This window comes from Candidatus Sororendozoicomonas aggregata, from assembly GCF_031528575.1.
GTDB lineage: Bacteria > Pseudomonadota > Gammaproteobacteria > Pseudomonadales > Endozoicomonadaceae > Endonucleibacter > Endonucleibacter aggregata.
On record NZ_JAVLSP010000014.1, the window covers coordinates 1 to 57671 of the forward strand.

The following is a 57671-nucleotide window of genomic DNA, read 5'->3' on the forward strand; positions in this document are numbered from 1 at the left end:
GCTTTCCTCGCACCTGAAAACGCTCAATGTTACACAGCTGCTTCAGCGCCCTATGATACTCCTCAATATACCAATGATGGCTGTGTAGCCTGTCAAAGAGTGATTTCGATAACGTTTCCGGTTCTGCATCAGGCGTGCAAACAACGTAATGGCGCGGCTCGTTTTTTAGCCACGTCCGATAAAGTCGCGCAAACCCAAAGTTTTGGTGGTAACGCCTGATATCATCCCCTCTTCACGCAATAACCCCATACCAATAGCATGTGCGGCAGTAAGAATGGGGCCAGGTGTCCGATAGCAGCGGTGCATCACCGTACTTCGTTTTATGCCTCCCTCATATTGGCCTTGCAGCAAGGAAGAGAATGACTTACCAAACACTTCTCGTGCAGTTGGGATCGCGAGGGAATCCAGACATTGAGCTTCATCGTAGGCCCATATTAAACGCCGGAGGTCTTGACTGGAGTCGTTGCTTTTTTCTTCTGGCTCAAACAGGGAGAGGGTTTCTGATGTTGCTATCGGCTTACAGAAGTTATAGGCCATCCAGTAAAAGGGTTGCACGCCGTGCTCTTTATACTCTGGATTGAAGACAAGGTCCTGGCCTTCATCAATGAGAATGGCATCATAAAGCGGTGGAATCTTAGAATGAGTGCGCTCCAGCCAGCTTCGCATATCATTGATGGCTAATCCAAGCCTTGCCGCTAAGTACATGACCAAATGAAAACATATATTTTCTTGCTGGCGGGCCTTGCAAGGACTGTAGGCCAACTTGGAAAGCAAATGGTCATGTACTTATGGGTACATCTTTTGGAAAGTCCGTGGGTATTTTTTTACGGCAACCAACCGTATGGCAAACTTCACTATAGAGGCCCGGCTGGTCTTTTGCGCCCCAGGCATGGAACACTTTCAGACGCCTTGTTTCGGGATCATAGGACTGTTCACTGTTGGTGAATTGACGAATGTAGCGGTCTATCAGGTCAATAATGCTGCTATAGAGGGATCGGGTGAAAAAGACTAAGGCAATATCCCAGTCCGGGTGCTTTAAGTGCATTTGAGCCGCTTTTTGACACAGTAATACCGTTTTTCCTGAACCCGCAATACCACGGATACGCTGAGGGCCTTCCGGGATCTGCTTGGCGGCAGCTTCTTGCTCACTATCAAATACGGCAATGGTTTGTCGGGATTTTATCAGGCTTTCTGCTTTGGTTTTAGTAGAGGTTTTTGTGCCGGACTCTACGGGTTTAACGACAGGCGTATTGCCTGCCACGCCGCGCAGTCGGTGCCATTTGCCATCATCGAGCACTTGTCCTGGTTGTACAGGGGGCGTTTCAGCGATGATAGAGCCGAACCCTTTTTGCAAATCGTCTTTGAAAATAATGGGAGGGCAGCAAGCGAGCTGATCGAAGCCTTTGTCTTTCCATTCATGTCTGTAGATATTGGGCAGGGCGACCAGTGCCCGCCCAGCTACCCGACGTCTGATTTCAGGCTGGCGGTCAGCCATCGATAGAAAGTTATATAAATGGTTTTCTGCCTGCTCGTAAGGGTTGCCGCAGTCTTTATAGAAATGGTTGTAGCTCCACCGGTGCCCGTCAATGGAATGGATCTGATCAATCGTTAACCCTTTTACTTCAATAATGATGATACCCAGCCGTTGGTGTAGCATCAGGATATCAGGCTCTTTTCGACGCTCACCAACGTTTGAAAATAAAGGGTATCGCCAATAAGCAAGGCAGGCATCGTGAGCAAACGCTTGTGTCAGGCTTTTCCACACCCTTTTTTCAGAGGATAGTCCGGACTGTGGGAATTTCTCGGTAACGATAAAGGTACTATCAGGCATAGTGTATCCGCACATCAACGTTTTATTCTATGTCACCCCGTATACGCGCGAGGCTCTGAATAGAACCAGAGCGTGACTGGCAGCGTTATTCGAGGCAGTAGGGACAAACTAAAGAATAAGTGTCGTTTTAATCGTTGTATATCTTTTTTTGTGCCCATTACTGTTTTGACATCCTAATAACGCCTCATAGCATCTATTGCATGTTATTTGGCTGGTGGATGGTATTTGTAAGATTATTACTCTCCCAAGGAGTTGCGCCAACCCATTGAAGCAATAAGTATAAATACGTATTTCTTGATTGTTTTGAGTAGTCGGCTGATATAGGATATATCCCTACAATCATCGATAAAAACAATAAAAAGTGATGGTGCTCCACAATATCACCGCACTTCATGGGCGGTAGCGTGCCTAAATAGTCAGTCCTTGCGGGACGTCTGTTATAGGCAAACCTTTCCTCATTTTTCCATAGCCTCTCACCTTGTTGCTCAGCCTGTCGTAGTAAACGATAGACGTATTTTGCCGTTCGTTAGCGTTACTCTCTGAACGGTTTCGCTGTTTGAGTGTGTCACAAGACATTCATGTACGCTCTAACAGAGTTTTAGGGTTGAAATAATGATAAAAACAACTTTTTCCCTTACATCCCATCTGTTATGCCGCTCTGTGCTGATACCTGTTAGCTGCTCGATGATGCTTAATGCATCATCCGTCGCCGCTGATGATGACCCTCCCGGATTAAAGCCTGCCGATCCTGCCATCGCACAATACTTCAAGCGGCGTGACAACTTCAATGATTTCAAGCAACGCCGGGAGGAATTTTACCGGCAAATGAAAGACGTTGAGGCTCTGGTGGAGGAAACGCCAGAGACAAATGCCGGTGAATCTCTGTCCGACAGCCGAAAAGCCCGCATAGCAGCTATGAAACAACGGTTTGAAGAGCGCGCGCAGAAGCGGCAGGAGAGGCGCGGCCGGTTAGCCAATCGCGTTAAACCCTCTGAAACATTGTTTCGTGAGCGTTATGCTGAGATTCAGAAAAAGTTGGAAGCCTATCGCAATGCGAGCAATAGCAGTGATCGCCGAGCGTCATTGGCGGCGCTAAAAGAAGAACTGCAAGCCCTGAAGAAAGAGCCAAAGCAGCGCCAGAACAGTTATCAAAAGGAAGTCATCAATGATAATGAAGACGCTACGCGTAAGCCTGACCCCACAAAACTGAAGCATTTCCGGGACAACTTGCAAGTACTGCCTGATGCATTAAAAACCAGTAGCCTGGTCGAGGAGGAAGAGTCATGGTCGCTGCAAAACATGGCGCAACGCTCTCTTTTTACGATCCTAAATACCCTGATTCCAACAGCCAGTGCTGCTGACTATCGTCGGCCAGAGCCTGGCTCTGGTGTACAGGCATGTTATGCCAATGGTTCAGCGCATCAGGCCAATATTGCTGCTGACCTTGATATTGCCCAGCCCGAGTTAGCGCTAGATCCCGAAACCTACGCAATGGTGACAGCGTTGGCTGCCGAGCTGAATTACTCGCCAGTCAAGATCTACGAGTACGTTATCAACTCGTTTGATTACGAGGTTTACCTGGGTTCCGTAAAAGGCGTTAAGGGTATGTTGGAAAGCGGTGCCGGTAATGATGTTGATCATGCAAGCCTGCTGATTGCTTTACTTCGGGCATCAGGCATTCCAGCGCGGTACACGGCGAACCTTGCGATTATTGAAGACAAACCAGCCCATAATAACTGGCATCGGGCTGAGTCGTTCAAAGCAAATTGGGCGATGCGGGGGAAAGGTGCTCGTGAAGCTTATCCCTTCATGACGAGTGACAGCGAAAGTGTAAGCGAGTTTGACGCAATCAATGGTGTCGATATTTTTTATTCGGCACAAGCGCAAGTCACCGCCTGTGTCCCGGCCAATAATTACCGGGGTTCGGGGAGTACGCAAGAAGGTTACCGCTGGTTTACCCTTGATGCCAGTTTTAAAGAGTATGAAAAAATCGAGGGCGTGAGTGAGTCCGTTAATTTTGATACAGCGGCTTTTTTATCACACAGAACACGACAGCGCCCGTTAGATGCTTACGAAAACCAGTTAATGAGCAGCGTGGCTGCCAAGCCTGATAGAGAAAACGTGGCATTAATGGATATTGGGCACCGTTGGGAGAAAAAGCCAGTAACGGTGGATTTTTTGCCCGATAGCTTACCCTATCTGATTGCTCTCACTGTACCGATGGAGCCACCTACAGCGACATTACCTGAAAAATGGGAAATGGCTGTACGTGTGACGCTGGGCAACGAAGCGCCGCTTGATATTCCCTTGCGAGACTTCGCGCGGCATCGAATGACATTGTCATTCGAGGGGGTGTCTGCCAGTGATAAAGCGTTGTATAGGCAGTTTATTGATGGTGAGCATGTTCTGAGTTGTGAAACCGATAATATGTCGGTTCAGCCTGTCATTAAGCGGGACGGTACAGTGATTCACACCTCGCCAGCAGTATCCTTGTGTAAGAGCAACGAGTTCCAAACCATTCCGTTTGACTTCCAGGTGTACTCTGCTGACATTGGCCTGTTTGGTGAGTCGTTTGGCAAGTTCGCGTCAACGGTTAACCATTATGCGTTTACCGCTTACCCCTTTAACGGGTCAAGCCATTATATCAACAAGCGCAGCAGTCGTTTGCTCAATAGCGTCAATCAGTATTCAACCCCTTCTGAGAACCCTGATGAGACGATCGGCGAGTTTTTGCATATCGCGTTGACTAAATACATGCGCTACGACGAACAAGCAGCAAAACGGGTGGCCAGATTGCGCGGGAATACACCAGCGTTTGGCTTTAATATCGGGGCCACCATTGCCCGTGCCGATGTGCGGTATGTGGGTGATAAACCCTATGCGTTGCAATCCTATCGGTTTATTGCGGATATGCCAGGGTTTACCAGTGTTATTGTCAATGGAGCCGGTGAGCTGGATAGCGTAGGGCAAACGTTGCTGATGTATCAAAGCTCACACAGTGAAACCTATATTTGGCAGGAAAATGCTGAGATAGATGCCATTAGCACGATTACCGGCCTGCAAATTGCCAATGAGCTTGAGATACCCGTTCAGCGTTTTAACGACCTGAACGCGCTATTAAGTTTTATTCAGCGATGCTCACCTGAGATTACCGAGCATTGTTACGATGATGAAGCTGTAAGCGGTATTGCCAGTTACTTTCTGGGCACTCAAGCGCCTGAGCAGGTGCGGATGACGATTCCTCAAATACCCATCAAATACAGCTCCTGGGAGGGCTATGTCTACCTTGGGGAACTGAAAAAAAATATCACCAGTGATTGGTTTGCCAGTGCTTTTATGGTGGATCTTTATGATGGTGGAATTGGTCTTGAGAGTAATGGGTTGTTTGTTCAGCAAACGCCCGTGTACTCCACTGGGATGAATTTCGGCCTGAATCTTGGCATGGTGACGGGCGAGACTGGCTACCAGGTGCCCGTCAGTGACAATGATCTCAACATGGATATGTCGTTTCTTTTTCAGCGTGACCCAAATGTTGGCTCTGGTATTGGCTTGGGGAATTCACCCCTCAGTGTCAATGGTGGTGACCCGGTGAATATGGTCACCGGAAACATGTGGCATGAAGAGACGGATTTTCAGCAGGCAACCCGTGGCCTTGATATCATTTTTAAACGAACCTATAACAGCAGCGATGTACGAACCATTGGCCCCTTTGGTACAGGTTGGACCCATACCTTTAATCAATTCCTAGAATTCAAAAATGGGGTGGATGATTTCGACCGGCATATTGTCTGGCGTAACGGTAACGGCTCTGAGAAACTGGTAAAAATTGCGCTGGAGGACACTGACTGTAATGGTGATGCCACGTGTAAAACCGGGGCGCTGAATATCACCGAAGGTAACACAACGATACCGAACGGGTTTTACTTTTCACTCTCCCGGCCTCATACCAGTGGTACGCTTGCCGGTATTGTGATTACAGAGAAAAGCGGTATTCGCTACACCTTTGAAAACGTAAAAGGGGAAGCTGGCGATATCGCCCGGCTGACGACGATTACGGACCGAAATGGGTTGTCCATTCAATTAACCTACGAAGGGGACCGCCTGATCACGATCAGTGACGCGGATAATCGTACCGTGACGTTTGGTTACGATAATGGTTCATCGTTGATTCGTACCATCAGCCTCGATTGGGCGAACACGGTGTATGAATATGTGTACGATGACCAGGGGCGGCTGACGGGCTATCGCAACCCCAAAGACCGCAAAGCCAATAAAAACAGCACCACCTATACCTATTACGAAGACGGCGAAGGCTATAACGTTAAAGATCGGATGAAAACCTTTGGCTATGCCAACGGCTATCAGATGACCTTTGAGTATTACGCTAATGGTCAAACCTATCGCCATTACAACAGCAAAGGCGAAACGGCTTCTTTTACCTATAACCGCTTTTTACGGGAGTCAACATTCACTAATGAGCGGGGCGGTATCGACCGGCATATCTTTGACCCGAATGGCTCCATTGTTGAAATGACCGGGCCGGAAGGAGGCAGAGAACGGTATGCCTACGAGCATCCAACAGACCCTATGCTGCGGACGAAAGTCACCGATGCCATGGGTTATGTCACGGAGTACGGTTACGATGATAATGGCAATTTAATCTCAGAAACCTTACCTTCCGGCGACAGCGTGGAGTACCTGCGCTATAACGCCTTTGGTCAGCCACAGTTGATTAAAAATGCACTGGGTAACTACCGGCTGAACCAGTTCGACAGCCAGGGCAACCTGACGGATAACATCGTCTTTACAGCGGGCTTTGGTGCCACGGTTGACCCTGCCAGCTTTAATCCCCAAAGCCAGGCAGCGAATATCCTGAGCTGGACCCGTTACGAGTACGATGCCAATGGTAAACAAACCCATATGCATCAGGTGCGTGATATTGCCAGTGCCAGTGGTGGGCCTTCGGTGCAGTTTGATTACACCGATGCGGAGAACAAAACCGAAGGCATTGTGCCTACCACCATTAGCTACAGTGGTGATGTGGACGGTGATGGTTCAGTCGCCTCCGATGAAGGATTAGGCGTCTATCACTTCCGTTATGACGCGTTGGGACGCCTGGTCGAAGGCGTAAACGACGCATTTTATCCGGTAAACTTCCGTTACGATGATGCTGGCCGGATTATCGAAAGTGATGCCCCTTATGGCGGTAAGCAGCGGATTCAGTACGATGCCAGTGGCCTGCCCATTGTGCAAAGCCTGATAGCCCCTGTGAACGGCCGTGTCACCATTGCTGATAACGCGTTGTCGAGCTATGACAGCGCAAACCGTAAGGTCAGCGTAACGGATGCGGCCGGTGCCGTCAGCCACTTTGAGTACGATGCCGCAGGCAATATGACCAAGGCCACCTCGCCGGATGGTTTTACGGTCTACTTTGAATACGACGGCAAAAACCGGGTGACCAGAGCCTATGATGAAGAAGGCAATACGGTAAAAAGAACGTTAGATCTTGTCGGGCGTCTGCGTACACTCACAGACCCCAACGGCAATACCACCAAATACACCTATTATGGCCCTGATAACAATGGACGGTTAAAAACCGTTGAAGATGCCGAAAAGCGTAAAACCACCTTTGAGTACAATGCTGCCGGGCAAGTAACACGGGTTGTTGATAATGCCAACCGTGAAACCTTGTCGGAATACGATGCGTTAGGACGAGCAGTCAGGGTAGTCAGCCCGGTTTATGAGGATGCCGTGTTGGGTGCTGTGCGACCGGTAACAACGTATACCTACAATACGCTGGGGCATCAAAGCGCTGTGTACGCTGGTTATACTACCCATGTCACGGGTGTAGGTGGCAACGATCAGTTGAAGGTGCAAGCGACTTACAACTATGACGACTATGGCCGTGTGCTGAAAAGCTGTGATGCATTGAATCAGTGCAGTACACAAACCTACGACAAGCATAGCAATGTACTTACCAGCACCACGCCAATAGGACAGGTGACCACCTATGACTATGGTGTCGGCGGCTTGCTGATTAACCAGCATACAGCAGGCGTGAATGGTCAGGCCGATGAAACCATCAGCTATCAGTACAATGCTCTGGGTCAGCCACTGGAAGTGATTTCCAATAACGTCACCTACACCTATACCTACGACCGGGCTCACCGGGTGAAAACGGTCACGGATAGCCGGGGCAATAAGTCGGTCAGTTACGATTACAGCGCTGGCGGATTGCTGAACCAGATACAAGACAGCAATGGTAACTCTACCCGTTATCTGTACGATCCGACCGGACGATTAACGGGTATCCGTACTGCGGATCAGGGCCTGGTCAGCTACATCTATGATGCCGGTGGGCGGTTGCAGCAGAAGGTGTTCCCCAATGACCTGACAACGGCCTATACCTATTTTAAAGACAATAAAATCAAATCAATCACGACGCGTAAAGGGAGTGAATGGCTTTTCCATTATAGCTACGAATATAACAAAGCCGGGGAAACATCCCGTTTCATTCGTAACCGGCCTGATAGGGAAAAGGCGGAGGAAATTGAATATGAATACGATGGTTTGGGGCGTCTGACAGAGGCCAATGATTATGTCACGGTAAAAGAGGTACTCGAAGGCGGAGCTATTCGTCAGTACGGCAAACGCACCCCACTGGATACCATCAGCTACGACCCTTACGGCAACCGCCGTGAGCGAACCGTTGACGGTGAAACCCATGTGTACAGTCATAACGATTTGCACCAGATCACCGGCATTAAAAACAAGGCAACAGATGCCGATATAGCAACGTTTGCCTACGATGCCAACGGTAATATGGTCAGCAAAACGGAAGGAAGTACCGTTACTGCGCTGAAATACGATGCGTTGGATCGTTTAACCTCTGTTAATAAAACCGGGCTACAAAACGAAACCTACGCCTACGATCATGGCATCCGTCGGATTAAAAAGGCAGTCGGCAGTGATGTCCAACAGTTCCACTACAGTGGGCCGGATATTATTGCGGAGTATGGTAGCAACTGGGATACGGCAAACGCCGTGTATAGCCATGGTGCTGCTGTTGATGACCCGCTGCTGCGGCTGGCAGCTAACGACCCACGCTACTACCACGCCGATGGTTTAGGCTCTATTACTGCGGTCAGTAATGGCAAGGGTGAGATAGTTGCCTCCAATGAGTACGACCACTGGGGCAATATCACGGCGAGTACCGGTACCACGCCGCAGTTTGGCTATACCGGCCGGGAACCCGATGCAACAGGCTTAGTCTACTACCGCAACCGCTACTACGACCCACAAATAGGTCGCTTTACCCAGCTGGACCCCAAAGGGTTTATTGATGGGGTGAACCGGTATACCTATGTGATGAATAGCCCAGTGAATTATGTTGATCCTTGGGGGTTGAGTGCTGGGAGAGCAACGGATAGTTGGGATAACTCGGGATTTGATTTTAGAAGTGTGGGTGGGCAGTTACTAAATGGCATTGCAGAGTACTCTCCTTTGCCTATCCCAAGTATAATCGCCAATGGTGCTATAGGTGTAAATGCGGCATTGGAAGGTAACTGGGCAGGAGTCGGGAATGCTGCTTTAAATATATTGATGTCACCGGTAAAGTCAGTTACCAATACGTTGAAAGTTGGTGGTAAAGCTGTTGATCTTGGAAAATCTGCATATAATAAGATTGCTGGGGTTTTTAGTAAAAGTGGCGGAGCAAAAAAAGAGTCTAATCCATTAATCGAAGCTTTATCTAAGGCCGAGCCTACACAAGGTCACCCTAATCAGCTGATGTATAAATTAGATGATGGTAGTAAACTATTATTCAGAAAGGATTTTGACGACAAGGCTCATGGCCTTGGAGGCCCGTTTCAAGGAAAAGGTGATATTGACCACTATAATATCCAACTACAAAAACCAAGAGGTGGGAAAGATATAGAAAATTTACATATTATTCCTGATGGTAATGGTGGATTTATAAGGATGGATAAAAATGGAAAGATTAAAAAGTAATGATATGAGCTGTAAAGTCGAAATATTTGAAGATAGCGATGATTTAGTGTCTGAGGAGAATTTTGAAAATGATGATCATAATTTGTTGGTTAAGGTTAATGTAAATAATGGAGACGTTTATTTTGAATTTTCATCGCGATTAGCAATGTATGATTTTGCTAAAAGCATGATCCATGATGCAATATTTAATGATGGTGGTATGACGGAACTATACCCTTTAGGTTATGATAATAAACTTCATATAGTAAATGGGGTTCGTTTAAAACTAAATAGTTCAAGAGTTTTTGTTAACTATCCATGTAAATAAATTAAATGATTCGTTCCCACGTTCCGGCGTGGGAATACTGCCCGACTTTGAGGAAGCAAAGGGGTCAGGTCTAAGGAAGCAAAGGGGTCAGAAGCAAAGGGGTCAGGTCTTGATTCTTGACAAGTCATAAACCTGCTCTACGTTTATACTCGTTGTTGATGGTTTTGGAGTGTAGATGTGAGCAGGCCTTTGCGGATCGAATATGCTGGTGCGCTTTACCATGTGACTTCACGAGGGAATGAGCGTCAGCCAATTTATCGTGAAGAGAAAGATTTTGATCTTTTCATTGATGTCTTAGCTAATGTTTGTAGACAGTTTAACTGGGTTGTTCATTCCTGGTGTCTGATGACTAATCATTACCATCTTGTCGTTGAAACACCCGATGGAAATCTTTCAGCGGGTATGCGTCAGTTGAATGGTGTTTATACGATGAAGTTTAATCGTCGTTTTGCTCGGGTTGGTCATCTTTTTCAGGGGCGGTACAAAGCTATTCTTGTTGATAAAGCGGCCTATCTTTTGGAATTAAGCCGTTATGTTGTATTGAACCCTGTTCGTGCTCATATGGTTGATGACCCGGAGGAATGGCAATGGAGTAGCTATCTCTATACTTTGGGGGTAAAACCATCGCCTGACTGGCTGGCAACGGATGCGACGTTGTTGCAATTTTCACAAAAGCGTGAGGTAGCCTGCGATCGTTTTTCTGAATTTGTGCGGCAAGGGGTAGGGGTTAATATCTGGTTAAACCTCAAACAGCAAATTTACTTAGGGGATGATCAGTTTGTTACAGCACAGCAAGCCTATATAGAGCAGTCGAAAAACAGTGAGGCATTATCTGAAATACCTTTTAAGCAGCGGCGTAAACCTGCTAAGCCATTGGCATATTATAAGGCGGGTTATGATTCTGTAGAGGTGGCGGTATTTGCAGCTTTTTGCTCGGGTAGTTATACACAAAAGGTCATTGCTGATTTTTTCGAATTGCACTACTCGACAGTGAGTAAAATGATTGCGAGGCAACGTTCAATATTCAAGACCTGACCCCGTACGCCTTTGACCCCGTACGCCTTGACCCCGTACGCCTCGAAAGGGTTTATTGATGGGGTGAACCGGTATGCCTATGTGATGAATAGCCCGGTGAATTATGTTGATCCCTGGGGGTTGAGTGCAAGTGGCAGAACGATTGACTTTAATAGTGCAGGCTATAAAGGACAGAGTAATACCATTGATCCATACAGTATTGGGCAGACAAACTTTTTAGAAACATTCTTTCCTTCTATTCATCAGCCGATACAGGCCCAGCCGTGGAGTGCGGCTGAAGCCGACGCTTACTATAATTCACCGGAGTTTCAGAAGCAGGGGGCTGTTGGGGATGTTTATGTTGTTGACTTACTTGTAGGTGGAGCTATTGCTAAGGGAGCTGGAAAAGCAGGAACTCTTGCTATAGGGGTATTGGGAAGGACAGCAAATAAAATACCAAATAAATTTTACAAAAGAGGTGGAGGTGCTAATGCTGATGACTTTATTTCAGTGCATGCCCAGAAACATATGTTTGATGCAGGCCGAGTTTCTACAAAGAAACGTACACAGTTTGGTGAAAATATAAATGTCCAAGCTCTTGTTGATGATACTATGTCCAGTGATATGAATGCTGTTACAACTAATGGGATAACAAAATATAAAAAGTCATATGATTTTAATATAAGCACTCCTGATACACCTACCGGAGAAATGCGAGTTTTTATTAATCATAATAATCCAAGTCGTTCATCCCAGTTCCCATACTTTGCAAAGAAGAAAAAATAATGAATGAGATATCGTTGTCGGCAATAAAAATCAATGACAATAAAAAGGTTGTTATAGATGGTGTTGAATTTAATAGAGGGGTGTTAGTTGATTTAAAAATTGATAATAGATGTTGTAGGTACTTTGAACATATGGAACATTCAGTTGTTGTACTTAGAGAGTTAGTGAGATCCCTTTCAGGAAATGGCTGTTATCTCATTTTTACATCAGCCTCCGGTATAGCTGATGATGGTGGCTGGGAGGGGGTTACTGTCACTTATATGAATGATGTTGTTAATTGGGATTTTGAGATTGAAGATATAGAGTATCACTATGAATTTGATTTACAGCAATATAAAAAACAAATAATGTCTTTGGAGTTGAGTCTTGAAAAAGTAATTAATGAAGTTGAACCTACGGAAATTTATTTTCCTGAGTCTTGGGAATGAGAAATGGTTTAGGTTGTAGATTATATGGATGCATGACTCGTTCCCATGCTCCCGCGTGGGAATGCATACCTCTCGATTGGTAATCCAACATCAATAAAAAGGAATTCTCGAAGGCGGAGCTATTCGTCAGTACGGCAAACGCACCCCACTGGATACCATCAGCTATGACCCTTATGGTAACCGCCGTGAACGAACCGTTGACGGTGAAACCCATGCGACTTTGAGGGTCAGGTCTTGATTCTTGATAGGATTTCCAACTCCTCGTTAGTTTTTAAGATTCAAGACCTGACCCCGTAGTTCTTTAGTTTTTAAGATTCAAGACCTGACCCCGTAGTTCTCAAGACCTGACCCCGTAGTTCTGACAGCGCAAACCGTAAGGTCAGCGCAACGGATGCGGCCGGTGCCGTCAGCCACTTTGAGTACGATGCCGCAGGCAATATGACCAAGGCCACTTCGCCGGATGGTTTTACGGTCTACTTTGAATACGACGGCAAAAACCGGGTGACCAAAGCCTATGATGAAGAAGGCAATACGGTAAAAAGAACGTTAGATCTTGTCGGGCGTCTGCGTACACTCACAGACCCCAACGGCAATACCACCAAATACACCTATTATGGCCCTGATAACAATGGACGGTTAAAAACCGTTGAAGATGCCGAAAAGCGTAAAACCACCTTTGAGTACAATGCTGCCGGGCAAGTAACACGGGTTGTTGATAATGCCAACCGTGAAACCTTGTCGGAATACGATGCGTTAGGACGAGCAGTCAGGGTAGTCAGCCCAGTGTATGAGGATGCTGTGTTGGGTGCTGTGCGACCGGTAACAACGTATACCTACAATACGCTGGGGCATCAAAGCGCTGTGTACGCTGGTTATACTACCCATGTCACGGGTGTAGGTGGCAACGATCAGTTGAAGGTGCAAGCGACTTACAACTATGACGACTATGGCCGTGTGCTGAAAAGCTGTGATGCATTGAATCAGTGCAGTACACAAACCTACGACAAGCATAGCAATGTACTTACCAGCACCACGCCAATAGGACAGGTGACCACCTATGACTATGGTGTAGGCGGCTTGCTGATTAACCAGCATACAGCAGGCGTGAATGGTCAGGCCGATGAAACCATCAGCTATCAGTACAATGCTCTGGGTCAGCCACTGGAAGTGATTTCCAATAACGTCACCTACACCTATACCTACGACCGGGCTCACCGGGTGAAAACGGTCAAAGATAGCCGGGGCAATAAGTCAGTCAGTTACGATTACAGCGCTGGCGGATTACTGAACCAGATACAGGACAGCGATGGCAACTCTACCCGCTATCTGTACGACCCGACTGGACGGTTAACGGGTATCCGCACCGCGGATCAGGGCCTGGTCAGCTATATCTATGATGCCGGTGGGCTGTTGCAACAGAAGGTGTTCCCCAATGACCTGACAACGGCCTATACCTACTTTAAAGACAATAAAATCAAATCTATTGAAACCCGCAAAGGGGACGAACGGCTTTTCCGCTATAGCTACGACTACAACAAGGCCGGTGAGACATCGGATCTTATTCACTACCGGCTTGACGGTGTAGAGCCCACACACACGAAATACGACTATGACGGTTTAGGGCGTCTGATTGAAGCGAACGATTTTATTCAGGTTTATGAGCAACTCTGTGAGACCTGTCCAATCAGTCTTCAGGGCAAACGTACACCATTTGATACCATCAGTTACGACCCGTACGGCAACCGCCGTGAACGAACCGTCAATGGTGAAACCCATGTGTACAGCCATAACGACTTGCACCAGATCACCGGTATAAAAGACAAAGGGACAAATGCGAGCATTGCCTCTTTTGCTTACGATACCAACGGGAATATGGTGAGTAAGACGTTTGAAGGGAAAACAGCCACCCTTGGGTATGATGCGTTAGACAGGCTGAATGTTGTTAGTATCAGCGGGCAGGCGGAGAAAGCCGAAACCTATGCTTACGATCACGGCATCCGCCGGATTAAAAAGACAGTTGGCAGTGATGTCCAGCAGTTCCACTACAGTGGGTCGGATATTATTGCGGAATATGGCAGCAACTGGGATAGGGCAAACGCCGTGTATAGCCATGGTGCTGCTGTTGATGACCCGCTGCTGCGGCTGGCTGCTAACGATCCACGTTATTATCACGGTGATGGTTTAGATTCTATTACTGCGGTCAGTAATGGCAAGGGTGAGATAGTTGCCTCCAATGAGTACGACCACTGGGGCAATATCACGGCGAGTACCGGTACCACTCCACAGTTTGGCTATACCGGCCGGGAGCCTGATGCGACAGGCTTAGTCTACTACCGCAACCGTTACTACGATCCGCAGATAGGCCGCTTTACCCAGTTGGACCCGAAAGGCTTTATTGATGGGGTGAATCGCTATGCCTATGTGATGAACAGTCCGGTGAATTATGTTGATCCCTGGGGGTTGAGTGCAAGTAACCCGATATTTAACTTTGATAGTGGCGGGATAGGATCAGGGCAGAATAATACGATTGATCCATACAGTATTGGGCAGACAAACTATCTGGAAACATTCTTTCCTTCCATTCATCAGCCGATACAGGCCCAGCCGTGGAGTGCTGCTGAAGCCGACGCTTACTATAATTCACCGGAGTTTCAGAACCAAGGTGCTCTTTCTGGGACGTTTGTTGATGACTTGACCCCCGCTTATACGATAAAACTTGCTAGCAAAGCGTGGAGTATTGTTAAAAAGGTTGTAGATATTGAAAAGAAAGCTCCAGATGTGAAGTGGGGAGCGCAAGAAAAGCATTTTCCTGGTCATAATTCTTATACGCCGGGTCGGAGTACTATGACAAGTGATCCTTTAGAGCTGGCTAAAAAAGCAGGACAAGGGCAGCAAGTAGGAAAAATACCGGTTGGTCAACCGGGTTCAAAAGAACGTATCAATTTCGGAGAAAATATAGGCACATATATTGATAAAACTGGGAGTTCCTCTCCTACTACAAATGGTATTATTCATTACTCGAAAGATGGGATTCACATCGTACCAGCAAGGCCTTAACATGTATAGTGATACAGTTTTAGCGAGACTATCTATCCAACGAGCACTATTGGGTGAGATTTCTTCTAACCTTCGAGCTGTAGTGTTTTCTAAAAACGATAGATATATTGAAGTGAGGTTTTACTTTGATGGGATGATTTCTGATGAAGATAAAGAGTCCGCTTCTTGTGTTGAAACAGAGATCATTGCTGATTATGACGTGGATGATATTATTATTGCTAAATGTATAAGGGTTGATATGCCAAAGCCAATAGATGATGCGGGTCACTGGGTTTATAGAAGGCGGGAGTGATAGAGACTAAGGGGGCGGTCCTTGCATTGAGCATATGCCTTAATTATTGAGTCGCTCCCGCGTGGGAATGTATACATCTCGACCGGTAATCCAACATCAATAAAAAGGAATTCTCGAAGGCGGAGCTGTTCGTCAGTACGGCAAACGTACACCATTTGATACCATCAGCTATGACCCGTACGGCAACCGCCGTGAACGAACCGTTGACGGTGAAACCCATGTGTATAGCCATAACGACCTGCACCAGGTCACCGGTATAAAAGACAAAGGGACAAATGCGAGCATTGCCTCTTTTGCTTACGATACCAATGGGAATATGGTGAGTAAGACGTTTGAAGGGAAAACAACCACCCTTGGGTATGATGCGTTAGACCGGCTGAATGCTGTCAGTATCAGCGGGCAGGCGGATAAAGCCGAAACCTACGCCTACGACCACGGCATCCGCCGGATTAAAAAAGTCGTCGGCAGTGATGTGCAGCAGTTCCACTACAGTGGGCCGGATATTATTGCGGAGTATGGTAGCAACTGGGATACGGCAAACGCCGTGTATAGCCACGGTGCAGCCATTGACGATCCATTATTACGGCTGGCAGCGAATGATCCACGTTATTACCACGGTGATGGCTTAGGCTCTATTACTGCGGTCAGTAATGGCAAGGGGGAGATAGTTGCCTCCAATGAGTACGACCACTGGGGCAATATCACGGCGAGTACCGGTACCACGCCACAGTTTGGCTATACCGGCCGGGAACCCGATGCAACAGGCTTAGTCTACTACCGCAACCGTTATTATGACCCACAGATTGGTCGTTTTACCCAGCTGGACCCCAAAGGGTTTATTGATGGGGTGAACCGGTATGCCTATGTGATGAATAGCCCGGTGAATTATGTTGATCCGTGGGGGTTGGCGGCAGATAGTTATTCTCCAACTCTTTATGCTGGGGGAATTTATGCTGAAAAAAGCTTTATGGATGAAGTCTTCCCAACAATAAGAACACAAGCAGAAATTGACCTTGCCAGGCAAAATGATTTTATGAATCAAGGCTTTTCCGCACTGCCTATTCTTCCTGTAGAGTGGGCGGTTGATGGCATTGCTACTGGTGTTAACGACGGTTATCAGGAGTTATCTGCAGGGAATGTTGGAGGTGCGGTTCTTGCTGGGATGATTGGGGTTGGTAGAGCTAACCCTGCAAGAAATGCTTTAAATGCAGTTGATAATTATGTTGATTTGACTGATTTTAGAAAGGCTCATATCTTAAACAGGCATGCTCCTGGGGCAGGGAAGTCTGGGAAAAGCGAGTTTCCTTCTAATTGGAATGAAAGTAAGATATTACATGAAATATCTGATGTAGCGACTGATCCTAATTCGGTAGTAAAGCCAGGGCGCTGGGGAGCAGATAAGATTCATGGCACAAGAGATGGAGTTGATATTGTTGTTGAAATGTATCCTCCAAACTCTAAACATTTTGGTAAAATATCAACTGCATACCCAGAAAACGCGCCTTTAAATCCTTGAAATAAATCTTGGTGTCGATATGGATATAGATATTGGATGTGAAAAAGTAAAATCAATAGTGAGTTGTTATAAACACTTCTTATGTAATGATGCTTATGAGGAAGTGATAAATTATTTAGAAAATCGTGAGCCTGAAATGGCTTATGAAGGTTTTCTTATAGAGATCATAAACTCTGATAAAAATCCAGAGGAAATCGATAAGGAACAAGTGCTTTATGTTGCAAAATATCTAAGTCTAGATTATGAGTCTGTTTTTGACAAAAATATTTGGAATAAACTTCTGGACTATTTAAAAATAAGTTAGGGGAGCAAAGGATTAGTCTTGATTCTTTAATACCCTAAACTTATTTGCGTGTTTAGCTTTTTTTATTACCGTAAGATATCATTCATTCCCACGCTCCTGCGTGGGAATACTGCCGGTGTTCTCAACTGTTTAACCAGCCTTAATAAAACAAGGCTGCATAATAAACCATTCTCAGTCCGACCCGTTGTACCATAAGGATAATAATAAATGTTACATAAGACGTGGCCGAAGGCTTGGCTGGCGTGGATGTTGATGCTGCCTGCCATTGCCTGGTCAGCGCCGAGTATTAATGACCTGGAAACAGCCCGCAATAAAATTCTGGCTTATTTGATCTTACAGCAAAACGGCGATGGGAGCTGGGGGGATAAACCCGGTAATAAAGTGCGTTTAACCGCCACTGCACTGGATGCACTGCATCATTATTGAAACCCGTAAAGGGAACGAACGGCTTTTCCGTTATAGCTACGAATATAACAAAGCCGGGGAAACATCCCGTTTCATTCGTAACCGGCCTGATAGGGAAAAGGCGGAGGAAATTGAATATGAATACGATGGTTTGGGGCGTCTGACAGAGGTCAATGATTATGTCACGGTAAAAGAGGTACTCGAAGGCGGAGCTATTCGTCAGTACGGCAAACGCACCCCACTGGATACCATCAGTTACGACCCTTACGGCAACCGCCGTGAACGAACCGTTGACGGTGAAACCCATGTGTACAGTCATAACGATTTGCACCAGATTACTGGCATTAAAAACAAGGCAACAGATACCGATATAGCGACGTTTGCTTACGATGCCAACGGTAATATGGTCAGCAAAACGGAAGGCAGCACGGTGACTGCGCTGAGTTATGATGCGTTAGATCGATTAGCCTCTGTTAATAAAACCGGGCTACAAAACGAAACCTACGCTTATGATCACGGCATCCGCCGGATTAAAAAGACAGTCGGCAGTGATGTGCAGCAGTTCCACTACAGTGGACCGGATATTATTGCCGAGTACGGTAGCAACTGGGATACGGCAAATCGCCGTGTATAGCCATGGTGCCGCTGTTGATGACCCGCTGCTGCGGCTGGCAGCCAATGACCCACGCTACTACCACGGTGATGGTTTAGGCTCTATTACCGCTGTCAGTAATGGCAAGGGTGAGATAGTTGCCTCCAACGAGTACGACCACTGGGGCAATATCACGGCGAGTACCGGTACCACGCCACAGTTTGGCTATACCGGTCGGGAACCCGATGCGACAGGCTTAGTCTACTACCGCAACCGTTATTATGACCCACAGATTGGTCGTTTTACTCAGTTAGACCCCAAAGGGTTTATTGATGGGATAAATCGCTATGCCTATGTGATGAATAGTCCGGTGAATTATGTTGATCCCTGGGGGTTGAGTGCAAGTGGCAGAACAGTTGACTTTAATAGTGCAGGGTATTTCAGTGGGTCGAATGTTGGGTATTGGTCGGGAAATTCATCTGTCTCCAGAGGAGGCCAATCTAGTTTAGCTACTACTTTTGATGCTGTGGATCATTACTTTTTTGGGAATGGGGAGTCGGTTGAGCTTAGCGACTCAGTTAAAAATTTAATTATGAACCATCCAGATGTGCAGAACCAAACCTACCGAAACGAGAAAGGTTTGGGGGAACCTCCATATCGAATAGATTTAGATCTTACATTTAACACTGATACTTTTCACATAGGAAAAATGAAGGTTGTTTATACTGAGTTGTGTTCTAATACAACATGTACGACAACATATACTGCTCCTGTTACTAATCAAAGAGGGGAGCCAGACGGCTTTGATGATCCTCTTAATATTGGTTTGGAAATAGTGGGTGGTGATCCATATAAGTACAAAACATTCAGTTGGTCAGTTTCTTACCCGAAATCTTTGTTGGAGGCAAAAGGCGATGAAGATTTATAGACGATATAGCTTTGTTGTATTTTTTTTATTTAATCTTATTGCTGCAGCTTGGGTTTATAAATATTTTGATCGTGAGGCAATGTATTATTGCGGGAGGTTAGAAGAAAAGCCTGTTTTAGCTTATAATCTTTCACCTTATTGGTTTGATAATTATTTTCAGTTTAATCTAGGCTATAAGCAGATTATATCTAGCTCTAACTATCCTTATGAAGATCGATGGGTTTTAGGTGCAAATATTTTTAAAATGATAACAAAATATGATACTGCAAATAATGATGATGCTGTTTTATTTAAGGCTTTTGATTGGCAGGGTGTAGAAAAAAAATTTTCTTTAATAAAGTTGGAGGGAGATGTTGAGCATGCTTATAAAGTTAGTGTTTACGAAAGCGATTTGAGTGCACACACGTGGGTGGATGTTGATCCTTATACATGTAGAATTGGAATTTATTCAACCATTCCTTTTGTTTTTCTATTTTTTTTAGTTGTTGCTGATTTAGTTTTTTTATTGAAATTAAGAGCTGAGAAGGAAACCAAAGCGGGTGGTAAGAAAAATAATAAAAAATAATAAAGAAATGAAATAAAGGATACCCAAAAATTTGCTTACGATCACGGCATCCGCCGAATTAAAAAAGTAGTAGGCAGTGATGTGCAGCAGTTCCACTACAGTGGACCGGATATTATTGCGGAGTATGGTACCAACTGGAATACGGCAAATGCCGTGTATGGCCATGGTGCTGCTGTTGATGATCCGCTGCTGCGGTTGGCTGCCAATGACCCACGCTACTATCACGGTGATGGTTTAGGCTCTATTACCGCTGTCAGTAATGGCAAGGGTGAGATAGTTGCCTCCAATGGGTACGACCACTGGGGCAATATCACGGCGAGTACCGGTACCACGCCACAGTTTGGCTATACCGGTCGGGAGCCTGATGCCACAGGGCTGGTTTATTACCGCAACCGCTACTACGATCCACAAATAGGCCGCTTTACCCAGCTGGACCCCAAAGGGTTTATTGATGGGGTGAACCGGTATGCCTATGTGATGAACAGTCCGGTGAATTATGTTGATCCGTGGGGGTTGAGTGCAAGTAGTCCGATATTTAACTTTGATAGTGGTGGGATAGGATCAGGGCAGAATAATACGATTGATCCATACAGTATTGGACAGACAAACTTTTTGGAAACATGCTTTCCTTCCACTCATCAGCCTATACAGGCCCAGCTGTGGAGTGCCGCTGAAGCCGACGCTTACTATAATTCACCGGAGTTTCAGAAACAGGGGGCTGTTGGGGATGTTTATGTTGTTGACTTACTTGTAGGTGGAGCTGCAGTTAAAGGAACACAAAAAGCGGTATCTCTTGGTTCCGGGTTATTTGGTAAGAAGGGTACGAGATTTTCGGAAAGTATTGATAATTTTGTCATTGGTAAGCCCCGGACAGGAAGCGCAAATAAAGTTCCAGATGGTCAACATGGATTCAATGATATTATTGATAACTATGCTGGTGGCGCAGCTAAATTTGAGATACCAACCAAGGGACCTGGTGGTAAGGTTGTTAGGACATCTGAATTGGGGCAAATTCAAGGTAGCAATAATGGAGTAGATGGTGTATTTGAGTGGATTATTGATAAGGGTGAGGTCACTCACCGAAGATTCATCCCAAGAGGCAAGGTTACTGGCTTCCCTAATCAGGTACCAAAAAAATAAGGAGTAAGCGAATGACACCGATTGAAATTTTGAGAAAATTAGATCTCCTGTGCTGGTCTGTTATTTTCTTTGGATTCAGAAAAGGGTGGGTGAGTAGGAAAGATCTATCTGGTTATGCCCTTTACTTACTCAATAATGGCAGTAATGATGAGGGTGTCGCCTTAATTGCTAGTGCTGAAAATTTAGAAGATGAAGAGTTGCTTAGTTTGATTTCTAGTCAGATTGAGACGGTTGACGATGCTTTAGATATTGAAAAATGGCGGCTAGCTAATCTTATCCAAATTTCGGAGTTGAACGCGAATGAGCAAATGAAAGTTAATAGATTACAAGAGGTTTATGCAAATTTTGGTTATCCAGAAGATATGGCTTCATGCAGTATTTATTCACAAGATAAAGTAGATCCTCTTGTAGCTATGATGGAAGTCATAGCACAGCTTAGAGTTAAGCTGGATAGGCAAATTAACTCTTCCCAAGGTTCCCAGAATGTGTCTGAACATTGAGGCACAGCTCCTGATTCTTGAAAATCCATCAACCTATTTGCGTTTGTAGCTTTTTGTTTATTACCGTGAGATATCTCTCGCTCCCACGCTCCGGAGTGGGAATACTGCCGGTGTTCTCAACAGTTTAACCACCCTTAATAAACAAGACTACAAAATAAACCATTCTCAGTCCGACCCGTTGTACCATAAGGATAATAATAAATGTTACATAAAACGTGGCGGAAGGCTTGGCTGGCGTGGCTGTTGATGCTACCTGCCATTGCCTGGTCAGCGCCGAGTATTAATGACCTGGAAACAGCCCGTAATAAAATTCTGGCTTATTTAATCTTACAGCAAAACGGCGATGGGAGCTGGGGGGATAAACCCGGTAATAAAGTGCGTTTAACCGCCACTGCACTGGATGCATTGCGTCATTATGGTGTGGATGGTGTTGTCTATCACCGGGGATTAAATTGGCTAGCTAATGCTGAAGCCACAAATGTGGACGCGCTGGCCAGAAAAATTATTACAATGACTAAAGGTGGTGTGCGGCAAACAGCCAGCATGAATGAGCTGTTATCAAGGGATGCTGTTCACCTTAAAATGAGCTTGTGGGGAGGGCAGTCTGAGCATGCTTATGCAGCGGTGGATACAGCACTTGCCTTGCGGGCATTAAGTCAGGTACCGGTTGAAAGCCGTACAGCGTACGGTAAACAATTAATCGCAGATATTCTTAGTGCATTTGATATCTTTCAGGTAGAAGGCGGTGGTTGGGGGCGTAGTGTTGATTTCTATAATAGTGAAGCCGCTAAAGACCCTCAGGTGCTGCCAACAACTTATGTGATGTTGGCTCAGGAAAAAGAGCAGGGAGGTTTATGGGGCGATATAAACGATTTTTCTTCCGCCCGTTGGTTGACCCAACAGCAGCAAAGTAATGGTGCTATAGGTGATAATGCCAATGGTGGTGTGGTATCGACAGCACTGGCAGCCCGCGTGCTTGGTCTGGCAAAAGAGGTTGCGGGGGCTGAAGCTGCAATAGCAACAAGCTATGGGTTGGCACAGGCGTATTTGCTTGACCAGTTGCAAGCCAATGGCAGCCTTGAAGATGAGGTATTTGCCAGTGCCGTAACTGCCTTAGCACTATTTAACCAGCCACAGGCTATGCCCGATACGGACGGTGACGGCTTGCCAGATGCTGTTGAAACGGTGATGGGCTTTAACCCCGACGCCAATGATACCGATAATCTAGCCATGGGCAATGGGCATGGACAAGAAAGCAATGTGCCTCAGCATCTTTACTTTGAAGTGCTTGCTGGCTATCAAACTACGGTTGATCTGGCAGATGCTGCTGCCACCATCGAGCTGGCAGAAGGTTTCTGGCCTGATGGGATGTCAAAGCAAGGAAGTCATCAGATAGCCGGTATACCCAGTAACCAGGGCATATATACCTTTTCATACAAAGTGACTCAGCCAGGCTATGCGCAAGCAGTTTACCCTGCATTAGTGAATGTGGTTGACCCGAACAGTGATAATGATGGCGACGGTTTAACAGCGCTGCAAGAATACGAGTTTGGCTCTTCACTTACATCAGTTGACTCTGACAACGATGGCCTGACAGACCTGGAAGAATATGACTTCGGGACTGACCCGAATAGTAGCGATACTAACGGCGATGGTGTGAGTGACAAGGAAGCGTATGATGCGGCTAATCAGACTAACGCATTGTATGCAATGCGTTACTTTGAAGCCCTGGTCGGTATGCAGGCAACACTTGAATTGTCTGGCGTGCCGGTACAAGAGCTTAAGGCAATCGATACTCCTGAGGGAATGGCGTTGATGGTTAGGGCTGAGAAAGTAACCGTTCAGGGACTTCCAGCCACAATAGGCTTGCATGAGTTTGTTTACACTGTGAGCAATGATAATGGCCTGACTGAGATTACTGCTCAGATTCATGTAGTGGGTCATGGTAGTGATGTTGATGGCGACGGACTGGTTGCTCTGAGAGAGTACGAGTTTGGCACTTCGCTCACAAAAGCAGACTCGGATGGTGACGGCCTGAGCGATAAGGAGGAGTACGATAGCCAACCTTCTTGGTTGCCTGAGTTATGTGAGGATTTTTATCGGCATAAGGATGACAGTTCAGCCAGCACTTTCCAGTCTGGAGAAATAAGTACTGGCCGCTATTACCGAAGCGGCAGTGATATTTCGTATACGGCTGATTATATCTCAGGGCAGCCTTATGAAGGCCCGGTAACGGTCCCGTTATCTGTATGTGATGGTTATGCCCATTATATGAGCAGTAACAATACTGCGGCGGCTGAAACAAGTGCCGTAGACGTATTGGATGCAGCTGAAGCGATTGCTGTTGGCTCAGATGGATCACACTATATAGAGCTGCTAGTCGATTTTGAAACAGCAATCCATTCAGCTGATCGTTTAGAGCGTTTGCAGATTGGTGGGATTCCAGTAGGGCTTGAAATGGTCATCACTGATGAGGCGGTTACCATCCAAGGCACGCCGACGGAGACAGGGGTTTCACAATTACTCTACACCGTGAACGCTGAGGGGCGGCTGACTGAAGTACCAACCCGTATAAATGTGGTTGACCCTGATAGTGATGTGGATGGTGATGGCCTTACTGCTCTTCGGGAACATGAGTTTGGGACTTCATTAATAGCAATCGATACGGATGGGGATGGTATCAGTGATAAGGATGAATACGATAATCAGCCTTCATGGGTAGCTGCTGTTTGTGAGGATTATTTCCGGCATAAAGACCCTGACTCGATCAGTAGCTACCAATCAGGGGCTATCAGCGGTGGGACGTATTACCGGCTTAGTGATGAGATAACGTATACCCCAGATTACGTGTCGGGTCAGCCCTATGTAGGCTCAACAAAAGTCTCGCTATCTTTATGTGATGGATACTCACACTACATGATGGCTGATAATGGTGAGTCTTCAGAGGCAGAGTCAGATCCGGCTCCGGCTCCAACGCCTGAGCCAACACCAGAGCAGGATACTGGAAGCAACACACAAACGCAGCCTGTTTTGACAGAGGAGATGAAGACAATCCTTATTATGTTTGGTCCAGCTATGTACGAGAGACATGCTACTCAATAATCAGTAGTACGAGTTATTGCTTTAAACCCTGTTAATCGTGCTCAGCTGGGCACGGTTACTGACTGCTTTACATATCAAAAGAGAGAACAATAATAATGAAATTAATCACCAGCTTTATTCTTATGATGATTTCTGCTTCTGTTTGGGCAAGTCCACGATGGATAGGACCCTTTGAAATTAGCGCAATTAACTCATGGGAGCATCAGGGAAAAACCGTGCTTTCTGTTATTAGTGAAGGTATTGAAGAGGTAGATGACGTTGTTGGAGTATGCGGTAAAAGTGAGCAAAGTAAAATGGTCAGCTACTGGTTAGAAGGGCAACCAGACTTGCGCGGTGGTCAATGGCTTGCCTTGCTGATGGCTGCAAATGCAGGTGGTAGCGAGGTTATGCTATTGGTAGACCCTTATAACTGCTCCAGTTTTGGTGGCGCATACATGTCAGGTGTTATGGCTGTGGAAGATGAAGTAAATGACTATGTGAATAATCTTTATTGATTGTAATGATCTGTTTTTAATGGATTTTTAGTGAATTGGTGCCAGTAAAGTAAGGTTTTGCCATTCTCAAAAAAGTTTGCGGGGGGTATCGCCCCCACCGCCACTTATTAAAGCCCCTGAGACGAATGTTTCAGGGGCTTTGTTCGTTTTAGCCCTGTATTTACGGGGTGTTTTGCTACTGAATCACCCTGACTCCATCAGAGGCTATAATCCTTAAGAGGAAATGCGGCCTCGCGCAAGTCGAACAAGATAGCCAAGGCACAAAGCAGACTGAAGTGGAAATAAACGGCTGGCAATGGGTGTTTATGATTGAGCGTTACGATACCGCAAGGGCGTTCAATGAGGAGAAGTACACCATTCACGGAGCCAGTCGCACCAGTTTAGTTTATTAGCTGCCCCTTATGCATCGCTGAGAAGCAAAAGCAGCACCTCTGCCATTAGTGCCAAGCAAGCCGCAGGTGAGGAACCGGATAATACCGGATTCACCCTCGAATGGCTGATCGGCGTCCCCTATACCACGCCTGACTGGATTATCCCCGGCAATACCTTCAGCTACCAAAACCAACCCCCTACGCAGGTGATCAGCACTATCGCCAGTACAGCCGGAGCCGTCGTCATGCCTGCCGCCGGTCAGGACATTGTCACCATTCAGCCGCGCTACGCAGAAAGCCCGTGAAAATGGCATGAGACAACAATGGACGCCATTGTCCCTGTCAGCATGGTGCTTAACTTGAGCGCGTCTTGGCAGCCGGAGCCTGACTATAACGCTGTCTATATATCAGGCACGTATGCTGGCGTCTCGGTGAACGTGAAACGACAAGGCAGCGCAGGCGATAACCCATCCCCGGATATTTTTGAGGACTGGTTAACAGAGACGCAGGTCAATACCGAGCGTGGCAGAAACGAGTTAGCCAAAGGTGGCCAGCAAAGTATTATCAACATGGAGCTACCGCTAACCGATACCGAGACGGTACCCGGTTTAGGCAGCCAGGCTATGTTAGTAGAGGTGCGGGATTCTGTTTTAGGAGGGCAGGGTAACTGGCGTGCTCTGTGTCTCTCAATCACTGTTCGGGCAGGTGGTGGTCGTGTATCCCAGATCATTTCGCTAGAAAGGCACTATTAATGGCAACCACAAACATCTGGCAAAAGTTTAAAGCCCTGATACCTGAAAGTTCCCGTTACGTTGTCACTATTGCTGCCCACAATGGCGATGGTACAAGCCGTGGCACATTGCGTAATGGTGTGTCGGTTCAGGTGAAAGGGGAAGCAGTCGCCGTGGGGGAGAAGGCGTTTGTGGTGGATGGCGAGATAATGGGAGCTGAGCCGGGGTTAGCCCAGTACGAGGTAGAAGTATAACTGGCTTATTCCCAAGGCTATGCCTTACTGTACATGACAACAAGAATAAGGAGCACCCCATGAGTAAGCGATTCTACTGTCGTGTTATAGAAAGTGTTGAGAGCCGGTGCATTAATGAAGAAGACCAACAAAACCTGATCAGTATTTTTGAATCAACGGTTTCAACCATGAGCACCACGCTAGCCAGAGAAGCCCGGTTCGAGCTGGTGGACTTTATCCGCGCCTGGCAAAAAGGGCTGGTGGCCTATAGTCTCCACCTAACCAAGCAGCCTGATACAGACCGCTGGACGGGCGTGTTTGAGCAGAGCGAGTGTAAGATGACGATTGTTGCGCGGTTGGAGAAAGAGTAATAGGACATTTCTGTATAAGACAAACATGACTATGGCTAAAGGCAGCAGGAGCAGTTGTAGGGCTTTTCGCAGTAATCCGAACATATGTGATGACGATTAAAATAGTGAATATTGATGACAACCTCCCGCTGTTTTTTGAGGGAGCACGCTTGCTGGCTAGAAAACAGTGACACAACAGGCTGCTAGAAAGAATACCCTTGCTCACACCAGTACCGCCAGGTGTCTATTGCCTGTTGAATGTCTTTATCCTTGCCTTCATAAACAAGTTGCTCGAGTGGAACAGAGCAGCTTCGTCCCTGCCAATCAATCAAAACACGCATACCTGCGCCACATTCATCGATATCCCCTATATTGGTAACGGTCACTGTTTCACCTTCCTTAAGTAGTGAGCCTCGGGTCTCTTTAGTACAACGGGCCTGGTAAGGAAAGTTCATTTGGTCATATAGCCAGTGATACCAGCCACTGATAACTTCTTCACTATCGTAGCAGTCAACAACGACTTCATAGTCGATCAGGTTTTGCATGATATGGTCGTGTTCAGTACTCATCGTGTTTTTCGCCTCTTCTGAATGCAGAGCACATCTCTGAAAATGATTAAACTATAAGGGAGATAAGGGAGGCTTGTAGATTCAAGCCGGGACAACGTTTGGCAAGGCATATTTCATGTAGTAATGAAACTCTTCTTCGTTAAAAGGCAGGCTAGCGGTTTGGAGGTAATACTGGTGCCCTCGGTCTTCCAGATTAAAGTTAACCACAAAACGGCGGTCGTCATCATAAGTCGCTCGTTTCTGAGCAATCAATGCTTTTAGTTTGTTGCTGACTTCAGCACTGCTGTCATCAAACGCTGAAAGAAGGTGAGGCATATACTGTTGCCACAGCGCCTCTTGTTTGGTTTGCGGACAGTTAGCAATATTTCAGCAGGTGCAGACCAGGTTGATAATGGCACAATTGGCATGATAGGCATCAGGGGTTTTATCCCCTGTTAATAATGGTCCAGCCAGTTTCATAATGGTAGAAGATAGCTTAGTAGTGATGCAGAGGGCGTCCAGTGATGGGTTCCCATGCTATCAGCGCTGGCGAGTCGTTTGTTGACTTTGTTTTGCAGCCGCATGACCAGCCGTTTATGAGCTTTAATGGCGCGTCTTTCTGTGTAGGTGAGCAATGTTTTCTCCTGGTTAGTGACCGTTGGCTGCACAAAGCCATGAGCAGTGGGGGGCGTCAGTAAAATAAGCCACCGCTCTCAGGCAGCGCATTTTCGGTCAATGGATTATAAGGCTTTAAAGGCTAACACTTAACCATCACCTTTACGCTGGGCACGCATGGTGGCATTGCTCATTTGCTCCTCAGTCAACCTGCGGGTTCCAATGTCGATGCCTCTGTCGCCTTCGTCAGGGGATAGCCCAGTGGTTTCAAAATCAAGCGCAACAACGGTACTGGCATCTTTCATGCTTATTGCTCACGGGTAAAAGTGTACGGTATGCAGGCGTCATAACAGTGCGATTTACACCTCGGTACGGTGCTTCTTAAAATTCTCTGCCTGCTCGAAGATTTCCTTATACACTTCGTCCCGATCCACCGGTGGATACCCAAACTGGGCCAGCAATAAAATCAACGCCACCTTGAGCTCAGACTTAATATCGTCCCGCTGGCTCCAGTCGGTGTATTTCGCTTTATCATCCACAACCCCTTTCACGGCTTTCGCCAGTTCGAGCAGTTTATCTTCGGGGTAGCTGAAGTCATACTTGATCGCCAGGGACTTCAGGATGTCGTAGAACGCCTTCTCCTCAAAACCAATGCCCATCCCTTCGAACGAACCCATCTCACGTTTCAGGTCAGCCATCAGGTCGATGATCTGGTCAGAGAATTCTTCCAGCACTTCACTGACCAGCACGTCTTCTTCCTTACGTTCGTTGTACCTGTTCACGAGGGTTTGAAAGCGCTGGGTAAACTCAATGCCTTTGGCCTTGTTGGTCTGCTTGAAACCTTCCAGGGCTTTTTGCAGCATTTTCTGAAGCAGTTGGATTTTGGTATTGGGCAGCTTGATCTTGTCGATTTTAGCCAGATAGTCCTCGTCGAAAATATCAATGGCGGTGGCATTTTCATCACCCAGCTTGAAGACTTCCTGTACTCCATCGCTCTGAATCGCCTGGGCAATCATCTCCCTTACCCTGGCGTTCATCTGGGCCGTGTCAGGGGCATCGCCACGGGTGAGTTTGTAGACGATGGAGCGCACAGCTAAATAAAAGTGCACCTGGTCTTTATCGTTCTGGCTGAGCTTCTCGCTGCCACAGCACACATCGTAGGCGGCCTTAACCCGTTTCACTAACGCCATAAACCGCTTTTCCAGCTTGCCGGTGCCAAGCACAAATTCGGCAGCATTGTTCAGGCAGTTTAACTGGGCAACGGGGGCACCGCTAAAATAGGGGCGGGCATCAAAGGTATGGAACATCTGCCTGAGCAAATCGAGATGGTCTTTCACCACAATCACCGATTGGGCAATGTCTTCAAAGTTCGTCTCATCGGCCTTGGAGAACTGCGCCAGGGCTTGGTTCATGGCACTTTTAATGCCGATATAATCCACTACCAGCCCTTTGTCTTTGCCCGCAAACTTACGGTTCACTCGGGAGATGGTCTGGATCAGGTTATGTTTCTGGATGGGTTTATCAATGTAGATGCTGTCGAGAAACGGCACGTCGAACCCGGTCAGCCACATATCCACGACAATGGCGATCTTGAAGTTCGACTTATCATTTTTAAACTGCCGGTCCAGCTCTTTGCGGTAGTCTTTGGTGCCCAGCAGGTCATACAAAGGCTTCTCGTCATCCTTACCCCGCGTCATTACCATCTTGACCCGTTCCATGGGTTTGATTTTTTTCTTTTCCTGCTCGCTGAGGGTGCTGCCTTCTTCGCATTCACGCACGTCAAACCAGGCCGGGCGCAGTTGTCGCAGTTGCTGATAAAACGCCCAGGCACACTCCCGGCTGCTGGAGACAAACATCGCCTTGCCTTTAATGGTCGAGCCTTCAGCCACCCGGTTCTCGTAGTGCCGCACAAAGTCGTTGGCTAAGGCACTGATACGGTCCGGGTCACTGAGGATGCTGCCCATATTGGCTGTTGCTTTTTTGCTTTCTTCAATCTGGTGCTCATTAGCACCGGCCTCGGCGCAGTCCTGGTAGTATTTCTCGATCTCTTCGAGTTTGCGGTTATCCAACACCACTTTCGCTGCACGGCCTTCATAGACAACCCGCACAGTGATTTCATCATTGACGGATTCACTCATGGTATAGCTGTCCACTACCTGACCAAACACGTCTAATGTTGCGTCAATAGGCGTGCCAGTGAAGCCTACATAGGTGGCATTGGGTAAGGAGTCATGGAGGTATTTCGCAAAACCATAGATGTGGCGCACGCCTTTTTCGGTAACCGTGAATTTCTGGTCAAGGTTCACCTGGCTGCGGTGGGCTTCGTCAGAGACGCAAATCACATTGGTGCGTTCTGTGAGTAGCTCGGCATCTTCAGTAAATTTATGAATGGTGGTCAGGAACACCCCGCCACTGTTGCGGCCTTTGAGCTTGGCGCGCAGGTCAGCCCGGCTTTCTACCGTCTCAATGCTGTTGTCACCAATATAGCCTTTGGCATTGGTAAACTGTTTGGTGAGCTGGTCATCAAGGTCGGTACGGTCAGTAATCAGCACCAGTGTCGGGCTTTCAAAGTCAACGGACTTCATCAGCAACCGTGCCAGAAACTGCATGGTGTAACTCTTGCCACAGCCGGTGGCACCAAAGTAGGTGCCGCCTTTACCGTCCCCTTCTGGCTTACGGTGGGCCTTAATATGATGATAGAGTTTATTGGCGGCGTAGAACTGCGGATAACGGCAGACAATCTTAACCTCTTGCTTGCCTGTGTCGGGGAAGAAGATAAAGTGGCGCAGCACCTGCCGTAAGCGACCTTTATCAAACAACCCTTGCAGCATCGTGTGCAGTGAGTCAATGCCGTCTTTCTCTACGGACTCGTCACCAGTGATTTTGCGCCAGGCGTAGAAGAATTCGTAGGGGGAGAACAGCGCCCCCATCTTATTGTTAACGCCATCACTGATTACACAGAAGGTGTTATAGACAAACAGCTTAGGAATATCCCGCCGGTAACGGGTGGTCAGCTGTACCCAAGCCTGATGGATATTCGCCTGCTCTTCACGAATGGCGCTTTTAAACTCAAACACCACCAAAGGCAGGCCGTTGACGTATAAAATACCGTCAGGGATACGTTTATCGCCGTCGGCCCCTTCAATCTCAAGCTGGTTGACCAATCGGTAGTGGTTGTTATCTTGCTCGGTGTAATCAATCAGCTGGATATGTAAGTCTTTTTGGTCGCGATCTTCACGCTTTAACAGCATCCCATCCGACAGCCATTTGCAAAACTGTTTATTGCTGTCGTACAAGTCGCTGGAAGGCAGGGTATCGAGCTGGCGAATAATCGTGTCTATCTCGCTGGTGGTAATGCCATCGGCTTGATACCGCTCAGCAAGAAAGCTTCGCAGGTCTTCAGCAATCAGTACGTCTTGCGGTGTACGCTCAAGGGTCGCACCGCTGTGGTGAGGGTACCCCTGCTCTTGCAGGAGTTGAATAATGGCACGTTCTAACTGTTCTTCGGTGAACTTCATGGGGCTTGTCCTTTTTTTGGTCATCATGCGGGCATCGCCGTGATGCGTTAATCAGTGCTGGCAGGGGGAGCGAGCATATTCATGATCAGCCGAATCAGGGTATCTTTCTGTTTCGGGTCAGACTCCGCAACCAGCAAGGTCAGCGCGGCCAGGCCAGTGTCGTTAATGACAGGTTCGTCATTGTCATTGTAGAGTCGCTGGTTGCGGTGCAGAAAGTCCACAAATAAAAAGGCACCGCTGCGTTTATTACCATCAGCAAAAGGGTGATTTTTGACGACGAAGTAGAGCAGGTGTGCGGCTTTGCTTTCAATGCTGGGGTAGGCTTCATTGCCAAACACACTTTGTTCAAGATTGCCGAAAATACCGGCTAGCCCGTCAGGGGGTCTGGGTTGAGCAAAGAGTGTTGTGGCTTCGCCGCGTTCCATGAGCTGTTGCTTGAGCTGCTCAAGGGCATGGGTCGCATCGGTTGTTGTGGGCAGTTGTCCGCCTTGTTGTCCGGCAGGTTCTTCCAGTAAGCCTTCGTCGTAGCGCTGGAGCCAGAGAAAGGTCTGGGTGTACCGGCGCGAGATTGACAGCAAACCCCGCCCCATATCGGTACTTAATGCTGGCGACTGAGCCGCCTTTTTAATCAGGCTAAGGGCTTGTTCCAGCTCGGCAGCGTTCTGCTCAAAGCGTTGTTTATTCAGGGCATAACCCTGTTGGAGATAATCCTTGAGCCGCTGGGTGGCCCAGATGCGGAACTGGGTTCCTTTTTTGGAGTTAACCCGGTAACCCACAGAAATAATGGCATCCAGATTATAGAACTCTACCTGCCGCTGAACTTGCCGTTTACCCTCGGTTTGAACCGTTGCATTTTTTGCAACAGTTGCTTTCCGTTCCAGTTCACCCGTATCAAAAATAGTTTTCAGGTGTCTGGAGATAACGGATTTATCACGGCCAAACAGGTCCGCCAACTGTGACAGCGTTAGCCAGAGTGTTTCCTGTTCAAGGCGCACTTCAATGGGTTGCCCTTCATCGGCCTGATAGATTTCAATACCCGTGGGTTTCATGGCTGTCCTTTTTTTTGGTGTCGGGTTCTGGCTGGTGGGTGTTAGGCAACCGTAGTTCGCCGGAGATGAGTTTGGGGAGTAGGGTGTCTCGGAGTTTGGTTAATTGGTCTACATCTTTTTGTATTGACGTGATTCTCTGAAAGTAGGGCTTGGCAATTGCGTCAAACTGCTTCAATACATCTGCGCTGGGGATCAGAAAAGGGATTTCTCTGAAATTCTTTTTGCTGATTTCAAGAAAGGTACTGCCGTTAGCTCTCGATACAACTTCTTCCATGCTGGCTTCTGCCCAGCTAAGAATGTATTCACTACTAAATAGCTCATTGGGCTTCATTGCTATGATGCCCTGGTTCACGGAAACAGGTACATCAGTTATTGCCAGATAACCAATAGGGGCTCTGGATGACATCAAAACTGTGCCCTGAGGTAACTGCCCAGAACTGATCTTTGCTACCCCCGCCTCTGTTAGATGACGCTCGGTCTCAAGCAGCGTTTTACTGGTGAGTGACGACATATCTTTTGGTGTGCAAAATGGGTGTGTGCCCCCAATCCAGAATGTGCCTTCTTTTGTTTTGGGGGTTCCACCACCGACATTATCAATCACTTTGCCAATGGGGTTAACCTCCCACCCCTCAGGAATCCACCCCCTATCAGGATGATGGGTAAAACGCTCCGGGAACAGAGCGCGGATATGCTCGGGCAACTGCGGCGTATTATCAGCCGACCCGTGCAGGGACTTTCTGCTTTCTGCACGAGTAGCCAACGCTGGTGGAATCGGGTTGCCAGCCGCCAGTGCATTGTCGATCACCGGATCAAAATCCACAAACCAGCTTTTGAACAGGGCTTGTGCCATCTGCTCGAGGGTTTGGTTGGTTTGGCGGTTGAGTTGAATTTTATTGTCTAAATTTGCAAGTACTTTCCCTATTAATTTCTGTTCGAACTTATTTTGGGTAAAGAGTACTTCGTAGGGATAGACTGCGTTCCTGTTCAGAGACTTTTGTGCACTACCTGAGTTAAACTGGTCGAAGTCAATTGTTTGAAGAAAATAATAAATGTATAAAGGGTCGTTTCCCTTAAAGTCTGTAACATAAAGACATGTATTTAGAGGCCAGTAATCTTTTGCAGAAAAGCTCACTTCGCCCATTGAATTGCCACTGCGACCAATCACAACACCTGGCCCAAGGATTTTAGCTACACTGTGATAGCCTGTTAAACCAGATGATCCCATGATTGGAACAGAGCCTTCTTTACGGTTCTGAGCTGGAAGGTCATGCCCCCTTTGCAAGACAATCAGTTCTCCAAGAGGCTTTGATACCCACTCACTCCCCATAACCCAATACCTCCAAATTCCCACGAATCACACGATCCAGCTCCTTGGCCTCATCCATCTGCCGGTACAGGGTTTTACTCAGTTCTGTCATTTTGGTCTCAAAGGGAATCCCATCATCTTCCAGCTCCGCAGCACCCACATAACGCCCCGGTGTCAGTACGTAGTCGTTAGCTTTAATCTCCTCTAACGATGCAGCCTTACAGAAACCGGCCACATCTTCATAGTCGCCGTCCTTTTCTTCCCCACGCCACGCATGGTAAGTGCGGGCAATCTTGGCGATATCGTCAGTGGTCAGTTCTTTATGGGTGCGGCTGACCATGGTGCCCATCTGGCGGGCATCAATAAACAGGGTTTCTTCCTGCCGGTTGCGGTAACCACGCTCGGCATCCGTCCATTTGTTTTTGGTGAGGAACCACAGGCAGACGGGAATCTGCGTGGTATAAAACAACTGCCCCGGCAGGGCAATCATGCAGTCCACCAAATCATTGTCAATAATGGTTTTACGGATAGCCCCTTCGCCGGAGGTGTTGGAACTCATGGAACCGTTGGCCAGCACAAAGCCTGCCGTACCCTTTTCGGACAGTTTGCTGATCATATGCATGATCCACGCATAGTTGGCATTGCCCGTGGGTGGAGTTTCGTACCCTTCCCAGCGTGGGTCGTCGTTCAGTTCGCTATCAGCCCGCCACTGTTTTTGGTTAAACGGCGGGTTAGCCATAATAAAGTCGGCCTTCAGGTCGGGGTGCTGGTCTTTAAAAAAGGTATCCCCGGCCACATCCCCCAGGTTCCCGGCAATGCCCCGGATGGCCAGGTTCATTTTCGCCAGCTTATAGGTGGTGCTGGTGTATTCCTGCCCGTAAATGGAGATATCTTTGCGGTTACCGTGATGGCTGTTAATAAACTTGATGGACTGCACAAACATACCGCCGGAGCCACAGCAGGGGTCGTAGATTTTTCCTTTAAACGGCTCAATCATTTCGGCAATCAATGAAACCACGGACTTGGGCGTATAGAACTCACCGCCACCTTTACCCTCACTGGCAGCAAACTTGCCCAGAAAGTATTCATAGACCCGGCCTACCAGGTCTTCTTCGGTCATATGACACTCGTCGGCCCTCTTTTGGGCAATGGTATCGATATTGTTAATGGTATCAATCAGCGCCGCCAGCTTGCTGCCATCCAGCCCTAACCGTGAAAAGTAGTTATCAGGCAAGGCACCGGCCAGGGACTTGTTGTTTTTCTCCACCGTGTGCAGGGCCGTATCAATCTTAACGGCAATATCATCCTGCTTGGCGTGCTTGAGAATATGGTTCCAGCGGCTTTCTTCGGGCAGAAAGAACACGTTCTTCATGGTGTAAAAATCCACCATATCGGTGTACTGTTCCATCCCTTCGGCGATCAGTTCTTCCTTGCGGGTCTCGAACTTATCACTGATAAACTTCAGAAAGATCAAGCTCAAGACAATGTGCTTATACTCCGACGATTCCACACTGCCCCGCAATTTATTAGCAGAGTCCCAGAGGGTTTCTTCAAAGGATTGGGTGGGCGCTTTTGATTTCGCTGGTCGTTTGGCCATAGGGTATCCGGTTCTGTCGCGGTGCTATGCCCATCAGTACAACCCCACGGTGATAAATACCGTAGGTATGGAAGATGGGTGATAAGAATAACGCTAAGTGTATAGAATCCTTTGCTTTTTCGCACGATGAAATGCTTGTGTGGGTGAGCCAGAAATAAACCCGGCCAGTGCCGGGTTTTAATAAGGTAGTGGAGAGTTGGGGGCCTTTAAGCGCCTCATCTGTGACCAGGGTTAAGATTGTGGGTGTCCTTTATTTCCTTTATTTCCGTGAGATTGTGGGTGTCCTTTATTTCCTTTAATTTTTATATGGTCAAAATTATGGGTGTCCTATATTTCCCTATATTTCCTCTATATTTCCTAATTATGGGTGTCCTATATTTCCTATATTTCCTATATTTCCTTTCTATATTTCCCCTATATTTCCCTCCTATATTTATTTCGTCCCTATATTTCCATATTTCGTTGGTAATACCCTGTTTTACAATGTTTTTGTCTCGTTAAGAGTTGTTTTTATTCCGCCATTCTTCCGTACATATTGACAGTTTGCCAATAACCGCTAAACTCAATTGTACGGGTATAATCCGTACAAAGGAGGCAGGCAATGGCTACAGCACGACTGGATTTAAGGTTAAATGAAGAGATAAAGGCAAAGGCAGAAAAAGCTTCAGCGCTATTGGGGCTGAAAAGCTTGACAGAATATGTTGTTCATTTAATGGATCAGGACGCGACGCGGGTGATAGCCGAGCATGAAAGCATGGTGGTGGAAGACGACGTGTTTGATCGTTTTACCACTGCATGTCAGCAAGTAAAACAGCCCAATAAAAAGCTAAAGGATGCATTGCGACTGACGCGGGAGCAGGGCATTCAATGAGCTGGTCAACGACGTTTGTTGAATTGGACAAAAAGCTGCATGATCGGGACTCTTTTTTTTGTGGTGAGTCGGCGCTGGATCAGTTTTTGAAAAAACAGGCGATCAGGCATATGCAGTCAGGTATCAGTCGGACAATGGTATTGCCTGCTCAAAAGCCATTAGTGGGTGGAAAATACCTGATATGTGCTTTTTACAGCATTGCACCGGGTTCCATTGCCCGGCAAACGTTACCGGATCGGCTGGCAAAAAAGTTACCTCGCTACCCTATTCCTGTTTTTCTGTTAGCTCAGTTAGCCGTCCATGAGCAGTATAAGGGAGAAGGCTTGGTGAAAATTACTCTGATAAAAGCCCTGGAGCATTTACTGGCAATCAGTGCGCATATGAAAGCCTATGCTGTTATTGTTGATTGTCTAAATGACAGCGTAAAAGCATTTTATGAACAGTTTGGGTTTGAGACATTACAGCAGCAAGACGGCCGGTCTCGTTTATTTTTATCAATCAAAACAATCAGCCTGTTATTTGAACAGAAGTAACTGGTACGCAAAAGTAAGAACAGTAAGAACAGGACACCCATAAATTTATCCTTAATTTTTATATGGTCAAAATTATGGGTGTCCTATATCGCTTTCTATATCGCTATATCGGCGTTTGGGTGTCCTATATCGGTCGTCATCTCAATCAGTACTGTCTATATAGAATTCATAGGTGTCTGATAATGTGTCATGGAATCCCCAGCCCATTTTGTCTGTATCCTCTACGATGGCAAGCAAGCGGTCTTTAAAATCGTTAAGGAGGTTCTCTTTTGTAATGAACTTGGCAGCACTTTCATACATGCTTTCCATGCTGCAATAGAATGGTTCATCGATATCGCCGTACTCCTTAGCGCACCAGACGCCAGACTCTACAAACGTGAGCATAATGTCGGCAATACCGGGATCTGAGCAGGATATTTTTTTGTAATCCGAAATGGCTTTTCTCGCCACGGATGCCCGCATCCTGGGGAATTGCCTTCTTCCAGTGGGGATGTACTCATCCCTAACAATCTTCTTGTATTTCTCCAGAACAGCAGAGTCGTCATTAAAGAAAGAGGCTTGATAAAACGCTTTGACATTACTGAACTTTTTATAGAGATGAGCAACTTCTTCTACCAGCTCATTCTGGGACTTCTTTCTCAACTGCTTTTTTAGCTCTGTTAAACCCGGTTTTTTGGTCATATGAAATCGACTTTCAAGGCATGATTTAGGATGATTAAGTCAATAGAGCCTTGTAACGAAGAGAGTGATGAATAGCAACCCTTTTTTAAGCTAATCACGGTAAATCTGTTAATAGCAGGGCTGAAACACCGGGAACTATACGGTAGTTCGGTCATGTTTCAAACAGGTTGACATCACTTCCTTTCGACAATAAAGAGCGGGTATTGATCTGCCAGATGGATGGGCAGTGGTCTTATGTCGGCAATAAGAAAAATCAACGCTGGCTATTCTATGCTTGGAGCCTGTCGGACTTATGCTTTCGAGCATAAAATTCAGTAGGGCGAGTCAGAACTTTCGATCAATTTGCGCGAATAGTTGATCTATTTAAGCAAATTGATCGGAAATTCTGGCCGCGCTTTCTCGCGCTTTCTGGATTTTAGGCCGACATTGTCTTAAGTCCGACAGGCTCCTCGCTCCAGCGATCTCGATGGAGAAGGTGCCAATGCCCTTTAATTAAGATCAATCGCATATTGTTTTAGCACTTCAAGGGGAATGACTTCAAGGGTTTTGATATGTGTGGCGCGTAACAGAACCCTCGGTGCCTTATTGGCTTCCCAGGCTTCTGCCCATCGCATGGCGCATAGACACCAACGGTTACCTGCTTTTAATCCCGGAAAATCGAAATCTGGCCGGGGGGTGATCAGATCATTTCCTTTGCTCAGTGAAAACTGAAGGAACTCGTTATCTAACTGGGCACAGACGGTATGCAAACCACTATCTTGCTTGATGGTTCGACAATAGCCATCTCGGAAAAAGCCAGTAACTGGGTTGGTACAACATGATTCAAGGGGTTCGCCCACTATGTTGAGTGGCATACTATCTGCGTTACTCATAAAAATCTCTAAACAGTATAAAGTCTACATGGAGGGTAGCAATGCCTCAGTTTGAACGAGGTTTTATTGGTGCGCAAGGGGGCAGATCTTGATTCGTTCTGTTTGATTTTCAAGATTCAAGATCAGACCTTTGAAGCACTATAACCGCTGAGGGTGGATGAATCAGACGCGTTGATCGCGTCTATTCAATAGACCTGCTTTATTAATACCTTCTCCGTTTTTCCTGCGGTCATTAACGTTTCATGTGCTCACTGTGATACCACAGAGGGTGTCGTGAAAAACGGTAAAGCACCTTCATGCGTACAACGCTTTCTGTTTGTTTGGAAGTTGTATGCAAAGCTTCCCCTTGATTTTGTTTACAACGCCAATAAGCCCGGTACTAGGAGCCTGTCGGAGAATAGACTGCCCTACTGCGGTTGCGATAAATTGGTCTAAAAATTCCTGCTTCTTCGTCAAATAGCCCCACTATTATCCTCAGAAGCAGAAATTTTTATCCTCAATTTCTCGTAATCCTCGCTACGGGCGCTATTCTCGGTCAGGCTCCTAGAAGCCTGTCGGACTTAAGTACATGACCATTTGCTTTTCAAGTTGGTCTACAGGCCTTGCAAGGCGTGCCAGCAAGAAAATATATGTTTTCATTTGGTCATGTACTTAAGACAATTTCGGTCTGAAATGCAGAAATCGCGAGAAAGCGCGGCCAGAATGTCCGATCAATTTGCTTAAATAGGTCAACTATTCGCATAAATTAATCGAAAATTCTGACTCGCCCTACTGAATTTTATGCTCGAAAGCATAAGTCCGACAGGCTCCTAGCGTATTATAAATATGCTCCTATATTTGAAAAAGTTGATGACTTATATATGAGGTGTAATGTGAAAGCCAGGTATTTATTTTTTCTCTTTTATTTCCTTTCTATACATAGCGTTGCTGGTATCTGCACAAAGTGTCGTCAGGAAACAGCGCAAGATAATTGGTTTTGTGACAGTTGTATTTTGGCTGATCAAATGTCTGCCAATAAACAACCGTTGGATACTGTGCCTGATTCATTTTTCAGGGTGCAACAGCAACCATCATATATGAAACCACCACAAATACACAAATCAAAGTTACGAAAAACCCGGAGAGAATGGTTAAGAAAATATAAAGAAGCAAGGAGTGAAAAAGATAAAACATTAATGAAGGAGCTTTATTTAATAGCTGAAAGTTTTCCCCGTGATATTTGGTTCACTATTCAAAAACATATTATTTTAGATTATTTATATGATATTGATTGTCTTCAAGGGCTGTTGGATATTAAGGGGAAGTATTTAGCTATAATGGATGACTATACGCTGTGTGCTTTATACCATTCAATAGCTTTTTCCTATTATTTAAGAAAAGAATATGATGAAAGTTTGTTGTATTATATGAGGGTCTATACTGGCAACAGGCCAGTACCAAAAAAAGATTTTAAAAATATCAAATCAGCCTATAAAAAAATTTCAAAGGAGAATAAAATTAATTACCAGATATGGGTAGGCAAATTAACTTCTCAGAAGTAGTCTTAAAAGTCTGCCCGTAGTGAGGATCGCGAGAAATGGCGGATAAAAAGCCGCTTTTGTGAGGAGAATAGCGGGACTATTTGACGAACAAAAGCGATTTTTTAGGCCCATTTATCGTAGCCGCAGTAGGAGCATGACTGTTAAGACTGCTCCTTAACATCCATCCCCCTTATCGTAAACGACGAGGAAGATGTCAGGAATAAACCAGGAGCCTGTCGGACTTAAGACAATTTCGGCCTGAAATCCAGAAAGCGCGAGAAAGCGCGGCCAGAATGTCCGATCAATTTGCTTAAATAGGTCAACTATTCGCATAAATTAATCAAAAATTCTGACTCGCCCTACTGAATTTTATGCTCGAAAGCATCAGTCCGACAGCCTCCTAGCCGCGGTGGTAACGTTGCTGGATAAAAGGCATTTTGCTCACGGTCATCGGTAACTGTTTCCCTCTGACCAGGGCAAACACTTCTGTACCGAGTGGAGTATACGCTTTTTGGAGGTATCCCATGGCAACCGGTACACCTGCCGTCGGGCCAAAGGTACCGGAGGTCACTTTACCAATGACTTCGCCTTCTTTATTAACGAGCTCAGCCCCTTCACGCACAGGGGCTCGACTCGAACCGGTCAAACCAACCCGCTTGCTATCAACGTCTTTGGCGTCGATCTGCTTGAAAATGCTATGGGCACCGGGAAAGCCACCTGCCCTTGCGCCACCGGCTCTGCGACTTTTGCTGATAGCCCATAACAGACTGCCAGAGACAGGCGTTGTCGTTTCATCAATATCATGACCGTACAAACACAGGCCGGATTCCAGGCGCAGAGAATCACGAGCGCCAAGACCAATCAGCTCAACCTCGGGTTGCTCCAGTAGCTGTTTACATAGGGTAATGGCTTGATCTGCTGGTATGGACAGTTCAAAGCCATCTTCGCCGGTATAGCCTGAGCGGCTGACATAGCAGTCTACGTTGGCAATACTCAGCTGTCGCGCGTCCATAAACACCATATTATTCACTTGCGGCGCAAAGCGGGCCAGGGCATCAACGGCTTTAGGCCCTTGCAGGGCAATCAGCGCCCGATCATCAAGTACTTCCAGGACAGTACTTTCACTCAAAGAGGCTTTCATATGGGCAATGTCCCGGACTTTGCAGGCGGCATTAACCACCACATACAGGCAGTCTTTACCATCAACAGAAGGAAAACGCGTTACCATCAAATCATCAAGAATGCCTCCCCGCTCATTGGTAAACAGCCCATAGCGTTGTTTACCCTCGGGTAGATCGATAATGTCAACAGGCATCAGTTTTTCAAGGTCAGCGGCGGCTTCAGGGCCACTCAATAGTACCTGTCCCATATGGGAGACATCAAACAGACCCGCCAGCTTACGGGTATGAAGGTGCTCTTTTTTGACACCAGGGGCGTACTGTACGGGCATGGAATAACCCGCAAAAGGCACCATTTTGGCACCTTGTTCAAGGTGCAGACTGTTGAGGGGGGTAAGATGAAGATCATTGGTCGGCAATGCCATAGCCTTCTCCTGCAAGATAGTGAAACTGTCGTGGCGCGGTATATCGGTACTGCGACTTTTTTATTACTTATCCATTTTCCCCGCCTTTGTTAGGAGCCTGTCCGAGAATAGACTACCCTACTGCGGTTGCGATAAATTGGTCTAAAAATTCCTGCTTCTTCGTCAAATAGCCCCACTATTATCCTCAGAAGCAGAAATTTTTATCCTCAATTTCTCGTAATCCTCGCTACGGGCGCTATTCTCGGACAGGCTCCTAGCAAAGCGAGTGAGTATAAGTCATTAAAACCAATGTGCGGTGATGGTACACAACCCGGGAAGGGAGATAAATAGGATAATCCGTTTTCCTTGATCTATCGCATCGCACAAGCATCATCGGTGACATTGAGATAACGCTTGTTGTTACCGGGAGTCAGCAAAACCCTCTTGAAAGCCCAGGAGCCTGTCGGAGAATAGACCGCGCTACTGCTCTACCGCGCTACTGCGGTTATTGTCTTCACTGTTTTTTTCACTGTTGTCTTCACTATTGCCACCTATTGATGTGATACTCTGAATCAGTTCAGGTTTTCCTTTAAACGCTTTGGCAAGTGTTTCTTTATTTCGCGCGAGCAGTAGGCCGATGTTTTCTGCCAGAGTGTCATCAATAGTGAAGTTAGCTTCCAGCAGGCTTGACAGGTTATCAGCCAGCTCCATCATTTTGTCGTGCTCTTCTGCTGCTTTTTTGTCGGTAAACATACTTCCGTCCCGGTCAACTCGCCACATGGGGGTAATAGACACTGCCCGCTCCTGGTTGATAATGGATAATAGATAGGGTGGAGACTGTATAAAAATACAGTGAGTTTGTCCATAACTGTGATGGAAGAGAGTTGGATTCACGTAAATATGTTGATTTATTGTCCTGATAATAGGGTTCACCCTGGTTTTTTCTAATTGGTACAGACCATTGCAATCACAATTCACTCTATGGCCCTTATTACCTATTGAGAATGTGGTTGCTGAGCTTGTGGCAGCAGAGTCTTTTGCTTACCTGAAGGTGGCACAATCGCCAGGGTAAAATGAACGGTTACATTCGACCTTTTATTTGCCGCTGGCAGTGAAAAGCATGTTATATCCCTTTGTTTAACATTATCCAGCCCAGAAATAGTGGCGGGTAAATCTTGCTGACAGCCCTTATAAATTAATAACGCACCGTGGGTCAAAAAATCTTGTTTATTGACCCATGGGCTGTTTGCCAATGATAAATGACTGATAAAAGCAGGATGGCTCGGTAGATAGGCTGACAAATAATAACCGATTCCGCCCGTCAATGATCCGGTATAACGAATCGGTAGATTGCCAACTTTTTGCTGCCAATAGTGTTGTGCGACCCTGGCCAGCGCATAACCTGGTAAGTTAATATGATGCACGCGCTTGTCATAAAAATTAATCGCGGTATAGCCAATAAATACTATGATCTGTATAACCAGTACGGCCGGTAGTAGCAGCTTTAATGCATTGGATTGAAATTTCATCCCGTACCATAAAAACCCTGCTGGTACCGATAAGATAAACAATGGAAATCCCCATTCTGCCCTGATATTTATCCCACCTATTACGGCAATGGCTATCACTAGTAATAAAGGTGACCATCCCAAAAAAACCAGGTAATTCATTGGGGATACTGTTGTATCTGATTTTTTTATTTTACCCGTGCGATAGAAAATATAGAGCGCGATGGCTATGGGAATAATGTTGGAAAGCTGCACAACAAACGCCATCAGCGGTCTGTATAAATGACTGTATAAAAAACCATCATTATAAATATCTGAACGGGAGAGCAAATAATGAAGTGGGAGGAAATTTGTTTGCGCCAGCCAGATAATATGTGGCAGTAACAGTACGACAAAAATGGCAAATGCTGCCATTAAGTATTTAGTATATTCACGACGATAGTGACTCAATAAATAACCGGCCTCCAGCAACAATATAATGGCAGATTCATACTTGGCTAACATTGATAACGCGGCAACTGCCCCCAGCAACAGCCAGTTATACCAGCCAGGATGACTCATCGCCTGCCAGCAATAAAATGCGGTCATTACCCAAAAAGGCAGCATAATGGTATTTTGATTATACTGCAACAACACATTAACAAAGTAATAGGCACATAATGCTGATAGTACAGTTGCTGCCAATGCCGTGACAGTATCTAAAAATAACTTGCCCAACCTGTAAACGTAGATAAAGGTTACTATCATGCAAACAGTATTGGCAAAAAATGTTCCCCATTCACGATTATGGAAAAGGGTTACCATCAATGTTAATAACCAGGCTCCCAGGGGTGGGTGCTCATCATACCCCCATGACCAGGCGTTGCCCCAGGCAATATTCTGGGCAGAATCAGGTTGAATTGAATAAAATAAGCAGGCAGGCACAATGCCAACCAGTAGAATAATACCTGCTATAAAAATAAAGAGCGCTTTATTGGTAGCAACAGAATGAGTACTGTTATTATTCATTTCATTATACATCAGAAAAAATGACTGACCTTATTATAGTGCCTGTCAGAAAAACCATGAAATAGAAAGCCTTTCTGCCAAAGCAGCTCAATTGGTTCGTTAGTACTTCTAATGTTTACGCATCAAAAGAGGTGTTTCGCTAAAACGGTTTAAGTAGGCTGACAAACCATTTTCAGACCAAGAAAAATCTTGATGTCTTGCACGATTCTTTCGGAAACAGGACGCTGACAAAGTTATTCAGTCGTCCCTTCCTTTATCTCAGTCAACTCAGTCACTTTTTGCGACCCGGTCGTTTTTTGTTTTTCCCGCTGACGGCCTCTGCCCGCCTGGACACTGGCTTTTTATGGGACTGCCTGACTTCTCGCTCAGCCGGTGGGCGAACATAGGCTTTTGCCGGTGGCAGATCCACCAGTTCGGCAAGCCGGTCAATATCCGCTTTACCCATTTCCTGCCAATGCCCGACCCGGAGTCGGTCAGGCATCATCATCGAGCCAAAGCGTACACGCTTTAACCGGCTCACCGTCAGTTCCTGAGACGCCCACAAGCGGCGAACTTCCCGGTTACGGCCTTCAAGAATACAGACATGAAACCAACGATTAACGCCGCTGCCCCCGGCATCCACAATATCGGTAAAACGCGCCGAACCATCGTCAAGCTCAACACCCTCATACAAACGCTTGACCTTGGCCGACGTAATATCACCCATTACCCGCACGGCATATTCCCGCTCAATACTGTTTGATGGGTGCATTAACCGGCTGGCCAACTCGCCATCAGTAGTAAATAGCAACAGGCCAGAGGTGTTAATGTCCAAACGCCCAATGGCAATCCAGCGGCCACCTTTGAGTTTGGGCAGCCTGTCAAACACGGTTGGGCGACCTTCCGGGTCGGACTGGCTGCAAATCTCACCTTCGGGTTTATTGTAAGCAATAAGACGACGAACACCGGACGTGTAAGCATCAAGGTTGATTCGACGTCCGTCCACAGTAATGGTGTCACGTGTACAGGCCCGATCACCGAGCCCGGCAGTTTTGTTATTGACACTGACACGCCCTTCACTTAACCAGCGCTCCATTTCCCGGCGCGAGCCAAGGCCGGCGCCAGCGAGTATTTTCTGGAGTTTTTCTCCCTGGGGAGGTCGCGTGGACTCAGCCACCTCAGACTCGCGGGTATTGGGGGTATCAATAGTCATGAAATGCGGTTACCGGACGGCTTTAGCCGTGTTGATAGGAGATAATAACGCGGGAAGTATAAGCCAGATACCGACAAGGGGACAATAATTATCTGATAACAGGCACAGACCGACACATTCCTGAGCTCCCACTATAACTCCCACTATAGATGTTATACTTGGGAGCACTACCGGCGAGTTGATGATGCTCTGCGGGGCATCAGACATCGCGTTTGTGGGTGGCAGTCTGGTTGAACGCGCAGGGCATTCGCACCACTGTGGTGGCCTGTTATCAGTGACCGACAGGGTTAATTTTCTCACTATCAGCCCGTCACCGGTCAAAGCAGATGGGCTTGCGCTGTTCACAGTGTGAATACGGTTCAAAAACCGCCAATATCCCCGGGGTAATACTGACCACAGGAGGATGATCGGGAAATCGGGAAATCGGGAAATCGGGAAATCGGGAAATCGGGAAATCGGGAAAAAGGCGAACAGTTTGCCAAAGCCAGCGGTGGTGTACTGGCGTATTCATTTCAACCATTTCAACGCACAGGCAGCGCTTTACCTGTTTTGATTAACGAACGGGGAAAGTTTCTTTTAATCAGAACTCAATTGGAACGCATTGGAACTCATCAAAAATCGGAGCGTTAAAACATGTTTCTGTCCAAGATGAAATGTCCTGTTTTATATTGTGTGACCCTCTTGCTCATGTTCTTGCTCACGGGGTTATTTTTGATTGGCATTAACCTGGCAAAAGCCAGTTATAGTCAGAACGAGTCAACGGAAAGTGGTCAACTTCAACCCCTCGCTAAAGCCACTCCACCTCGAGCTTATATTACCAGTTATAATATTTTTAAAAGGGATTATAGTAAAATCATTCAATGTCAAATTAATCCGGCTACGGGTGCTTTTTCCCGTTGCGGTGATACCGGTGCCACTGGCTTGAATAACCCGGGTATGGTTGTTCTCAACCAGCAAGGGACGCGTGCATTTATTGTCAACTCCGCCAGTAACAGGGTCGTTCAATGTAAGGTGGATCAACTGACGGGGAATTTTTCAAACTGTGGCGACACCGGTGCCTCAAAGCTCTCTCAACCTGCAAGTATTACTTTAAATAAAAAGGGCACGCGCGCTTTTGTGGCGAATTTTGCTGACTCGAAGATTATTGCGTGTCACGTTGATTCGGCGACGGGCAATTTTTCCAATTGTATTGACACCGGGGGATATGGATTTTCCCATTCGTCGGATATTGTCCTTAATAAGGAAGAAAATCGTGCCTTTGTACTAAGTTTGTGGGGAGGGCGCGTTAATGTCTGTGAGGTTGATCCTGTTACCCGTCAATTTAGCCAATGCCATAACGCGGGTGCTACCGGACTTTATATTCCCTCTGAAATGGCCTTCAACGGGGCGGGTGATCAAGCGTATATAACCAGTCAGGGGGATTCAAAAGTGGTTCATTGCAATGTTGATGTGGCTACGGGTAAATTTTCAGCCTGTGGTGATACAGGTGCCACAGAAGTCTATGTTCCCACCGGTATTGCCGTTAATCCAGAAGGCACTCGAGCTTATGTTGTCAATACCTACGCCGGGCAGGTTACTCAGTGCAAGATTAACCCTGATAGCGGTATGTTCTCCCATTGCGCCAACGCGGGTGCCTCCTTGTTAAAATACCCTGATGGAATCCATATTCACTGGTAATAAAGGGCAGGTTATACCAATCGCCTTTTCTAGGAGCCTGTCCGAGAATAGACTGCGCTACTGCGGTTGCGATAAATTGGTCTGAAAATTCCTGCTTCTTCATCAAATAGCCCCGCTATTCTCCTCAGAAGCAGAAATTTTTATCCTCAATTTCTCGCGATCCTCGCTACGGGCGCTATTCCCGGACAGGCTTCTAGTGCGTAACTTGCGTTAACAACACTGGGAGGCTATGCCAACTATGTATACCTGTACGCACTGTCAGATGGATTTTGACACGCCCGGCGAATTAGAGGAACACATTCAAACCCATACTGGAGAAAATCCCCATAAATGCGAAGCCTGTGGCAGGATATTTACGCGAAAGCTTAATCTCATTCAACACATGAAAACTCATACTAATGAACAAAACCGTCAATGCGGATTTTGTCAAAAAAAATTTCGCTACCCAAGGGACTGCAGGAAACACGAGATAATCCACACTGGGATCAAGCCCTTCGTATGCCCTGGTTGTGGTAGGGGATTCAGACGAGAATATCATTTGAATAGACACAGAGACAGTTGTAGTGGTGAGGCCTGTTTTCGCTGCCCTATCTGTAAAGCAAAGTGGTATAAGAATAAAATTGGCTACGACGCGCATATGAGTAGTAAACACCCTGGCTACCAGGAGCAACAATTATCCATTGGTGCGCAGCCACTCTCTGGAGTATTTATTAATAAACAGGCAATCCCTGGTGTTGGCGCGGTCAGCTCTGTCACTCATGAGTTAAAGTCGGCAACGACGGGTGTTGAAATCAGTACATCACAGGTAAGTGATTCGTCTGGTGGAAGCGTCGTTTATACTGAAATGAGAACGACAGCCCCAAGCACAACCACAACCGCAACCGCAACCGCAACCGCAAGTCTGACCAGCGCTCAACCCTACCCAGTAACAATAGCGGCGGTCGCAAGCCCGGAGGGGGCTTTTGCCGTGCCTGAAAGCCCACTGAATAGTGAAAGACAACTGGATTTCAGCGATCTACTGGCATTGGACGCATTGGAAGATGATTTTCCCTGGTAATTTGCGCGAGACGCAAAGCCCTTTACTTCAAGGTTGAGCGCCAATCAAACTTTATGACCCCGTTAGCGCTTACAAACTGGACGTCAGAACAGTAGAAGCAACGAGTAATGGTACAAGAAGCTATTGCGAGGAGTTTTAACGCGGCTCTGGCGTTCGTTGTCAGCGTAAAGCGCAATCAGGAGGGTCAATGGGTATAAGCTCTGCGGTCATCATTTTATCAGTTACGCGCCTATGCTGGCGCGTAACTTGCGTTAACAACACAGGGAGACTATGCCACCTATGTATACCTGTACGCGCTGTAATATGGATTTTGACACGCCCGGCGAATTAGAAGAGCACATTCAAACCCATACTGGAGAAAATCCCCATGAATGCGAAGCCTGTGGCAGGAGATTTGCCCTAAAGATTGACCTCATTAAACACCTGCAAGCCCATGCTAATGAAAAAAAACGTCAATGCAGGTTTTGTCATAAAAATTTTCTCCGAACAAAGGAATGCAGGACACACGAGAGAATCCACACTGGGGTGAGGCCCTTCGTATGCCCTGATTGTGGCAGGGGATTCACGCAACTTGCTCCTTTGAATAGACACAGAAACACTTGTGATGGTGAGGCCTGTTTTCGTTGCCCTATCTGTCCAGCAAAGTGGTATAAGAATGAAAGGGGCTACAAAAGACATATGGATAATGAACACCCTGGCTACCGGGAGCAACAATTGTCCATTAGTTCACAGGTATCCATTAATGAACAGACAATCCCTGGTGTTGGCGCGGTCAGCTCTGTTACTCATCAGTTAAGGTTGGAAACGACGGGTGTAGAAATCAGTACATCACAGGTAAGTGGTTCGTCTGGTGGAAGCGTCGTTTATACTGAAATGAGAACGACAGCCCCAGGCACAAGCACAAGTACAAGTACAACCGCAAGTCTGACCAGCGCTCAACCCTACCCGGTAGCAATAGCAGCGGTCGCAAGCCCGGAAGCCGCTTTTGCGGTGCCTGAAAACCCACTGAATAATGAAGGAGAAAATGAAAGACAACTGGATTTCAGCGATCTACTGGCACTGGACGCATTGGAAGATGATTTTCCCTGGTAATTTGCGCAAGACGCAAAGCCCTTTACTTCGGCGCAAGAGCGCTAATCAAACCTTATGACCCCGTTAGCGCTTACAAACTGGACGTTAGAACATTAGAAACGACGGGTGAGGCTTGCTACTGTGAGGTGCTTCAACGCCGAGTTGGCGTTCGTTGGCAGCGTAAAGAGCAATCAGAGCGCAATCAGAGCGCAATCAGAGCGCAATCAGAGCGCAATCAGAGCGCAATCAGGAGAGTCAATGGGTAAAAGCTCTCCGGTCATCATTTTATCAGCTACGCGCTTGTGCTGGCGCGTAACTTGAGTTAACAGAATAAGGAGGCTATGCCAATTATGTATACCTGTACGCACTGTCATATGGATTTTGACACGCCCGGCGAATTAGAGGAGCACACTCGAACCCATACTGAAGAAAAGCCCTATAAGTGCAAAGCCTGCGGCATGGAATTTGCCGAAACGGGTAATTTCATTCAACACATGCAAGCGCATATCAATAAAAAGATCTATCCATGCGGATTTTGTGAGAGAATATTTTCCCAACGTTGCGAGCGCACGAAACACCAGAAAATCCATAGTGGGGAGCGGCCCCATGTATGCCCTGGTTGCGGTAGAGGCTTCTTAAAAAAAAGTCATTTGGATGGACACAGAAAAAGTTGTGATGGTGAGCCCTGTTTTCGTTGCCCTGTTTGTCCAGCAAAGTGGTTTAAGAATGGGTTCGGATACAAACTCCATATGGACGATTGCCACCCTGGCTACCGGGAGCAACAATTATCCATTAGTTCACAGGTATCCATTAATGAACAGACAATCCCTGGTGTTGGCGCGGTCTGCTCTGTCACTCATAAGTTAAGGTCGGAAACGACGGGTGTAGAAATCAGTACATCACAGGTAAGTGATTCGTCTGGTGGAAGCTCCGTTTATACCGAAATGAGAACGACAGCCCCAGGCACAAGTACAAGTACAAGTACAACCACAACCACAAGTCTGACCAGCGCTCAACCCTACCCAGTAGCAATGGCAGCGGTCGCAAGCCCGGAAGCCGCTTTTGCGGTGCCTGAAAACCCACTGAATAATGAAGGAGAAAATGAAAGACAACTGGATTTCAGCGATCTACTGGCGCTGGACGCATTGGAAGATGATTTTCCCTGGTAATTTGCGCAAGACGCAAAGCCCTTTACTTCGGCGCAAGAGCGCTAATCAAACCTTATGACCCCGTTAGCGCTTACAAACTGGACGTTAGAACATTAGAAACGACGGGTGAGGCTTGCTACTGTGAGGTGCTTCAACGCCGAGTTGGCGTTCGTTGGCAGCGTAAAGAGCAATCAGAGCGCAATCAGAGCGCAATCAGAGCGTAATCAGAGCGTAATCAGAGTGCAATCAGGAGAGAGAGTCAATGGGCATATCATTTGATCAACCACGCGCCTGTGCTGGCGCGTAACTTGAGTTAACAACACAGAGAGGCTATGCCAACTATGTATACCTGTACGCACTGTCATATGGATTTTGACACGCCTAGCGAATTAGAAGAGCACATTCAAACCCATACCGAAGAAAATCCCCATGAATGCGAAGCCTGTGGCAGGAGATTTACGCGAAGGCTTAATCTCATTCAACACATGAAAACTCATACGAATGAAAAAAACCGTCAATGTAGATTTTGTCAAAGAAAATTTGACTTCCCAAAGGACGTCAGGAAACATGAGTTAATCCACACTGGGATGAGGCCCCACGTATGCCCTGGTTGTAGTAGGGGATTCACACAAGTACAGCATTTGAATAGACACAGAAAAAGTTGTTCTGGTGAGCCCTGTTTTCGTTGCCCTGTCTGTCCAGCAAAGTGGTTTAAGGATGGGTTCGGATACAAATCCCATATGAACACGTTACACTGTGGCTACCAGGAGCAACAATTGTCCATTAGTTCACAGGTATCCATTAATGAACAGACAATCCCTGGTGTTGGCGCGGTCAGCTCTGTCACTCATCAGTTAAGGTCGGAAACGACGGGTGTAGAAATCAGTACATCACAGGTAAGTGGTTCGTCTGGTGGAAGCGTCGTTTATACTGAAATGAGAACGACAGCCCCAGGCACAAGCACAATCACAACCGCAACCGCAACCGCAACCACAAGTCTAACTAGCGCTCAACCCTACCCAGTAGCAATAGCAGCGGTCGCAAGCCCGGAGGGGGCTTTTGCAGTGCCTGAAAGCCCACTGAATAATGAAGGAGAAAATGAAAGACAACTGGATTTCAGCGATCTACTGGCACTGGACGCAGGGGAAGATGATTTTCCCTGGTAATTCGCGCAAGACGCAACCCCCTGCTCTGTTGACCACGGTGAACTGAAGTCTCGCTCGGCGCGCGAATGCCTGCCTTGTTCACCATAAGCCACCATAAGCCACCATAAGCGACATCCCTCTGACAATCTTCTTTTGCTCCCTGATAATCTTAAGCACTGGGATAACGCCAGTATTTGGCCTTATCAACGCGCCGTGCCTTTATTTTGGTGGCGTATGCGTTCGTGCGAAGCGTGGGAACGAGACAAAATAGCTCTATGGACAACAGCTATTATACTGCCATCTGGGTAACAGGCATTTTATACATTGTTTAATTTTTAACCGAATGGCAGTGCCTGAAAATGGCACGTTGAACATTTTCGGTTATGGTAGGTCAAAAGCGTTTTAATAAAGCCGTCAAAGAGGGGGCATATGTTTCGATCATTTTTTTTCAGCCGACAATGGCTGCGCTGGTCCATACTGGGCACTATCGCGATTTTGGCCACAACCTATTTTCAGGTACAGCTCGATGTAAGGATTAATGAATGGTACGGCGATTTTTATAATACCCTGCAAACGATGCTGACGAACCCCGGTAGCGTCACTTTTCCCGAGTTTTTAAAAAAATGCCTGACGTTTGCCAAGGTTGCCGCGGTTTATATTGTGGTGGCCGTATTAATGGCTTTTTTTGTCAGCCACTATATTTTCCGTTGGCGCACCGCTATGAACGATTACTACATGGAACACTGGCCCAGGTTGCGGCATATTGAAGGGGCGGCACAACGGGTGCAGGAAGACACGATGCGTTTTGCTACCATCATGGAAAGCCTGGGCAGCTCCCTGGTGTATTCCATTATGACACTGGCGGCCTTCTTTCCTTTATTGATTACACTCAGCGCTAACGTCACTGAACTGCCCTGGGTGGGTTCTGTGCCCTATTCCCTGGTGTGGGTAGCGATTATATCAGCAGCCAGTGGCACTGTTTTGTTGGCGGTGGTTGGTATTAAACTGCCGGGCCTCGAGTTTAATAACCAAAAAGTGGAAGCGGCTTACCGCAAAGAGCTGGTCTTTGGTGAAGACCATGGAGAGCGGGCCGGGCCGGTGACGGTAAAGACATTGTTTAACAACGTGCGTAAAAATTATTTCAGGCTCTATAAGCACTACCTGTATTTTAATGTTGCCCGATACTCTTACCTGCAGTTTTCCATTGTTTTGCCACTGATTGCCATGGGGCCGACCATTGTTGCCGGTGCCATTACGTTGGGGGTTTTACAGCAAGTACTTAACGCCTTTAGCAAGGTGGAATCTTCTTTCCAGTTTTTGGTGCAATCGTGGAGCACCATTGTTGAGCTTATCTCGATTTATAAACGTTTAAGGGCATTTGAAAGCCAGATCAGGTTAAACAGCGAAACAGGCGCGTTGAGTTAAACCGCTTCAGAAAAAAGGAAGCCATCATCACCGTCCCCACAATGGCTTGTGCCTTTGTGGGGACGACGCCGGTTCCGGGAGATTAGAGAAGGCTATGGGGTTTATACCAATCGTTTTTTCTAACGGCTCAATGGTGCCCAGTATCATCGGCGTTGTTATCGCCTTGTTCTGACGGCCTGGTGTTATTGTCCGTGTGATCCTCGTCCTGAGTGTGCCCGGATGCTTGCGTGGGTTCTTGATCCTCGTTCTCTGGTACTATTGTTACTGGTTCATTGTGGGCAGGGATATCACCCGTTGCCAGTGTTTCAATTTTCTGTTTTTTAATAAGGTCATCGAAGTTGTCGGGTAACTCGGCTTCCATTTCGTCAAGTTCCGCAAACAGCTCTTCAGCGCTCACCTCTTCACTGGTATCACCTTCAAGGGTAACTGTAAGGGGGGGTGTGGCCTCGATATTTTCCAGCAAGTCACTTTGTTCATTGAGTGCTTTCGCGGTTTCTTCCAGATCACGGATTTCTGAAAGGGGGGGGAGCTCGTTAAGGTTTTCCAGGTTGAAATAATCCAAAAATTGCCGGGTGGTGGCAAACATGGCTGGGCGGCCAGGCACATCCCTGTGACCCACGACCCGAATCCATTCACGTTCCTGCAAGGTGCGAATAATGGTGCTGCTGACGCTGACACCGCGCACATCTTCAATTTCGCCCCGGGTAATAGGCTGACGATAGGCGATCAATGCCAACGTTTCCAGCATGGCCCGGGTGTATCGCTGGGGCTTCTCTTCCCACAGCCGACTCACCCAGGGAGCCAGCTCCTGGCGTACTTGAAAACGGTAACCAGAAGCCACCTGCTTGAGTTCAAAACCCCGCTCAGCACAGGCATCGGCGATTTTTCCCAATGCTTCGGTAATGGCATTGTCCTCAGGGCGCTCGTCCTGGGGAAATAACTGCGTCAACTGTTCCGCCGTCAGTGGCTTGTCACTGGCTAACAGGATGCCTTCGAGAATCAGGTGCAGGGGCGGTTCGTCCAGTATCATAGGGGCTTTGGGATTCCTGTTAGTTAGTCGATTCGTGCCTTGACATGAATGGGGCCAAAGGCTTCAGTTTGCACCAGTTCAATCAGCGACTCCTTAATCAGTTCCATGATGGCCATAAAGGTGACGACAACGCCAAGTCGGCCTTCTTCCACATTATAAAGGGCAACAAAGGGGGTAAAGCGTTCCGACGACAGTAAAGAAAGAACGTCGCTCATTCTTTCTCGCACAGACAGGGCTTCTTCTTCAACCTGATGACTTTCATGCTGGTCAACCCGACGAAGCACTTCGCCCATGGCCAGAAGAATTTCTTTTAAAGCCACGTCAGGTAAGGGCCGCTCTTTTTCGTACTCTGGCGCATCCGCTCTCACATTGTGCAGATCGCGTCCCATGCGCGGCAGTTCATCCAGCGTTTCCGCCGCTGTTTTAAACTGTTCATATTCCTGCAAGCGGCGAATCAGTTCAGCACGTGGGTCATCATCCTCGTCTTCTTCCACTTCTTCGGAGCGCGGAAGCAATATGCGGGATTTAATTTCAGCGAGGGTGGCCGCCATCACCAGATACTCAGCCGCCAGCTCAAACTGATGGCTCTGCATGAGTTCCACATAATCAATGTATTGCTGAGTGATTTTAGCCACCTGGATATCCAGAATATCCATATTGTTGCGCTTGATCAGGTACAGTAGTAAATCCAGCGGCCCTTCAAAGGCTTCCAGAAAAACCTGGAGTGCCTCAGGAGGAATATAAAGGTCATCGGGCAGCTTGGTCAGGGCCTCTCCCCTGAACTGGGCAATAGGTTGCTGTGAAGATTCAGGCGCTGTTACTACTGGCGGATTCTCCACGGTTTCCGTGGTGTTCATCGGTAGTCTAGTCCTATGGCTTCCCGGACAACCCGCAGGGTGTCCTGGGCTTCATCTCGTGCAGCTTCACTGCCCTCTGCAATGATACTTTTGACAACATCCGGGTTTTTTTCAAGTTCAATGGCTTCAATGCGTATGGGTTCTAATTCAGCCTGCACCGCATCAATTAAGGGCTGTTTACAGTCCAGGCAGCCTATGGACGCGCTACGGCATCCCTGTCGCACCCACTGTTGACGCGCTTCATCAGAATATTGCTGGTGCAAGGGCCATACCGGGCACTTATCCGGCTCGCCAGGGTCATTTCGGCGAATGCGTGCCGAGTCGGTGGGCATTTTGCGAAGCTTGGTGGTGATTTCATCGGGGTCTTCGCGAAGGCTGATGGTATTATTCGACGATTTTGACATTTTCTGCCCATCAAGACCCGGGAAGCGAGACTTGGGGGTCAGTATTGCCTGAGGTTCCGGCAGGATCACCTTGCCAGTACCCTCCAGATAGCCAAACAAACGCTCCTGATCACCGAGGGTCATATTACTTTGCTCCTTAAGCAAAGCGCGGGCTGTTTCAAGGGCATTTTCGTTACCTTTTTCCAGGTAATCCTTACGGAGCTTTTTATAGAGATTGCCCGGTTTTTTACCCATTTTTCGAATCGCCATCTCGGCGTTTTCTTCAAAACCGGGTTCCCGGCCATACAAATGGTTAAAGCGCCGGGCAACTTCACGGGTAACCTCCACATGGGACTCCTGGTCAGCGCCAATGGACACATGACCTGCCCGATAGGCCAGAATATCCGCTGTCTGTAACAGGGGGTACCCCAAAAAACCGATGGTAGAAAGGTCTTTTTCCCTGAGTTTTTCCTGTTGATCTTTGTAACCGGGGACGCGCTCGAGCCAGGATAAAGGGGTGATCATGGACAACAGCAGCTGGAGTTCCGCATGCTCAGGCACTCTGGATTGGACGAACAGCGTGGCCGCGCCCGGGTTAATACCCACCGCCAGCCAGTCTGTCACCAGATTATAGGTGTAAGTTTCCAGAGCTTGCGTGTCTTCATAGTGTGTAGCCATCGCATGCCAGTCTGCGACAAAGAAGAAACAATCGTATTCGTGCTGTAACGCCAGCCAGTTTTTCAGTACGCCGTGGTAATGGCCAATATGACATTGACCAGTGGGTCGCATGCCTGATAACACACGCGACTGGGGATCTACAGCACTCAAGCGAGTCTCCGAAATGTAAGTGGGTATGGGAACAGAGTACGACAGATTGTGCCAGCAGAAAAGAGGCGAAGATGTATAACAACGAATCTTGAGATCCCGGACGTTTTCTGCGGCTATACCCGCAGATTATTATATTACCTCTAGGAGTCTGATCAACTCAGCGTCAGAACAGAAGAAATAGCGAATATCAAGGGCAACAGAGGATAAAAAATCGCTATTGAGCGGCGAAGAGTCCGCTACTTTTTTTGCGGCGCTCCAGGGATCCGTGAAACCGTTGGGCCATAAATATTCCCTATGGCTATACCGCGCTTATAAACGAGTATTATATTGCCTCTATGACTTTTTTGGTGGCAGTTCTTTTTTACTGCTGATGCCGTCCTATTAAAGTGATTCGCCAGAAACCCACTTGCTGCCAAAAGATGTGAATGCTATGCCCAGACCTAAAAATGGTAATTTTCCCTGTTTAACTTGTGGTGAGGTTTTTAGTTGTCAGAGCCTACTAGCCTCGCACTTGGCGATTCATTATTCGGGTGAATCAGGATTCATCTGCCCCGTCTGCAGCAGACGTTGTAATAATTACCAACACTTGCAAAGGCACTGTGTAACCCATTCGGATGTTAAAAATTACTCCTGCGACGAATGCGGTAAATCTTTTAAGCGTCCAGACGTACTCAAGGGCCACAAGAGAGCCATGCATTCCGGGATTAAACCCCACGTATGCACCATCTGCGGTAGAAGATTTGCCGAGTCGGATGACCTTAAAACGCACTCGACTGTCCACTCGCGCGCTAAAAATCACAAATGCGGCAAATGCGGGAAAACGTTTACAACGGCATACAGTCGCAAAAAGCATGAGAAAAAATGTGAACCTCTTAACTACGTACAGACAATGATACAGCCACTGCCCGGTGGCAAAGTCGTTACCAGCACAGCCCATGTCATGCCAATAAGCTCTACGCTTGTTGCCACTGTGGCTAAAGTAGTAACCTCAAATGCCACAGCGACAGTGACTACGTATCAGCACCTGGGGGCAGGGGCAACCGTCACGACGTTTTCGCAAAAGAGCACGGCAGTCACCGCGCGGCAACAGTCAGGGACGACTCTGAACCCACAAGAAGACGCGCTTCTGGGTGATATAAACCAAATAATCAATGACGATAACGCGGGTTCTCTGGTGGGGAGTCAGTCAGGTTTACCCAATAACACGGATCCGACAACATGGATTTCGTTTGATGCGACTGGCTCAGGTTATGATATCGACCTGGGTTGTAAGTTTGACGGGATACCGGACTGACCGGATTAACCCCTTTAAATGCACGAAATAGCGAATATCAAGGGCAACAGAGGATAAAAAATCGCTATTGAGCGGCGAATAGTCCGCTACTTTTTTGTGGCGCTCCAGGGATCTGTGAAACCGTTGGGCCATAAATATTCCCTATGGCTATACTACGCTTATAAACAAGTATTATATTGCCCCTATGACTTTTTTGGTGGCAGTTCTTTGTTACTGCGGATATTGTCCAATTAACGTGATTCGCCAGAAACACACTTGCTGCTAAAAGGCGTGAATGCTGTGCCTAAAACACCTAAAACACCTAAAACACCTAAGTATCACTGTGAAATTTGCGATAAAACGTTTTTCTATCCGGGCCAGCTCTCCAAACACCTGTCGGAGCATTCAGGTGGCACAGGACATACCTGCCCCACCTGCAAAAAATCTTTTCCAAATTACCAGCGTTTGAAAAGGCACGTTG

Annotated in this window: 53 protein-coding genes and 5 pseudogenes (1 of these 58 running past the window's edge); 38 read left to right on the top strand and 20 right to left on the bottom strand. The window is 47.0% G+C overall.

Annotation, left to right across the window (positions count from 1 at the left end; all coding sequences use genetic code 11):
• The 3 genes and pseudogenes from V4C51_RS17875 to V4C51_RS04435 all read right to left on the bottom strand — a co-directional run.
• A pseudogene (locus V4C51_RS17875) lies at positions 1-220 on the bottom strand (IS701 family transposase); the annotation flags it as partial.
• A complete protein-coding gene (locus tag V4C51_RS04430) occupies positions 166-711 on the bottom strand; it encodes a hypothetical protein (RefSeq protein ID WP_330924923.1) in 546 nt (181 codons plus the stop codon). The gene V4C51_RS04430 and the pseudogene V4C51_RS17875, both read right to left, overlap by 55 nt.
• A gap of 67 nt (positions 712-778) precedes the next feature.
• Complete coding sequence (locus tag V4C51_RS04435; RefSeq protein ID WP_330924924.1) at positions 779-1831, bottom strand: NERD domain-containing protein; 1053 nt, start codon at positions 1829-1831, stop codon at positions 779-781.
• 612 nt (positions 1832-2443) lie between these two features.
• Here V4C51_RS04435 and V4C51_RS04440 point away from each other — a divergent pair.
• The 17 genes from V4C51_RS04440 to V4C51_RS04525 all read left to right on the top strand — a co-directional run bounded on the left by V4C51_RS04440 (position 2444) and on the right by V4C51_RS04525 (position 25271).
• Complete coding sequence (locus tag V4C51_RS04440) at positions 2444-9841, top strand: RHS repeat-associated core domain-containing protein (protein WP_330924925.1); 7398 nt, start codon at positions 2444-2446, stop codon at positions 9839-9841.
• Positions 9822-10148 (top strand): hypothetical protein, encoded by a 327-nt coding sequence (locus tag V4C51_RS04445; protein WP_330924926.1) that lies wholly within the window; start codon positions 9822-9824, stop codon positions 10146-10148. Before V4C51_RS04440 ends, V4C51_RS04445 begins: the two co-directional genes overlap by 20 nt.
• Before the next feature lie 177 nt (positions 10149-10325).
• Complete coding sequence (locus tag V4C51_RS04450) at positions 10326-11183, top strand: transposase (RefSeq protein ID WP_330924927.1); 858 nt, start codon at positions 10326-10328, stop codon at positions 11181-11183.
• Between the two features lie 84 nt (positions 11184-11267).
• A complete protein-coding gene (locus V4C51_RS04455; protein ID WP_330924928.1) occupies positions 11268-11948 on the top strand; it encodes a hypothetical protein in 681 nt (226 codons plus the stop codon).
• Positions 11948-12376, top strand: a complete 429-nt coding sequence (locus V4C51_RS04460) for a hypothetical protein (protein ID WP_330924929.1) — start codon at positions 11948-11950, stop codon at positions 12374-12376. The genes V4C51_RS04455 and V4C51_RS04460 overlap by 1 nt, the downstream gene beginning before the upstream one ends.
• A gap of 438 nt (positions 12377-12814) precedes the next feature.
• The gene (locus V4C51_RS17795; RefSeq protein WP_420797632.1) at positions 12815-15433 is read left to right on the top strand and encodes an RHS repeat-associated core domain-containing protein; all 2619 of its coding nucleotides are present in this window, start codon (positions 12815-12817) and stop codon (positions 15431-15433) included.
• A gap of 1 nt (position 15434) precedes the next feature.
• Positions 15435-15725: a MafI2 family immunity protein gene (locus V4C51_RS04475; protein ID WP_330924930.1), complete on the top strand. Its 291-nt coding sequence runs from the start codon at positions 15435-15437 to the stop codon at positions 15723-15725.
• 220 nt (positions 15726-15945) lie between these two features.
• Positions 15946-17241: an RHS repeat-associated core domain-containing protein gene (locus V4C51_RS04480; RefSeq protein WP_330924931.1), complete on the top strand. Its 1296-nt coding sequence runs from the start codon at positions 15946-15948 to the stop codon at positions 17239-17241.
• Between the two features lie 19 nt (positions 17242-17260).
• Positions 17261-17545 (top strand): hypothetical protein, encoded by a 285-nt coding sequence (locus V4C51_RS04485; RefSeq protein WP_330924932.1) that lies wholly within the window; start codon positions 17261-17263, stop codon positions 17543-17545.
• Between the two features lie 207 nt (positions 17546-17752).
• Positions 17753-17971: a hypothetical protein gene (locus V4C51_RS04490; protein ID WP_330924933.1), complete on the top strand. Its 219-nt coding sequence runs from the start codon at positions 17753-17755 to the stop codon at positions 17969-17971.
• A complete protein-coding gene (locus V4C51_RS04495; RefSeq protein ID WP_330924934.1) occupies positions 17952-18584 on the top strand; it encodes a hypothetical protein in 633 nt (210 codons plus the stop codon). The genes V4C51_RS04490 and V4C51_RS04495 overlap by 20 nt, the downstream gene beginning before the upstream one ends.
• Positions 18523-19470 (top strand): RHS repeat-associated core domain-containing protein, encoded by a 948-nt coding sequence (locus V4C51_RS04500; protein WP_330924935.1) that lies wholly within the window; start codon positions 18523-18525, stop codon positions 19468-19470. The genes V4C51_RS04495 and V4C51_RS04500 overlap by 62 nt, the downstream gene beginning before the upstream one ends.
• Positions 19457-20035 carry a hypothetical protein gene (locus tag V4C51_RS04505; protein ID WP_330924936.1) on the top strand — a complete coding sequence of 193 codons (579 nt, stop codon included), beginning with the start codon at positions 19457-19459 and terminating at the stop codon, positions 20033-20035. Before V4C51_RS04500 ends, V4C51_RS04505 begins: the two co-directional genes overlap by 14 nt.
• Positions 20036-20047: 12 nt before the next feature.
• Positions 20048-21175: an RHS repeat-associated core domain-containing protein gene (locus tag V4C51_RS04510; RefSeq protein ID WP_476577890.1), complete on the top strand. Its 1128-nt coding sequence runs from the start codon at positions 20048-20050 to the stop codon at positions 21173-21175.
• Between the two features lie 11 nt (positions 21176-21186).
• Positions 21187-21675 (top strand): DUF2247 family protein, encoded by a 489-nt coding sequence (locus tag V4C51_RS04515; RefSeq protein WP_330924938.1) that lies wholly within the window; start codon positions 21187-21189, stop codon positions 21673-21675.
• 201 nt (positions 21676-21876) lie between these two features.
• A complete protein-coding gene (locus tag V4C51_RS04520; protein ID WP_330924939.1) occupies positions 21877-24777 on the top strand; it encodes a hypothetical protein in 2901 nt (966 codons plus the stop codon).
• 95 nt (positions 24778-24872) lie between these two features.
• Positions 24873-25271 carry a hypothetical protein gene (locus V4C51_RS04525; RefSeq protein ID WP_330924940.1) on the top strand — a complete coding sequence of 133 codons (399 nt, stop codon included), beginning with the start codon at positions 24873-24875 and terminating at the stop codon, positions 25269-25271.
• Between the two features lie 388 nt (positions 25272-25659).
• Here the strand turns inward: V4C51_RS04525 and V4C51_RS04530 are convergent, their stop codons facing one another.
• Positions 25660-25956: a hypothetical protein gene (locus V4C51_RS04530; protein WP_330924941.1), complete on the bottom strand. Its 297-nt coding sequence runs from the start codon at positions 25954-25956 to the stop codon at positions 25660-25662.
• 9 nt (positions 25957-25965) lie between these two features.
• Between V4C51_RS04530 and V4C51_RS04535 the strand changes: the two genes are divergently transcribed.
• From V4C51_RS04535 to V4C51_RS04545, 3 genes are read left to right on the top strand one after another with little or no spacing between them, the layout of a single operon-like run.
• A complete protein-coding gene (locus V4C51_RS04535) occupies positions 25966-26394 on the top strand; it encodes a hypothetical protein (protein WP_330924942.1) in 429 nt (142 codons plus the stop codon).
• A complete protein-coding gene (locus V4C51_RS04540) occupies positions 26394-26627 on the top strand; it encodes a hypothetical protein (protein ID WP_330924943.1) in 234 nt (77 codons plus the stop codon). The genes V4C51_RS04535 and V4C51_RS04540 overlap by 1 nt, the downstream gene beginning before the upstream one ends.
• A gap of 59 nt (positions 26628-26686) precedes the next feature.
• Complete coding sequence (locus tag V4C51_RS04545) at positions 26687-26977, top strand: hypothetical protein (protein ID WP_330924944.1); 291 nt, start codon at positions 26687-26689, stop codon at positions 26975-26977.
• A gap of 182 nt (positions 26978-27159) precedes the next feature.
• Here V4C51_RS04545 and V4C51_RS04550 read toward each other — a convergent pair whose 3' ends face one another.
• Together V4C51_RS04550 and V4C51_RS04555 are read right to left on the bottom strand one after the other, a co-directional pair.
• A complete protein-coding gene (locus V4C51_RS04550; protein WP_330924945.1) occupies positions 27160-27525 on the bottom strand; it encodes a calcium-binding protein in 366 nt (121 codons plus the stop codon).
• A gap of 81 nt (positions 27526-27606) precedes the next feature.
• A complete protein-coding gene (locus V4C51_RS04555; protein ID WP_330924946.1) occupies positions 27607-27840 on the bottom strand; it encodes a hypothetical protein in 234 nt (77 codons plus the stop codon).
• Between the two features lie 188 nt (positions 27841-28028).
• Between V4C51_RS04555 and V4C51_RS04560 the strand changes: the two genes are divergently transcribed.
• Complete coding sequence (locus tag V4C51_RS04560; RefSeq protein WP_330924947.1) at positions 28029-28202, top strand: hypothetical protein; 174 nt, start codon at positions 28029-28031, stop codon at positions 28200-28202.
• Positions 28203-28268: 66 nt separating this feature from the next.
• Here the strand turns inward: V4C51_RS04560 and V4C51_RS04565 are convergent, their stop codons facing one another.
• The 5 genes from V4C51_RS04565 to V4C51_RS04585 are packed head-to-tail and all read right to left on the bottom strand — an operon-like array spanning position 28269 to position 35589.
• Entirely contained in the window at positions 28269-28424 is a 156-nt protein-coding gene (locus tag V4C51_RS04565) for a hypothetical protein (RefSeq protein ID WP_330924948.1), read from the bottom strand.
• 54 nt (positions 28425-28478) lie between these two features.
• On the bottom strand, positions 28479-31637 hold the full coding sequence (locus V4C51_RS04570; protein ID WP_330924949.1) for a type I restriction endonuclease subunit R: 3159 nt from the start codon (positions 31635-31637) through the stop codon (positions 28479-28481).
• 47 nt (positions 31638-31684) lie between these two features.
• Complete coding sequence (locus V4C51_RS04575; protein WP_330924950.1) at positions 31685-32686, bottom strand: virulence RhuM family protein/type II toxin-antitoxin system death-on-curing family toxin; 1002 nt, start codon at positions 32684-32686, stop codon at positions 31685-31687.
• Positions 32667-34013 (bottom strand): restriction endonuclease subunit S, encoded by a 1347-nt coding sequence (locus V4C51_RS04580; protein ID WP_330924951.1) that lies wholly within the window; start codon positions 34011-34013, stop codon positions 32667-32669. The genes V4C51_RS04575 and V4C51_RS04580 overlap by 20 nt, the downstream gene beginning before the upstream one ends.
• Positions 34003-35589 (bottom strand): class I SAM-dependent DNA methyltransferase, encoded by a 1587-nt coding sequence (locus tag V4C51_RS04585; protein ID WP_330924952.1) that lies wholly within the window; start codon positions 35587-35589, stop codon positions 34003-34005. The genes V4C51_RS04580 and V4C51_RS04585 overlap by 11 nt, the downstream gene beginning before the upstream one ends.
• Before the next feature lie 601 nt (positions 35590-36190).
• Here V4C51_RS04585 and V4C51_RS04590 point away from each other — a divergent pair.
• Positions 36191-36460: a type II toxin-antitoxin system TacA family antitoxin gene (locus V4C51_RS04590; RefSeq protein ID WP_330924953.1), complete on the top strand. Its 270-nt coding sequence runs from the start codon at positions 36191-36193 to the stop codon at positions 36458-36460.
• A complete protein-coding gene (locus V4C51_RS04595) occupies positions 36457-36993 on the top strand; it encodes a GNAT family N-acetyltransferase (protein ID WP_330924954.1) in 537 nt (178 codons plus the stop codon). Before V4C51_RS04590 ends, V4C51_RS04595 begins: the two co-directional genes overlap by 4 nt.
• A gap of 141 nt (positions 36994-37134) precedes the next feature.
• Here the strand turns inward: V4C51_RS04595 and V4C51_RS04600 are convergent, their stop codons facing one another.
• Entirely contained in the window at positions 37135-37674 is a 540-nt protein-coding gene (locus V4C51_RS04600) for a DUF6155 family protein (RefSeq protein ID WP_330924955.1), read from the bottom strand.
• 164 nt (positions 37675-37838) lie between these two features.
• Here V4C51_RS04600 and V4C51_RS04605 point away from each other — a divergent pair.
• Positions 37839-37952: pseudogene (locus tag V4C51_RS04605) on the top strand (IS1 family transposase); the annotation flags it as partial.
• A gap of 210 nt (positions 37953-38162) precedes the next feature.
• Here the strand turns inward: V4C51_RS04605 and V4C51_RS04610 are convergent.
• Positions 38163-38546 (bottom strand): DUF2237 family protein, encoded by a 384-nt coding sequence (locus V4C51_RS04610; RefSeq protein WP_330924956.1) that lies wholly within the window; start codon positions 38544-38546, stop codon positions 38163-38165.
• Positions 38547-38777: 231 nt separating this feature from the next.
• Here V4C51_RS04610 and V4C51_RS17880 point away from each other — a divergent pair, with 231 nt between their 5' ends.
• On the top strand, positions 38778-38981 hold the full coding sequence (locus V4C51_RS17880) for a hypothetical protein (RefSeq protein WP_420797633.1): 204 nt from the start codon (positions 38778-38780) through the stop codon (positions 38979-38981).
• A gap of 437 nt (positions 38982-39418) precedes the next feature.
• A complete protein-coding gene (locus V4C51_RS04615) occupies positions 39419-40087 on the top strand; it encodes a hypothetical protein (protein ID WP_330924957.1) in 669 nt (222 codons plus the stop codon).
• Positions 40088-40466: 379 nt separating this feature from the next.
• Here the strand turns inward: V4C51_RS04615 and gcvT are convergent, their stop codons facing one another.
• The 4 genes from gcvT to rluB all read right to left on the bottom strand — a co-directional run bounded on the left by gcvT (position 40467) and on the right by rluB (position 45296).
• Positions 40467-41609 (bottom strand): glycine cleavage system aminomethyltransferase GcvT, encoded by a 1143-nt coding sequence (gene gcvT, locus V4C51_RS04620; protein WP_330924958.1) that lies wholly within the window; start codon positions 41607-41609, stop codon positions 40467-40469.
• 459 nt (positions 41610-42068) lie between these two features.
• On the bottom strand, positions 42069-42383 hold the full coding sequence (locus V4C51_RS04625) for a YebG family protein (protein WP_330924959.1): 315 nt from the start codon (positions 42381-42383) through the stop codon (positions 42069-42071).
• Positions 42384-42583: 200 nt separating this feature from the next.
• Positions 42584-44104 carry a glycosyltransferase family 39 protein gene (locus tag V4C51_RS04630; protein ID WP_330924960.1) on the bottom strand — a complete coding sequence of 507 codons (1521 nt, stop codon included), beginning with the start codon at positions 44102-44104 and terminating at the stop codon, positions 42584-42586.
• 271 nt (positions 44105-44375) lie between these two features.
• Positions 44376-45296 (bottom strand): 23S rRNA pseudouridine(2605) synthase RluB, encoded by a 921-nt coding sequence (gene rluB, locus V4C51_RS04635; RefSeq protein ID WP_330924961.1) that lies wholly within the window; start codon positions 45294-45296, stop codon positions 44376-44378.
• A gap of 181 nt (positions 45297-45477) precedes the next feature.
• On the opposite strand from rluB, the gene V4C51_RS04640 reads away from it, so the two are divergent.
• The 9 genes and pseudogenes from V4C51_RS04640 to sbmA all read left to right on the top strand — a co-directional run bounded on the left by V4C51_RS04640 (position 45478) and on the right by sbmA (position 52819).
• A complete protein-coding gene (locus tag V4C51_RS04640) occupies positions 45478-45648 on the top strand; it encodes a hypothetical protein (protein ID WP_330924962.1) in 171 nt (56 codons plus the stop codon).
• Positions 45649-46007: 359 nt separating this feature from the next.
• The gene (locus tag V4C51_RS04645; protein ID WP_330924963.1) at positions 46008-46973 is read left to right on the top strand and encodes a lactonase family protein; all 966 of its coding nucleotides are present in this window, start codon (positions 46008-46010) and stop codon (positions 46971-46973) included.
• A gap of 262 nt (positions 46974-47235) precedes the next feature.
• Positions 47236-47361: pseudogene (locus tag V4C51_RS17885) on the top strand (C2H2-type zinc finger protein); the annotation flags it as partial.
• A gap of 150 nt (positions 47362-47511) precedes the next feature.
• Positions 47512-48030 carry a hypothetical protein gene (locus V4C51_RS04650; protein ID WP_330924964.1) on the top strand — a complete coding sequence of 173 codons (519 nt, stop codon included), beginning with the start codon at positions 47512-47514 and terminating at the stop codon, positions 48028-48030.
• Positions 48031-48708: 678 nt separating this feature from the next.
• Positions 48709-49122 carry a hypothetical protein gene (locus tag V4C51_RS04655; RefSeq protein WP_330924965.1) on the top strand — a complete coding sequence of 138 codons (414 nt, stop codon included), beginning with the start codon at positions 48709-48711 and terminating at the stop codon, positions 49120-49122.
• A 329-nt stretch (positions 49123-49451) separates the two neighbouring features.
• On the top strand, positions 49452-50270 hold the full coding sequence (locus V4C51_RS04660; RefSeq protein ID WP_330924966.1) for a C2H2-type zinc finger protein: 819 nt from the start codon (positions 49452-49454) through the stop codon (positions 50268-50270).
• Positions 50271-50614: 344 nt separating this feature from the next.
• A pseudogene (locus V4C51_RS17890) lies at positions 50615-50740 on the top strand (C2H2-type zinc finger protein); the annotation flags it as partial.
• 249 nt (positions 50741-50989) lie between these two features.
• Positions 50990-51415, top strand: coding sequence for a hypothetical protein (locus V4C51_RS04665; RefSeq protein ID WP_330924967.1), 426 nt, complete (start codon positions 50990-50992; stop codon positions 51413-51415).
• A 408-nt stretch (positions 51416-51823) separates the two neighbouring features.
• Entirely contained in the window at positions 51824-52819 is a 996-nt protein-coding gene (gene sbmA / locus V4C51_RS04670; protein WP_330924968.1) for a peptide antibiotic transporter SbmA, read from the top strand.
• A gap of 127 nt (positions 52820-52946) precedes the next feature.
• On the opposite strand, the gene scpB is transcribed toward sbmA, so the two are convergent.
• Genes scpB through V4C51_RS04685 form a run of 3 tightly spaced genes read right to left on the bottom strand, consistent with a single transcriptional unit; the run spans position 52947 to position 55917 of the window.
• The gene (scpB, locus tag V4C51_RS04675) at positions 52947-53849 is read right to left on the bottom strand and encodes an SMC-Scp complex subunit ScpB (protein ID WP_330924969.1); all 903 of its coding nucleotides are present in this window, start codon (positions 53847-53849) and stop codon (positions 52947-52949) included.
• Between the two features lie 23 nt (positions 53850-53872).
• Positions 53873-54706, bottom strand: a complete 834-nt coding sequence (locus V4C51_RS04680) for a segregation and condensation protein A (RefSeq protein ID WP_330924970.1) — start codon at positions 54704-54706, stop codon at positions 53873-53875.
• On the bottom strand, positions 54703-55917 hold the full coding sequence (locus V4C51_RS04685) for a tryptophan--tRNA ligase (protein ID WP_330924971.1): 1215 nt from the start codon (positions 55915-55917) through the stop codon (positions 54703-54705). Before V4C51_RS04685 ends, V4C51_RS04680 begins: the two co-directional genes overlap by 4 nt.
• Positions 55918-56347: 430 nt before the next feature.
• Between V4C51_RS04685 and V4C51_RS17895 the strand changes: the two are divergent.
• The 3 genes and pseudogenes from V4C51_RS17895 to V4C51_RS04695 all read left to right on the top strand — a co-directional run.
• Positions 56348-56692 (top strand): annotated as a pseudogene (locus V4C51_RS17895) (C2H2-type zinc finger protein); the annotation flags it as partial.
• A 114-nt stretch (positions 56693-56806) separates the two neighbouring features.
• Positions 56807-57211: a hypothetical protein gene (locus V4C51_RS04690; RefSeq protein ID WP_330924972.1), complete on the top strand. Its 405-nt coding sequence runs from the start codon at positions 56807-56809 to the stop codon at positions 57209-57211.
• Positions 57212-57490: 279 nt separating this feature from the next.
• Positions 57491-57671 carry the beginning of a C2H2-type zinc finger protein gene (locus tag V4C51_RS04695; protein WP_330924973.1) on the top strand. 716 nt of this gene lie beyond the right edge of the window, so only the first 181 of its 897 coding nucleotides appear in the window; the start codon lies at positions 57491-57493; the stop codon falls past the right edge of the window.

Bases quoted from the DNA above. Each gene is read 5' to 3' on its own strand.
- V4C51_RS04580 (WP_330924951.1), bottom strand. From the start codon at position 34,013: ATGGGGAGTGAGTGGGTATCAAAGCCTCTTGGAGAACTGATTGTCTTG.
- V4C51_RS04665 (WP_330924967.1), top strand. From the start codon at position 50,990: ATGAACACGTTACACTGTGGCTACCAGGAGCAACAATTGTCCATTAGT.
- V4C51_RS04455 (WP_330924928.1), top strand. From the start codon at position 11,268: ATGAATAGCCCGGTGAATTATGTTGATCCCTGGGGGTTGAGTGCAAGT.
- V4C51_RS04495 (WP_330924934.1), top strand. From the start codon at position 17,952: ATGCACTGCATCATTATTGAAACCCGTAAAGGGAACGAACGGCTTTTC.
- V4C51_RS04535 (WP_330924942.1), top strand. From the start codon at position 25,966: ATGGACGCCATTGTCCCTGTCAGCATGGTGCTTAACTTGAGCGCGTCT.
- V4C51_RS04640 (WP_330924962.1), top strand. From the start codon at position 45,478: ATGATGCTCTGCGGGGCATCAGACATCGCGTTTGTGGGTGGCAGTCTG.
- V4C51_RS04555 (WP_330924946.1), bottom strand. From the start codon at position 27,840: ATGCCTCACCTTCTTTCAGCGTTTGATGACAGCAGTGCTGAAGTCAGC.
- V4C51_RS04680 (WP_330924970.1), bottom strand. From the start codon at position 54,706: ATGAACACCACGGAAACCGTGGAGAATCCGCCAGTAGTAACAGCGCCT.
- scpB (WP_330924969.1), bottom strand. From the start codon at position 53,849: ATGATACTGGACGAACCGCCCCTGCACCTGATTCTCGAAGGCATCCTG.
- V4C51_RS04575 (WP_330924950.1), bottom strand. From the start codon at position 32,686: ATGAAACCCACGGGTATTGAAATCTATCAGGCCGATGAAGGGCAACCC.
- V4C51_RS04550 (WP_330924945.1), bottom strand. From the start codon at position 27,525: ATGAGTACTGAACACGACCATATCATGCAAAACCTGATCGACTATGAA.
- V4C51_RS04545 (WP_330924944.1), top strand. From the start codon at position 26,687: ATGAGTAAGCGATTCTACTGTCGTGTTATAGAAAGTGTTGAGAGCCGG.
- V4C51_RS04445 (WP_330924926.1), top strand. From the start codon at position 9,822: ATGGAAAGATTAAAAAGTAATGATATGAGCTGTAAAGTCGAAATATTT.
- V4C51_RS04660 (WP_330924966.1), top strand. From the start codon at position 49,452: ATGTATACCTGTACGCACTGTCATATGGATTTTGACACGCCCGGCGAA.
- V4C51_RS04610 (WP_330924956.1), bottom strand. From the start codon at position 38,546: ATGAGTAACGCAGATAGTATGCCACTCAACATAGTGGGCGAACCCCTT.
- V4C51_RS04600 (WP_330924955.1), bottom strand. From the start codon at position 37,674: ATGACCAAAAAACCGGGTTTAACAGAGCTAAAAAAGCAGTTGAGAAAG.
- V4C51_RS04530 (WP_330924941.1), bottom strand. From the start codon at position 25,956: ATGCCATTTTCACGGGCTTTCTGCGTAGCGCGGCTGAATGGTGACAAT.
- sbmA (WP_330924968.1), top strand. From the start codon at position 51,824: ATGTTTCGATCATTTTTTTTCAGCCGACAATGGCTGCGCTGGTCCATA.
- V4C51_RS04595 (WP_330924954.1), top strand. From the start codon at position 36,457: ATGAGCTGGTCAACGACGTTTGTTGAATTGGACAAAAAGCTGCATGAT.
- V4C51_RS04540 (WP_330924943.1), top strand. From the start codon at position 26,394: ATGGCAACCACAAACATCTGGCAAAAGTTTAAAGCCCTGATACCTGAA.
- V4C51_RS04475 (WP_330924930.1), top strand. From the start codon at position 15,435: ATGTATAGTGATACAGTTTTAGCGAGACTATCTATCCAACGAGCACTA.
- V4C51_RS04630 (WP_330924960.1), bottom strand. From the start codon at position 44,104: ATGAATAATAACAGTACTCATTCTGTTGCTACCAATAAAGCGCTCTTT.
- V4C51_RS04655 (WP_330924965.1), top strand. From the start codon at position 48,709: ATGGATAATGAACACCCTGGCTACCGGGAGCAACAATTGTCCATTAGT.
- V4C51_RS04435 (WP_330924924.1), bottom strand. From the start codon at position 1,831: ATGCCTGATAGTACCTTTATCGTTACCGAGAAATTCCCACAGTCCGGA.
- V4C51_RS04585 (WP_330924952.1), bottom strand. From the start codon at position 35,589: ATGGCCAAACGACCAGCGAAATCAAAAGCGCCCACCCAATCCTTTGAA.
- V4C51_RS04490 (WP_330924933.1), top strand. From the start codon at position 17,753: ATGTTACATAAGACGTGGCCGAAGGCTTGGCTGGCGTGGATGTTGATG.
- V4C51_RS04520 (WP_330924939.1), top strand. From the start codon at position 21,877: ATGTTACATAAAACGTGGCGGAAGGCTTGGCTGGCGTGGCTGTTGATG.
- V4C51_RS17795 (WP_420797632.1), top strand. From the start codon at position 12,815: ATGACCAAGGCCACTTCGCCGGATGGTTTTACGGTCTACTTTGAATAC.
- V4C51_RS04565 (WP_330924948.1), bottom strand. From the start codon at position 28,424: ATGAAAGATGCCAGTACCGTTGTTGCGCTTGATTTTGAAACCACTGGG.
- V4C51_RS04505 (WP_330924936.1), top strand. From the start codon at position 19,457: ATGAAGATTTATAGACGATATAGCTTTGTTGTATTTTTTTTATTTAAT.
- V4C51_RS04485 (WP_330924932.1), top strand. From the start codon at position 17,261: ATGGATATAGATATTGGATGTGAAAAAGTAAAATCAATAGTGAGTTGT.
- gcvT (WP_330924958.1), bottom strand. From the start codon at position 41,609: ATGGCATTGCCGACCAATGATCTTCATCTTACCCCCCTCAACAGTCTG.
- V4C51_RS04460 (WP_330924929.1), top strand. From the start codon at position 11,948: ATGAATGAGATATCGTTGTCGGCAATAAAAATCAATGACAATAAAAAG.
- V4C51_RS04570 (WP_330924949.1), bottom strand. From the start codon at position 31,637: ATGAAGTTCACCGAAGAACAGTTAGAACGTGCCATTATTCAACTCCTG.
- rluB (WP_330924961.1), bottom strand. From the start codon at position 45,296: ATGACTATTGATACCCCCAATACCCGCGAGTCTGAGGTGGCTGAGTCC.
- V4C51_RS04690 (WP_330924972.1), top strand. From the start codon at position 56,807: ATGATACAGCCACTGCCCGGTGGCAAAGTCGTTACCAGCACAGCCCAT.
- V4C51_RS04525 (WP_330924940.1), top strand. From the start codon at position 24,873: ATGAAATTAATCACCAGCTTTATTCTTATGATGATTTCTGCTTCTGTT.
- V4C51_RS04440 (WP_330924925.1), top strand. From the start codon at position 2,444: ATGATAAAAACAACTTTTTCCCTTACATCCCATCTGTTATGCCGCTCT.
- V4C51_RS04515 (WP_330924938.1), top strand. From the start codon at position 21,187: ATGACACCGATTGAAATTTTGAGAAAATTAGATCTCCTGTGCTGGTCT.
- V4C51_RS04560 (WP_330924947.1), top strand. From the start codon at position 28,029: ATGGGTTCCCATGCTATCAGCGCTGGCGAGTCGTTTGTTGACTTTGTT.
- V4C51_RS04590 (WP_330924953.1), top strand. From the start codon at position 36,191: ATGGCTACAGCACGACTGGATTTAAGGTTAAATGAAGAGATAAAGGCA.